This window comes from Ornithinibacillus bavariensis (genome assembly GCF_050433565.1).
GTDB classification, from domain to species: Bacteria; Bacillota; Bacilli; order Bacillales; family Amphibacillaceae; genus Ornithinibacillus; species Ornithinibacillus bavariensis.
The window spans coordinates 51,528-109,198 of the sequence record NZ_JBNPWZ010000004.1 but is presented as its reverse complement, the minus strand read 5'-3'; the positions used below and the strand labels follow the sequence as shown (position 1 = coordinate 109,198).

The window sequence follows — 57,671 nt, the reverse complement described above, 5'->3', positions numbered from 1 at the left end:
CTTGTTCTCTTCCTTTTTGTACTACTAGTAGCATCCGTTCCTGAGATTCAGAAAGCATCAATTCATAGGCTGTCATATTAGGCTCACGCTGTGGAACAAGATCTAAATTCATCTCCATACCGGTTCCGGCTTTACTTGCCATTTCACTAGCTGAAGATGTAAGTCCAGCTGCTCCCATATCCTGCATGCCAACAAGTGCATCAGATTTAATAACCTCAAGACATGCCTCTATTAGAAGCTTCTCCATGAATGGATCCCCAACCTGGACTGCCGGACGGTCCTTAGCCGCATTCTCTGCCAAATCATCAGAAGCAAAAGTCGCACCATGAATTCCATCTCTTCCTGTAGGTGCACCAGCGTAAATAACTGTATTACCAATTCCCGCTGCTACTCCCTTTTGAATATCATTATGATTGATTAGGCCAATACACATAGCATTTACGAGAGGATTATCCTCGTAGGATTCATCAAATTGTACTTCTCCCCCAACAGTAGGAACACCTACACAATTACCATATCCAGCAATTCCACTAACAACCTCGGAGAATAAATATTTCACCCGATTAGATGTTAGATTTCCGAATCGCAATGAGTTCATCAATGCAATGGGACGAGCACCCATAGAGAACACATCACGAATAATCCCACCTACCCCAGTTGCTGCTCCTTGATACGGTTCCACTGCAGATGGATGATTATGACTCTCAATCTTAAAAACAACTGCCTGATTATCGCCAATATCAATAATTCCTGCTCCCTCCCCAGGACCTTGTAGCACATGAGGAGCCTTAGTAGGAAATTTTCTCAATAAAGGCTTAGAAGTTTTGTAGCTACAATGCTCTGACCACATCACAGAGAAAATACCTGTTTCGGTTATATTAGGAAGTCGGCCTAAAATCTGTTTGATCATTTCAAATTCTGATTCACTTAGCCCCATCGTTTGATACAGCTTCTCCTGTTCAATTTTTTCCGGACTAAATTCTCGCGTTTGTAGCATCATAGGACCCCCTCCAATTTCTGATAATGGATTGGAACAGCAATAACCCATCATTACTTCCCAGTAAAGTCTCTACTGCTCGTTCAGGATGTGGCATCATTCCTAAAACATTTCCTGCTTTATTTATGATTCCTGCTATATTTGCAGTGGAGCCATTAGGATTTGTTCGGTAGGTAAACACGATTTGATTATGCTTCTCAAGCTCCCTTAATGTTTCTTGATCACAGAAATAATTACCTTCCCCATGCGCAATTGGTAATCGAAGAACTTCGCCTACTTGATAGCCACTCGTAAAAAAGGTCTCATTGTTCTCTACTATTATTTCCTCTTGATGACACATAAAGGATAAGCCTTTATTTCGTAATAATGCTCCTGGTAGAAGCCCCGCCTCTGTCAAGATTTGAAATCCATTACAAACCCCAAGCACTGGTTTTCCTTTTGCAGCATGTAGCTTAATTTGTCCCATAATTTTTGAGCTTGCTGCAATCGCTCCAGAACGAAGATAATCCCCATAAGAAAAACCACCGGGTAGAAGAATAACGTCATAGTTTTCTAGATTACTATCCTGATACCAGACCAAATCCGCTTCTTCTCCAATAACTTCCTTTACCGCATGATACATATCCTGATCACAGTTAGAACCGGGGAAAACAATTACAGCAAATTTCACGAGTGGACATCCTCCTTCACTTCATAGTAGTAATCTTCCATGACTGGATTGACAAGTAGCTTATCACACATTTCTTGAATTCGTACCTCTAAATTTGGTCCTTCCTCTACCAGTAATTCGATATATTTTCCAATTCGAACATTCTGAACCGTGTTATAACCAAGTGATTGAAGTGATTCTTGGACCTGCTTACCCTGTGGATCAAGTACACCTTTCTTTAGCGTAATATAAACCGTCACCTTTCTCATACCCTTGCCTCCAGTCGTTGTAGGATTTGCTCATAAACGGGAATTAGATTTCCTGTCCCAAGCCTAAAAACGTCCTTATCCATTTTTTGATTCGTCTCAATATCCCATAATCGACACGTGTCTGGTGATATTTCATCCGAGAGTACGATTCTCCCTTCTGGAAGACGTCCAAACTCAAGCTTAAAATCTACTAAAAGTAATTGTATAGACTGAAAGAATTCGCGTAATGCCGTATTTATTTCAAGTGCCTTAACTTTTATTTCACGTAATTCCTGTCTACTAACATCTGTTAAAAGTAAAGCATGATCATCATTTATTAGTGGGTCATCTAACCTATCATTTTTATAGAACAACTCCACTAATGGTGGGTTAAATAGCGTCTTCTCCTTAAACCCTAAACGCTTGGTAATACTTCCCGTTGCCACATTACGAACGACTACCTCTAGTGGAATAATCTTTGTTTCATGAACTAATTGCTCTGTGTCACTCAGTTTTTGAATAAAATGGCTTTCGATTCCGCATTCATGTAAATAAGGGAAAATCAAGGAAGATATTTCATTGTTCAATCTTCCTTTTCCAACATATGTGTCCTTCTTCTTCCCATTAAAAGCTGTTGCATCGTTTTTATAAGCTAAAACAAGTTTATTAGGATCTATCGTTGAACGGTATACTTTCTTAGCTTTTCCTTCATATAGTAGCTCTGCCTTCACAGTTGTCACCTCAACTTAAGCCAATGCGTTCAAAAATCACATCGACATTTTTCAAATGATACGTATAATCAAAGCATGCTTCAATTTCCTTATCCGTTAATAGTGCTGTTATTCGGTCCTCAGCTTTGACAAGCTTCTTAAAATGTATTTCTGTTTCCCATGCTTCCATTGCCTTTGGTTGTACAATGTCGTATGCCTCCTCACGACTCATTCCTTTATCAATAAGAGCAAGGAGTACACGCTGGGAAAAGATTACCCCATGTGTCTTATCCATATTTCGTTTCATATTCTCTGGAAAAACCGTTAGATTCTTTACAATCGTTCCGAAGCGATTTAGCATATAGTTTAACGCAATCGTTGCATCTGGTAAGATAATTCGTTCTGCTGAGGAATGTGAGATGTCCCTCTCGTGCCATAGGGAAACATTTTCATAGGCGGTTACCATATAACCACGAACAACTCTTGCCATTCCAGTCATATTCTCTGATCCAATTGGGTTTCGTTTATGTGGCATGGCAGATGAACCCTTTTGTCCTTTTGCGAAAAACTCTTCCACTTCACGAGTCTCTGTTTTTTGTAGTCCACGTATTTCTGTAGCAAACTTTTCTATTGAAGTAGCGATTAACGCTAAGGTGGCGATATATGCTGCATGGCGGTCACGTTGTAGTGTTTGAGTAGAAACTGGTGCTGGTGTTAGCCCCAGCTTTTCACAAACATATTGCTCCACGAAAGGATCAATATTTGCATATGTTCCAACTGCACCAGATAATTTTCCAAACGCTACATTTTTCGCAGCTAATTCAAAGCGTTCGAGGTTACGTTTCATTTCTTCATACCATAAAGCCATCTTTAGACCAAAAGTAGTGGGTTCTGCGTGTACACCGTGTGTTCTTCCCATCATCACGGTATGCTTATGTTCAATAGCCTTACTTCTTAGTATTTCAATGAAATTATGTATATCTTTACGGAGAATTTCATTTGCTTGCTTCAAATTTAATGATAATGCGGTATCCACCACATCTGTTGAGGTTAAACCATAGTGAACCCATTTCCGTTCCTCACCAAGTGTTTCGGAAACTGCACGAGTAAATGCCACAACATCATGTCGAGTTTCCCTTTCAAGCTCATAAATGCGTTGAATATCAAAAGATGCTATTTCACGAATTCGTTTTAAATCCTCCTGTGGGATAATCCCTAGCTCACTCCACGCTTCACACACAAGAATTTCAACTTCTAGCCAGGCATTAAATTTATTTTCTTCTGTCCAAATGGTACCCATTTCTTCTCTTGTATACCGCTCAATCATTTAGTTGCCTCCTCAAGCTTTCAACTTTTTCTGCTAAATTATCTCCAATAAAGGTAATATGCCCCATTTTCCGTTTTGCTTTCACAGCTTCCTTTCCATAAAAATGGACAAAGCCCTGATTTATCTTAGGAATAGCTTTTATTATTTGATTGAAGTTCTCACCTAAAATATTGAGCATCGTTGCTGGCTTTATAAGCTCTACTGGAATTAATGGTAAGCCACAAATAGCGCGAATATGTTGAGCGAATTGCGAAATGTTGCACGCCTCAATGGTATAGTGCCCGGAATTATGTGGCCTAGGTGCCATTTCGTTAAGATATACTTTTTCTCCAGCAACAAACATTTCAATTGTAAACGTTCCGACAATATCCATTTTTTCGGCTAGTGCTCTTGCAGCGGCTAATGCTTTTTCTTTTACAGACACTGAAATATTCGCAGGGACTATTGTTTGATATAGGATTTGGTCTTTATGAATATTCTCTGCTATTGGAAAGAACACTATTTCTCCTGTCTCGCTACGTGTAAATATCACTGATATTTCCTTATCAAAGGAAATCCAAGCTTCCACTATGCAATGCTGATGCTGTTCGACAAACTGAATAGCTTCAGATAAGTCTAGACTAGATTCCAGCTTAAGCTGTCCTTTTCCATCGTAACCACCTTGACACGTCTTGATGACAAGCGGGAAGGGCAAATGCTCCAATGCTTCCACAACCTCATCCCTATGATGTACAATTGCAAAGTTTGGAACGGGTAAATTTACTTCTTCCAATAAACGCTTTTCTTTTTCACGGTTTTGTGTAATCGCTAATGGATATGCTCCTTGTGGCAGCTTGCCTTCTTGTTCAATCATAGCTGCTGCTCGTAAATCTACATTTTCAAACTCATATGTTACAACACTGGAAATAGTTGTTAACTCGTTTATAGCAGCTATGTCATTAAATCCTGCAATAATTTGCTGATCAGCTACCTGTGCAGTAGGACAATTTGGGGTCGGGTCTAAGACGACCACCTTGTAGCCCATATATTTTGCTGCTATAGCCATCATACGACCAAGCTGTCCACCACCAATTATTCCAATCGTTTCTCCTGGAAGAATAATCTTAGTGTTTTGCAAGCTCTTCCCTCATTTCAGATACTTTTTCTAGCATTTCTTTTCGATGGCTAACAAGTCTTTGTACAGTTACCTCATCAAAGGTGCCAATGATTTGTGCTGCAAGAATCCCAGCGTTAATGGCACCTGCTTTCCCGATAGCAACTGTTGCTGTTGGTACTCCAGCAGGCATTTGAACGATAGAAAGCAGTGAATCAAGACCATTTAATGCATTACTTTGAACGGGTACGCCAATGACCGGAAGTATCGTTTGAGCTGCTACCATTCCCGGTAAATGAGCTGCTCCCCCTGCTCCTGCGATAATCACCTTTAATCCACGTTCATACGCTGTTCTAGCATATTTAGCCATATCCTCCGGAGTCCGATGTGCTGAAATAATTTCCTTTTCGTAATTTATCTGTAATTCATCTAAAATAGCACATGCATGCTGCATTGTTTCCCAATCAGAGATACTTCCCATGATGACACCGACTAATGACATATTCATCTCTCCTTCCCCATGGAAATCTGTTTTTCTACCCACTAACAAAAAGGTCTATTCACCCTCTCCCAATTCTGAGAGAAGATGAATAGACCTCATTAATCCGACAGCAAGCAAATACTCGCTAATCCCAAAAATGGTAATAGCAAGCTATGCTTTTGTAGAGGAAAAGACTACAAAAAGCTTCAATTGCATTCTGCAAAGATTCATCTTCCCTCATAGTCCGGCATTTACGGTGCCGGGTAGAGACTTCAAGGCCATATCCCAAGAAATATATGAGGGTCCGTTATTTTTTTGTTGATTTTAGCATAACAAAGAACATTTTTAAGGTCAATAAAAATCGAACAATTTTTAAATTAAATTAACCAATGTTCGGATTTTAAAGGGTTTTTCACCAAATATAACTTATTCCCGCTTTTCCTCCTTTGTATTACCGTGCTCATTCTTTGTTCTATCCATTTTCCTCCTAGGACTAAGTAATCGTCCCTTTCGTACTTGCTTGACCCAGAATCCACCATAGATTTGCTTTGGCTCGTAGGAAATAATAAAGGCTTTTGGATCAATGTTCTTTATTTCCTCGTATAGCGTTAATTCGTATCTTCTAGGGGTTAAAATTTGCATCGCTAATCGGTCCCCATCCATTCCATAAGCAGACCAACTAGTAACACCATACCCTTTTTCACGTAATCTACGAGTAAAATTTAAATCGGGATTTGTTGAGATTACATTGACAGTGATGTAGCCGAGCGCTAGTTTTTCTTCTATGATAGAGCCTATTACAACCCCAATTCCATATCCTAAGGCATATGCAATCACATTTTGAATTTCATTTAAATTATCAAGAACAAGTCCTAATCCAAAAATATAAACAATTATTTCAAACATGCTGACTAAGCCAGCGATATAGCGCCGACCCTTAAGGGTTAGAATCATGCGAATGGTAAACATCGATACATAGACAACATTAACAATCAAAATAATGGCAACCATGATCAGTGCATTATCAAGCAACTTTAATACCTCCCAATTAAAAAAGGTCATTCACCCATAATTTACAATCTGCATATAGTATGACTATCCTATTTATGTTAAATGAGGTGATTGTGTGGATCCATTTCAACAAATGACAGATTGGAAACGAAATATGGATCAATTCTTCGGTGAACAGTTCTGGGATCAATTTGAAGGTGTCCTTAAACCAACTATTCCCCAGATTAATCTTTACCAAACGGATAATGAATTATTATGTATTGCTAGTATTCCCGGATTAAGAAATTTAGATAAGATAGATATTTATGTAGATTACGCAACCTTAGAGCTCCGTGGAACAATTGATATTGGTCATTCTGGTGGAACAGTTGTGAAAGAGGAAATATTACAAGGAGTCTTTGAACGTAAGGTCCCATTACCCTTTCCCGTTCGCTCCGATAAGATCAGAGCCACCTATAATAGCGGGTTAGTATTTATTCAATTGCATCGCTTCATTTCGGATTCTAGTAGAAAAAACCGTGTGACGGTTGAGCTATTAGAGGATGAATAAGAGCATTCTTTGAAAGCTTGGCCCAAGCCTTTTATTATTAAAAGCAGAGTCAATGAGTCCTTGATTTGGATCTTTACGACTCTGTTTTTTACATTATTCACTTATATTAATTCACAAATGAATTTCTGAAGTATTATCATGTTCTTTTTATGCAAATATGGTATATTTTATAAAATAAATATTATATTTTTTCTAGAAATAAAATGCTACTTAAACTAGCAGTAGAATATGGAGGAAACAAATTTGGCAACATTACGTAAAGCAACATTTGCAGGTGGCTGTTTTTGGTGTATGGTTAAGCCTTTTGACCAGTGGGATGGGGTACACTCTGTGATTTCTGGATATACTGGTGGTCATGTAGAAAATCCTACCTATCAGGAAGTAAAAACCGGGACGACAGGTCATTATGAGGCAGTTGAAATTACGTTTGATCCTAGCATTATTTCATATAATGAAATATTAGAAGTATATTGGCAACAGATTGATCCAACCGATGCAGGAGGACAATTTCACGACCGTGGAGATCAATATCGTACCGCAATCTTCTATCATGATGATGAACAAAAAGCAATCGCCGAAGCATCGAAACATGCTTTAGGGGAAAGTCGTAGATTCTCAAAACCCATTGTAACGGAAATTCTTCCAGCTGTTACCTTCTATCCTGCTGAGGAGTATCATCAAGACTTTTATAAAAAAAGTGAAAAGGAATATAAAGAAGACCGAGCCAAGTCTGGCCGTGATGCGTTTATTTCAGAGAACTGGTAATAGATATAGGGGCACCCACTTAGGAGGATGCTCCTTTTTTTTGAATTAACTTGAAATTACTTGTTTCCCTATCAATCTCTACATAGTATAATTACCTCTTGAACAGCATTAATTAAAGGGGCTGACAACTTGGCAGGTAAAGAATCCTTAATTCCATTAAAAATGTTATTATTTAGCTTTCATGCTACAAATACGATTATACTTAGCTTTTTGCCATTATACCTAGCATACAAAGGTTTAAATGGAACAGAGATTGGCTGGGTATTGGCAATTGGACCACTAGCATCTATTTTCGCTCAACCATTTTTTGGTTATTTAAGTGATAAATTTAAATCAGTGAAAAAGATTCTACTGATTTGTGTAATGGGCCTACTTATTTTCAGTACTATTTTCTTTCAAATGAATAGTTTGATTTCTATTATGATAGTTGGAGCGATGTTTTATTTCTTCACTTCGCCTATTGGTGGTCTTGGGGATAGTCTATCACAGCGGAGAGCGAATGAAATTGGTGTTTCCTTTGGAACCATTCGGATGTGGGGATCTATCGGATTTGCTACATCGTCCCTAATAATCGGTGAAATTCTTTCTAGGTACGGTGTTCAATATATGATATGGCCATACTTACTATTTGGATTTATCGCGATGCTTGTTGTTTTCCGTTTACAGGATGTTAAAGTTGAATCAGACCCTGTTCGTTTAAAAGACGTAGGAGTATTAATCAAGAATAAACCGTTTTTATTTTTCTTGATTGCTATTGTTTTTCTCTCATTAGCCCATCGAACGAATGATAGTTATATAGGATTATATATTACTGAGCTTGGCGGAAGTGAAGCATTAGTTGGTTTAGGTTGGTTTGTTGGTGTCGCTAGCGAAGCTTTAGTATTTGCACTAGCAGGCTTTTGGTTCCGAAAACTACACCCATTAGTGTTTATCATGATTGCTGGTGTATTGTATAGTTTGCGCTGGTTTATCTATGGGTTTGCGGATAATCCAATGTTTGTCATTTCCTTACAGTTCCTTCACGGGATTACGTTTGGGATATTCTATTTAGCTGCCCTTGACTATGTAACTCGTTTAATTCCGAAGCTATTACAGTCAACCGGACATCTCGTTTATTATGCCGTATTCTTTGGAATCAGTGGTATAATTGGTTCCCTAACCGGTGGGACAATTATCGATCATTTCAATGGAAGTACATTGTATTATACATTAAGTGTTGTATCTCTACTAGGAACTGCTGCAATATTCGTTTATCATGTCCTATTTTCGCGCGAACGAACAGTTAGTCAATAATAATGAAGGAAAGAGGGCCATTTCCCTGTTAGGGGATGGCTTTTTTTCATTCGTTCTCATAGTTTTGCAAACTTCTAAGTAAGTTGCTAATTAAGCGTTCAATCGAGAAATCTACCTTATCTACCTCTTTCATCCGACTACAAAAAAGTCATACTAGACACCTACCGAAACAATGCTTCAACAAATAAAAAAAGCGAAATCTCTATACCTCGAGATTTCGCTTGGACACTGTTTATAAGAAGACAAAATATAGAATAAACACAATGAATAATCCATACATGACTGGGTGAATTTCTTTAGCTTTACCTTTAACAATCATCGTAATTGGATAGAAAATAAATCCGATTGCAATACCAGTTGCGATGCTATAGGTTAATGGCATCATGAGTAATACAAAGAATGCTGGTACAGCTATTTCAAATCGATCCCATTCAATATTTTTTAGCTGCCCTGCCATTAATACTCCAACAATAATTAGTGCCGGAGCAGTTACTGCTGATGTTACAATCGCTAGTAATGGCGAGAAGAATAATGCAAGTAAGAAAAACCCAGCTGTTACGACTGCTGTAAAACCTGTTCTACCACCTACACCTACACCTGCAGTTGATTCCACGTAAGAAGTTGTTGTGGATGTACCGAATACTGCACCTGAAACAGTCGCTGCAGAGTCTGCAAATAATGCTCTACCTGCACGTGGTAGTTTATTTTCCTTCACTAAACCAGCTTGAGTAGCAACAGCTACTAATGTACCAGCCGTATCAAAGAAGTCAACAAACAAGAATGTTAAGATAACCACTAGCATTTGAAGTGTAAATATTTCATCAAAATGGAATAATGCCTGCCCAAAGGTAGGTGAGATACTTGGAATTCCGCCAATAATATGATTAAGTGATGTTGGAACTGGAACCAATCCAAATATCATTCCTACGATTGCAGTAATGATCATGCCATAGAATATCCCTGCTTTTACTCCCTTAGTAAGTAAAACAACAGAAATAACTAAACCGAAAATAGCTAATAGTACATCCGGGGAAGTAACATCCCCTATCCCTACTAGTGTTGCAGAATTATCAACGACAATTCCAGAATTGATTAAACCAATAAATGCAATAAATAGCCCTATCCCAGCCCCAACGGCGTATTTAAGGTTTGCAGGGATTGCATTAATAATTCGCTCACGAAGACCAGTTAATGTTAATACCATAAAAATAAGTCCAGAAACTAGTACACCTGATAAAGCCGTTTGCCATGGAATTCCATAGCCTAGAACAACCGTATAAGCAAAGAAAGCATTAAGCCCCATTCCCGGCGCTAATGCAACCGGATATTTAGCAATAATCCCCATAAATAATGTACCCACTGCAGCAGCAACCGCTGTTGCTACAAATACTGCGTCCTTATCCATACCAGCCTCAGCAAGTGTAGCAGGGTTGACAAATAGGATATATGCCATAGCTAAAAATGTTGTTAATCCAGCTGTGAATTCGGTACGATAACTCGTTCCTAACTCCTCAAAATGAAAATACTTTCTCATTACTTTTCCTCCTAAAATAGAATGAGTGCGAAAAAAAACATGTATTCCCCCCGAGTTTTAGGGGAAATACATGCTCATGACTATGCAAGAAAAGTAAAGATAGACAATAGAAAACTAACCATAGAGTAAGCTATCATCCATATTATACTAATCCGCGTAGTCAGACCATTTACGGCGGTCTGGTAGAGACTTTGGGCCATATTCCCTAAATTATACGCAGGTAGACATTCATATTTTCAAGTGTTTCTGAAGCTATAATACTATTTTACTAGGATACTGTCAACCATTTCCGAACATTTTATGTTATTTTTAATAAATCGTTCGTTATTACCACTCATAAATTATAAGTGACTTTGAACCCTTTATATCAATGTATTCATTCAATCACTAGCTCCATCTCGGTACTTTCATAAAATAATTATGATCATTGGCATAGACGGTTTGTTCTGTAGCAAAAGCTGTATGGAGCTGTGGTTTTATTTAATACTACTTTGAATAGTTGAATATGACTTCTTCCTTTTAAAAACTATGAATGAAGAATCTATTCATATCGACTTTCTAAAAATATTCATCTCTATCTATTTTGTAATTGCTCAAGTATCTGTGTATAGCCTAACTCTCTTGCGTAATCCTCAGCTGTCTTTCCATCATTGTCTCTTAACGTTCTATCAGCAGAGTATTTTAATAATTCCGCTACAATGTCTTGATACACCTTTGAGCCATCACGTAAAGCAACTGCCTCGATAAGTGCAGTATAGCCGAAATTATTTTGATGATTAATATTTACTTTGCCATCTTTTAATAATAATCGTACATTTTCAAGATGCCCTTTTTCAGCAGCAGGGATTAAGGCATTGCCGCCAAATCGATTAACTTTACTTTGATCTGGATTACTATGCTCAATCATATAGCTAAGAATCTCTGTTTTCCCTTGTGCTGCCGCATACAAATATGGACTGTCACTAATGGCATCCTGTTGGTTAATGTTTGCTCCATGATCAATTAATAACTGAGCAATTTCTACTTGGTTATTATGAGTGGCTATCAATAATGGTGTTTCCTCTTTCTCGTTTGTTTCATCAATTTTATACTCTGTATCTAAAAGTATGTTCTTTACTTTTTCTATATCGTTGTTTTCCACTGCTTGAATCAAGCTTCCAGCATCATATTTCACAACTTCATCCCCCTTTGTTTCTGCTGTTTCTACAGTTGAAACATTTTCAGATACTTCAGATTCAATGTTTGCCGAATCAGTTTTCTTTTCTTCAGTTTCTGTACAACCCACCAAAAAAAGTGAAGTAATTATTATTAAAAAATAGATGTTTTTCATCTACACCCTCCTAATGTGTGGATTTGTATATTTTCCCTTTATGCATCAATAGTCTGTTTTTGGGTAGTCTAGCCACTGCTTCTGCACTACAACTAGCATCAACAAACACAAAACTTGCTTCCGCCCCAATCTTTGGCCAGACTTGTTCTCCTTCTCTATTTAGTGGGGTCAACTCTTGTGTGATTAAACTGAGACTCTGACGTAATGAACGTTCATCTGATTTCCCTGTATAGTCGCAAAAGTTATGTACCTTTTCCAAAATATCGCCAGAAAAATAAGGACTCCAAGAATCATAAAAGCCATCACAACCCAAGCCAACTTTTACACCTGCTGTTTTCAATAGATCAATAGGGATTAGCTGATGGTTGATAGAAATTGGGATGGTAGACATAATTTCCACATTAGAATCGCTTAGCTTTTTCGCAAATTGCTTTTGAAAATGAGGTGACAACTTACTTAAACCAAATGCATGACTAAATGTAGTCTTCCCCATATATTTTTGTTCCTTCACCATATCTAGCCATTTATCCATCGTATAGAAACCTACTTGCCCTTTATCATGTAAATGCATATCAACATCTACAGCATACTCCTTGGCTATATCCATGGTGATTTGTAATGATTTTTCGACATCCTTATCAATACCTGCTGGATCAAGTGCCCCCAAAATTGTCGCACCAGATTCCAATGCTTGTCTTAACAAATCAGGCATTTCTCCATGGGCTAATAAACCATGCTGAGGAAACGCAACAATTTCATAGGTTAAATATTGCTCATAGGCTTCCAGTGCTTTTTTCACACCTTCTAAATTTTTCAATTTGATAAAGGGATCGATATTAACATGTGTTCGAATATGATTCACACCGTTATTCAAGTGTAATTCAATCATGGCAGCTGCTCTTTGTGTTACTGTTTCTGAAAGCTCTTCTAATTCAGCTGCTTCAATAGCCAATCTCTCAGACAAACTATTTACAGGACGACAAGCCTTCCACCCTAATGAAAGATACGTTTTATCCAAGTGATTATGCATATCCTTGAATGCAGGAAGTGCTAGTTTTCCTTCCATATCAATTATATCTATATCCGGTACATTCTCAGTAGCAGGTATAATTGTTTGAATTATTCCTTCTTTTGCAACATGAATATGGAACAAATCGGATCTTGTCTGGATGCTACCATCTTCGTGCATTGTTTCACCCGTCTCCAGTCGAACATTAGAAAGCCATATGCTCATCGATATTCCCCCTTTAGCTCTATCTCTTCTTCATGAATTATTCTTCCCTTTGAAATCACTGTCGAAATAGGGCATTGTCTGGCAACTAGATGTGCAGAGCTCACTGCATCCACAAGTAGCCCGTTAGCCGTATCTCCTATTTTTGGCCACTGTCTTTCACCAGCGTCATTTAATGGTGTTAAACCACCAGTAGCATATTTCATGGACTGTCCAATATGCCATTCATCAATGTAGCCAAAACGTTGGATAAACTGATTTAATTTTTGAACCGTATCACCACTTCCAAATGGAGACCAGTGATCAACAAGGCTATCATGTCCAATCGAAACCTTCACACCGTTATCATACAAATATTTCACAGGAATTGTAATTGGGCCTGGGCCAATAGGAACTGTTGTCGTCACGCTAATGTTATTCGTAGCCATTTGTTTTACTAGCTTGTCTAATGATTTTTGAGGTAAATCTGCCAGTGCAAATGCGTGACTAAGGGTAACTTCCTTTTTAAAAGAACGTTGTTCAATTTCATGGATAATTTGTTGAATTTCAAATTCACCTAATGTGTTTTGTTCATGTAAATGAATATCAATTCCGACATCATATTTTTCAGCTAATTGAAATGTTGTTTTTAAAACTTCTCCGCTATTTCGATCAACTAAAGCAGGATCTACCCCTCCGATATGTGTAGCACCCATTTGTAATGCTTTTTCAAGGATTGTTAAGAATACCTGGCCATTGCGTAATAAACCATGTTGTGGGAATGCAACGATTTCATACGTGATTTGATTGCGATAGCTTTCCAAAACACACTTGGCAATTTCCATATGTTTAGTCTCAATTTGTGGATCAATATTCACATGTGTACGAATATGTGTATGTCCCTTTTTTATATAATGCTGGACCATGGCATGTGCCCTTTCTTCGGCTACCTCCAATTGCTTTGGTAGTAATATCGCTTCTTCTTTTAAACGAGAAAATATCCCTTCAGTAGTTGGCGTTGGCGCTTTCCACTCACCACTGAAGTATGTTTTATCAATATGTGTATGCATTTCCTTGAACGATGGAACAAGGAGCTGCTTTTTGGCATCTACTACTTCTACATTGCTTGTTTCAATCGTTGGGGCTATTTCAATAAATTTTCCATTCTCAATCAATACATCAAATATGTTTGTTTTTGTAGCTATTACAAACGTTTTATCATACAAATATCCTGTTTCCAAACGCACATTCTTTAATAATAATGTCAAAAAAATACTCTCCTTTTATAATTTTCTTCTAAACTTTAATAGACAAATTTAAACTGTCTATTTTCCTTAAAGTCTGGAGTCCTGCTACATGCGGTAAGCATAACTACTAGAAAAATCTAAAAATTCCTTCTATCCCTTTAATAGCCCGCATCTTGTCTATAAATATGGTATCATGAGGATAATTATATGAAAAATATTAATAAAGTTATCTTTACTTACTTTTTCCATATATGAAATAGAGAGGAAACTAATGATGGATATAAGACAACTACGCTATTTTATTGCTATTGTAGAAGAACGGAAAATTTCTGCTGCTGCTAAAAGGTTGCATATGTCCCAACCACCATTAAGCCAGCAATTAAAAGCCATGGAAGAAGAACTTGGTTCTAAGTTAGTCGAGAGAAGTGGTAAACTTCTAGAGGTGACGGAGGCGGGAAAGGCTCTATATAAAAATGCGCTACAAATAACTCAATTGATGGAAGAAACGAAAACAGAGGTAAAGGAAGTCGGGAAAGGTGTAAATGGAAGACTTACGATTGGAGTAAACACATTTTCGGTAAGCGGGTTGCCTCGTGCACTTAAACAATTTAAAAAAAAATTTCCAAAGGTAACGTATAAAATTCAACAAAATGAATCCTCCTATCTTTGTCAATTAGTCAGGGAACGAATTGTGGAGCTTGCAATTATTCGCTTACCATTAGATTTGGACGATTTTTCTGTACTCCACCTCTGTAACGAGCCTTTTTATTTCATCACATCGAAGGAGCATACCGCTTTTGATCGAGATGTATCGCTTGCTGAAATTGAACATTATCCACTCCTGTTCCCAAGTACGGAGGGATTAGGTGTGCATTACTTAATTTTAGAAGCATTTTCCCGATTTAAACTACAACCTAATATTGTTGGGGAGTGTTCTGATATCAGTCTTTTGATGGATCTAGTTACATCTGACTTCGCTACATCTATAGTTCCTGAAACGCTACTTAAACGATATACTGGATACCCCATAAATGCTTATCGAATATCAAACACAACCGAACTGAGCGGATCAGTTGGATTAATATGGCTTAAAGATCATAGCTTGTCCAAGGCTGCCGAGAATTTTATAGAAATGATACAAAAGGTATAGAGGATACTCTGCTAACATATAAATCTGTGTGTGTTAAACTATTGTCACACGACATAAAAATAGATCTCCTCTCGTTTTTTAGAGTCGGTTTGACGGCCATCTCTATTCTACGATTGGAGATCCTTTTGTTACATCGATTATAGACTTGTTTTCACACAGGCAAAGCCTGTTATTTTACAAGAATAAGTTTCAAATGAACACTGTTTCCTCAAATAATATCTATTTTTTCTATTCTTCTAATAGATAGAAAAGCAATTAAAATACCAATGATAGCTAATGTTAACGGGATATAAACGATTGAAGCTATAGAAAAGACCGGATTATGAGAACTAATTAATGCAACGATGACAATCGACGAAATAATTGTAGCCGGTACAGAATAGTTCCGCATTCCAAAATATAAACTAATTAAACTAGTTCCTGCTGCTGCAAAAGCAAATGTAATGATTGAAATAATTTGTTGGACTACCATTTTCAATGAAAGAGGATCTGAGATGATTTGAAAATATGGATTCAATGCGATAAATGAACCAAGTACGAAAAGGTTAGAAATAATAATCGTAATAAAGGTTAAGGTGCCGATAATAAGTAATTTTATACCAAGTAACTTCTTTCGATTGATTGGATACGTAAACAATACCGTAATTGTTTTATTTTTAAACTCCTCGATAACTAACTTTGCAATTAAGACTGCCGCAAAAATTATAAACGTTGCTCTTACAAATGCGCCGATAATAATAAAAACTTCGTCGTAGTCGCGAAAAACAACATTGCCTTCCAACTTTTCAATGAAACTAATGACAAATAGGACCGAAAGGATAAGGATATTTGCAATAATTGTTCCGTTTACATACCAACCTATTTTTAATTTTTTCAATTCCAATTTCATTAGCGTAAACATATCTACACCACCTTTATTCATGTTTAACTACCTGATTCTGATTTTCTTTTTCCACTAATCCCATAAAATATTCTTCTAAGGACGTGACTTTTTTACTCATTGACTCCATTTCGATGTCGTTTAGTATCAATGTTTTTGAAATTTCCTTTTGTGACACATTTTGATCGAAAATACGGATAATTTTCTGATCGACCACTTTAAAATTTCGCAAATACAGTCTATGTTCGAGGACAAAGCAAGCACTTGTAATGTCTGGCGTTATTATTTCGATATATTCTGTATTTCTTTCTCTCATTGCTTCCATAGATACCTCTTCAATTAACTTTCCTTTATTAATTACTCCGACCGTATCTGCCATTTGTTCCATTTCAGCTAGGATGTGACTAGAGATTATCATTGTGATGTTATATTCCTTAGCGAGTAATTTGAACAAATTTCTTATTTCACGAATTCCCACCGGATCTAGTCCATTTATTGGTTCGTCGAGAATCAATAGTTCAGGTCTTGTAATAATGGCTCTTGCAATACCTAAGCGTTGCTTCATCCCTAGTGAAAAGTTTTCTACTGGTTTATTGACAATATTTATTAAATGAACCATTTCTAATACTTCATTTATCGCTTTTTTATTATGATAGCCCATATATTCACAGTGAAGCTCTAGGTTTTCCTTTGCTGTAAATTTCTCATAAAAAATCGGAAACTCAATCATACTTCCTATTCTTCCTAACACAGCGTACGACGAAGAAGGCGTTAATCGCTGACCAAAAATCTCAATTTCTCCAGCTGTAGGTTTTATTAAATTTGTCAGCATTTTCATTAGTGTTGTTTTTCCTGATCCATTCGGACCGAGTAACCCATAAATTTCGCCTTTTTTAACATTTATATTTACGTTTGATACGACTTCTTTCCCTTGAAAACATTTTGTAACGTTATGTGTCCTTATGATATGCACCGGATTTCCTTCCTTTCCTCAAGTTTGGCTATATATGTATTGTACTAAGCGGATGTTGTTTTTCTCTTTCTTCATTCTTACTTATTTCTTAAGTTAGTAGGTAATCCGTGGTAACGCAACCGTAAATACCGTTTTCTCATATGGAATACTCTGTACATGGATCGTCCCATTCATTTGTTCTAGTAGTCTTTTCGTAATTGTTAATCCTAACCCGCTTCCGTAAAAGGCTTTGTTTCTTGATTCTTCTAACGTGAACATTCTTTCAAAAACAAGATCTTGCTTCTGCTCCTCAATTCCTTTTCCTTTGTCCCATACCTCAATATAGACATGTTTTTCGTTAACAGATAGGGTTAAACCAAGTATATTTCCGTCACTGCCATATTGGATGGCATTTGACAATAGATTTTGTAAGACTCTGTCCAATGCTTCTTTATTTCCTAATACATGAATGGGGTCATCTGGTAATTGGAAATCTATCGTTAATCCGTTTAATTGGACAATGTCATAGAATGAAAGTAAATTATCCTTACAAATCTCATTGACATTTATTTTTGTAAGCGGAATTTCTTTATCACCTGATTCAAGTCTCGCTAAATCGAAAAAGGCATTCATAAAATCAATAATCTCTACGGTTTTACGATGAACTTGTAATAACAGCCTTTCTTGTTCGTTTTGGTTAATTGTTTCGTCCTTCTGAACCATTTCAATATAACCCAATACGACTGTTAACGGTGTTTTTAAATCGTGCGAGATATTGGTTAGCATTCTTTTCATGGAATGTCTTGATTGATTGTACTTTGCGATTTCCTGTTGATGTTTATCAAGCAATTTATTTATGTTTATGAGCAATGCTTGTAATTTTTTATCATCGGTCATTAACAGCAATCGTTCCATCGTCTCTCGTTCTAAAATTTGTTCAAGCTTCTCAGCTAAATAATCAAGATGGGTATCTCTATTTTTCCTTTGAATATACTGGATTAAATTTAAAGCAATTAAACTAAAGATAAAGCACAGTAAAATAACTATCATTTAGAATTCACCTAACCTATAACCAATACCCCATAATGTTTCTATATATTTTGGTTTCCCTGGGTCATCTTCTATTTTTTCTCTTAATCTACTCATATGGACGTTAATCACATTTTCATCTCCATAATATTCTTCTTTCCAAACCAAACGGTAAATTTGTTCTTTCGTAAATACTTTTGTAGGATACTGAACAAACAACTTTAATATTTCCCATTCTTTATTTGTTAGTTTGATAGACTTTTCATTTTTGTAAATCTGAAAATTATCTATATCTATCCTAAGCTCATGGATTTGAATAATCTGTTGCTCTCTTTTTTCTTTCTGGTGGGAATACTCAGTTGCTCTTCTAATGGAAGCCTTCACCCTTGCAAGTAATTCAATCACAGAAAATGGCTTTGCAAGATAATCATCTGCGCCAAAACCCAGACCTAACGCTTTATCTACATCACTGTCTTTTGCAGATATAATAAGCACTGGAACAAGACTTTGGTCTCTCATCTGCTTCAAACAGTCCATACCGCTCTGTTTCGGTAACATTAAGTCTAGTAAGACCAAATCAAATGATTGTTGTTCAAATAAATCCATCGCCTCTTTCCCATCTGATGCATGGACAACACAGAATCCCTCTTTAGATAAAAAGCTTGTAACCATCTCAGAAATTGCTGGATCATCTTCTATTAACAATATTTTGTCTTGCATCTGTAAATCCTCCATTACTGTTTATATTTAAATCATATTCTAGCATTAACACGGTGGACATTGCGGCTTATTTTTTTAGTTTTAGGAAAAAAAGTGCACTATGATGAGGAAAATGGGAAGAATATAGATCTTGGCTTCTATGATAATTGGCTACCAACAGTCAGGATACATTTCCTTCGTTTTATTACTTCTTGGTTACAGAAGTAGCCTCGTTCATTGCTTATCCCAAGCTTTTTCCTTTAAAATTATGTATTTTGTTTTCCTCGCCATATAGTTGAACAAGTAACTACACTTTTATTACATACCTTTTTTCGCACTATACATTAATTGTTTATGCATTTAATTCGTAGTTATCTTGAATATGACATATTTCAATTCACTTTATAATACCCTTTATTATCAATAAGTTTTAATTGTGGAGAGGGAGTGGAAAATATGGCAATAAGACCCCCATTGTTACAAAGAGGAGATACAATTGGATTAGTTACACTTGGCAGCCCTCTTGATGCGAATACTATTAATACAGGCGTACAATTCTTGAGAAATATAGGCTTTAATATCGTTTTTGGCAGACAAGTTTATTCCTATGATGGCATTGTATCGGCATCACCTCAACAAAGAGCAGAGGATTTAATGAATATGTTCAGAGATCCGAGTGTTAAAATGATACTTGCTACACGTGGAGGGACTGGGGTTCAGACTATTCTACCCTATCTGAATTTCGATGTCATAAGACAGAATCCTAAAATTATTTCTGGTTTTAGTGACATGACGGTTTTATTAAATAGTTTATATCAATTTAGTAATTTAATTACTTTCCATAGTTTAATGCTTATTGACTTTAGACCAGAAACACCTACTTATAACTTCAATCAATTTTTTGAAGCAACATCGACGTTGAATTCCCCTAGGATAATTCAAAATCCACCAAATCTAGACCTGAGGGGTTTAATACCAGGAAATGTAACAGGCCCAATAGTAGGTGGAAATATGACATCGTTAGTAAATGCACTCGGTACACCATATGAGATTAATACAAACGGAAAAATACTTTTTTTAGAGGAAACCCACTCTCCAACTACAATGGTTTTCAGGTATTTAACGCAATTATTAATGTCAGGTAAATTTCAAGACTGTCTTGGTATTATCATGGGCGAATGTACGAATTGCTTTGTATCTTATCGTACAACTTATGAAGATTTAATTAATGCTTTATTAGTTCCCTTAGGAAAACCACTGGCAATCAACCTTGCTACTGGTCATGGCTATTATAAAGCTGCTATTCCAATAGGTGCTACTGTAAATCTAAATTCAACAGAAAATACATTGACCGTAATTGAACCAACCGTTTCTTTGTGATTCTGAAGTTTGCATTTAAAATACGAAAGTAATTTTTAAAACTCAACAATGTTTCATTTTACAAGGGGGCTTCAAAGTTTAATATCAATCGTCGTCCCGTGACCAATCTCACTGCTAACCGTAAGCTCTCCCTTATGCTCCTGAATGATATCTTTAGCTATTGCCATTCCTAGTCCAGAACCTCTATGTGCATCTCCAGTATTTGTTCCTCGGTAATAACGGTCAAAAATTTTGTCGAGTTCTTTTTTCTCTATTCCTTTTCCGTTATCCTTTATTCTGAGATGTGTACGTTCTTCTTTCTCTATTATCACATCTATTCGTACATTTTCATCATTATGAACAATTGCATTATAAATTAAATTATTGATGGCCCTTCGAAATAGAATTTCATCAATTTCTACAAGAATCTTCTCTTGCGTTACTTGAAATACGATATGACGATTAGAATATTTAGGATCATTTAATATATCAATCACAATATTTCTTAATAAATCAACAATATTAACCGTTTTTTTGTTTAAAAATAGTGCTTTATTTTTCAACCTTGTGGTTAAATTCAAATCTTCGATAACCTCTTTTATATATAATGACTTTTGTTCAATTATTCCGGCATACTCCCTTATTTCTCCTATAGAAAAGTCATAGTCTTGATCTTTAATTAATTCAGCATATCCTTGAATAGATGCTAGTGGTGTTTTTATATCATGAGAGATATTTCCAATCCAATCTTCTCTCATTATCTCCAATTTCTTTCTTTCCTTTTCATTGGCTGTTAGCTGATTAGATAGAAAGTTGACATTTTGAAAGACATCTTTATAAACCCCTTTTGGCACATAATTGACAGCGTAGTCCTTATTTGCCAATCGTTTAATCCCATTAATAAGTGTTTGTAAAGGCTGTGTTAGCCGTTTACTAAAAAAGTAGCCAATAAGCAAGGCGATGAAAATATCTATAATAAAAACAATGCCGCTAATCTTAACCACATGATTTATGGTTCGATTATCAATTGAAATGACATAGCGATTTAAAGCGGGGTTCTCTATCCCAATAAAATAACTGTAATCTTCTTTTCCACCAACAAAAAACGTTGTTTCTGCATTAACTTCCTTGTATTTATATGTTTGAACGATATCGGATGGCGTGTATTTTTCCTTAACTCCCATAGGCGTTCTATAGCTATAAATTACCTTACCATTTTCATCTAAAACCTGGATCCATGCATTTTCTTCATCCAATGCTTTTTTTCCCGCTTCTGTAATAGTCACATGATCATTTACTATATTAATCTTATCTTGGAATTGTCTTGTAAAAAGTTCGGGAGATGTTTCGTTTCCTTGAAATATTGGTATGTTAAAAATTGCCTGGGCAGATATTAAAGCAAGCATAGTAAAAATATTTATGAAAACAACGAGTGTTACAACTAAGACGATGGAAAGTATATATCTTCCGGTAAGCTTCCACTTCACAACCTACTCATCCTCTACTGTGAATTTATAGCCCAAGCCTTTTACAGTAATTAAAAATTTAGGGTGAGAGGGATCTGCTTCAATTTTTTCTCTTAGCCGTCGTATATGAACCATTACCGTATTATCAGACCCAAAATAATCCTCACCCCAGACGGTATCATATAGCCGTTCTTTACTAATCACCTTATTCTTATTTTGGAGGAAGTACTTCATTAGTCCAAGTTCCTTTGGCTTTAATTCAATGGTTTCCCCATTTTTTATTAATTCTGCTTTTTGCTCATTTAATTCAAAGGGACCAGCTTTTATAATCGAATCCGTTATTACATCCGCCTGCATATAATCTGCCCTTCGCAACTGTGCTTTTACACGATAAGCAACCTCTTTAGGACTAAATGGCTTTGTGATATAATCATCTCCTCCAATGGCAAAGCCCAAAATTTTATCAATTTCGTCTGTTTTCGCTGATAAAAATAAGATCGGCACATTCGAGATATTTCTTATTTTTTTACATACATCGTACCCTTCACCATCTGGCAACATAATGTCTAACAAAACAAGATCTGGCCGTGTTCGTTGGAATTCAGAAAAACCTTCTTTCGCAGTGGTAGACGTCACTACATGATCTATTCCTTCTTTTATTAGAACCGTTTTAATAAGTCTTAAAATATCTTCCTCATCATCGATAATTAAAACGGTTTTGTTACTTAGTGACATTCATAAATACCTCCATACCGTCATAGCTTTTTCTTTATTATAAAGGAAATTAAAGTATCTTATCAAAAAGGCACTGATTTCAATACTTTCCTATCCACCAAAAGAGAATCCTTTTAAACAAGGATTCTCCTCTAATTATTGCTATTTCAACTTTTCAGCCACTTTTTCAGGTAACTCCTTAGCAGTCACTTCCTGATAAGATGTAACACCTTTTCCATCTTTTACAAAAAGAAGTAAATACGCATTTTCACGAAGCTGTTTGTTAGCAGTAAATGTTAATGTTTTTTGCTCGCCGTCTTTATTATAAGCTGGTAATTCATATTCATAATTTATATAAATCGTTCCATCACTCATTTTTTCCTCCATTTTATTTCCTTTCCCATTTATTTGTGTGTAATATTCATCCGCACCAAACCGATTAAGATTTACATTTTGCATAAAAAATGCACCAGCAACTATAATCACTACGATTATTCCTATTACGATCATTGATTTTTTCATTTAAATACTCCTCACTCTATTTTATTTTGTTACAATTTTGTAGTAGGTACGTACTGTTAAAAAGTAATAGATCACATAAATTAGCATATATATGCCTATACATATGAATACAGGGATCAACAGATTTGTTTGCATTAGCCTTGATAAGGCAGTTAAAGCTACTGCTGAATGTGCTATACCTACGAATAGCGGTAAGGCAAAGATAAAGAATACTTGTTTCGCAATTGATTTTCTTACTTCCCTTTTATTCACACCGATTTTGTGTAGAATGTTATAACGCTCCTTATCGGAATTTGCTTCTGTCAACTGTTTAAAGTAAATAATGCTCCCTGTTGCAGCAAGGAATACTAGTCCTAAGAAGGCACCGATAAAGATGATTAGCCCTGAAGTCTCCATTCCAAGAGAGTAATCATTGTAAAAGCTAGAAAAACTTGCATCATCCGGTAAAATAGATTCGATTACCTCATTTATTTCTTTAGCATTATTTTCATTTGTAATTTTGTATGCTTCCATGTTTACAAGGGCTGTTTCTTTCTCCAGCTTGGAAAATAAATCATCACCGATTACCACAGTAATATTTGCTGTCTTGGTATTAAGAACGTTATATTTCAGCAATTTTTTAAATGTAATGTCTTCCGCTATGCTATCTACATGCAAGGAAAGGCTAGAACCGACATATTCCGGTGATAAACCTTCATAATAGCCTGCATCTAGTACAGCTGCATGATTACCTTCCAGTGAGAGACGATCCTTTCTTCCTTGCAATCCTGCCATTTCATTGAAGGTTTTCGTAGAGATGAATGTATATTCCTGTATGCTTTCACCCATCAGGTTATTTAAACTAGATGTATCCACCCTTATTTGCATTGTCGGAATCGTTTTATGGTAGATGATCTGATGCTCTTCTTCTTGTAAAATCTTATCATTTACCTTATTCGCTAAATGTTCATCATGCTGAATAAACATGATACTATTTGGATTTGCCAATTCGGCATTGCCCTTATTGTTATAATACAAACTATAAGATGCCCCGACGGCCGTTAATGTTGTAGCACTAAGAATGGAAATGATGGTTAATGTTCGTGCATTTCCTTTTATACGATATAGAAGTTGGGAAGTACTTATTATATTAATTCCTTTCCAAAATCTTCTTTTGTTCTTTTTTGTAAGCTTCAATAGATAGACAATTAACGTATTAAATAACAAATAGGTACCTAGAATAACAGATAAGATGATAACGAGTGGTGTCACCATGATACCGATTTTTCTCCAAGCTTCTGACTCTAATATATTTTGCAGAGCAAGCCAATAACCAATTCCAATAAAGATAAGAGCTAAAACCGCAATGAAAAAAGAAGCTTTTGGCTCTTTTTCTCCTTCTTTATCTGCTTGAAATAAATCAATCAGCTTAAACCTAAAAATTAATCGATATCCGTAAATCGAGGTAATGGCGATAATGAGAATGAATACAATAATGGTATTTATAATTGCATTCGTTGAAATGGCAAAGGTTGCAATGACATCATAGCCCATCACCTTCATTAAAATGGTTACGAAGAATTTTGATAAAACAGATCCAAGTAAAACACCTATAAAAAGGGCGATAATTCCCATCAAAAAGTTTTCATAAAATAGCAATCTGCCTATTTGCTTTTTTCGTACACCTAGTAATGAATAAAGTCCGATTTCTTTTTTTCGTTTCCTTGTAAAGAAGGAGTTTGAATACCAGATAAAAATTGCTACAAAGATGATAAGGACAACCGATGCAACATTAAATACGGAGCTAATTTTTTGTGACGACTCCGTTGCAGCAGTGATTGCTTCATCATATTTTAAAGAAACGAATGTAAAATAAATCACAATACTAAATATCATTGAAGCAACGTATAAAAAATAATTGGTAAAGTTTTTCCTAATATTTTTCCTAGCAATTCGGAATAGCGTCATATATTCCCACCTCCAAGTGAAGCGAGAACATCTAATATTTTTTGATAAAATTCTTGACGTGTTTGTTGCAATTTATGAATTTCCACATCAATCATACCGTCTTTAATAAATAATATTCTTTTACAAAAGCTTGCAGCATAAGCATCATGAGTAACCATCATGATGGTGGAGTGATTCTGTTCGTTCAACATCGATAAGCTTTCAAGTAAGCTTGTTGCGGATTTGGAATCTAATGCACCTGTTGGTTCGTCCGCCAATATTAAGCTTGGGTTAGTAATAATCGCTCGAGAAACTGCTGTTCGCTGTTTTTGACCACCTGATATGTGATATGGGTATTTATCAAGTATTTCATTAATTCCAAATGTCCTCGCGATTTTTTCAACACGTTTTTTTATCTCACTAGTTGGTACTTTTGATAATGCAAGTGGAAGTAATATATTTTCTTTAACTGTTAACGTATCGAGAAGATTATAATCTTGAAAAATAAAGCCTAATTGATTACGTCGGAAGTCGGCTAGTTGTTTTTCTTTCATGCCGATAATTTGTTGACCATTGATAATAATATCCCCCGCTGATGGGGTGTCTATGGTAGATAAAACATTTAACAATGTTGATTTCCCAGCACCCGAAGGTCCCATAATTCCGATAAATTCTCCTTCTTTAATCTCCAAATCTATATCTTCTAATGCCTTATAAACATTTCCTTTTGCACCAAATACCTTTTGCACATTTTTTGCTTGTAAAATTGTTTTCATTGATTAATCCTCCTTGTAACTACAAAGATGATTATAGGACCTAAACCTTACACCATATTAATTTAAACCTTAAATAAACCTTAAAAAATAACAGCAAACCGGTTGAAAATTTAACTTTTCACTTGCAAAATCAGCGTAACCATCATAAAATCTAATGTACGTTAGTTAGATTTTATTGAAAGGTGTTTCTTAAAGATCGTCACACTTATTATAAAAACGAAGCTTTAAAATTTTTTACAAAATCTAACGACCGTTAGTTTGAATTAAAAGGAGAGATTATCATGGCATGGGTGTATTTAATTATTGGTGGAATTCTTGAAGTAGGTTGGGCGCTTGGTCTAGGCTTTTCAGAAGGGTTTACAAGAATAGAAGTCGTTATTCCGACAGTTATATTATTAGTCCTTAGTTGGTGGTTTTTCGCAAAAACGTTAAAAGTACTTCCCGTTTCGACGGCTTATGCAGTATTTACTGGTTTGGGTGCTTTTGGTACTGCTATAGTTGGCATGACACTTTTGGGAGATCCTGTGAGTCTAGCCAAGATTTTATTAGTTGTTCTATTAATTAGCTGTATTATCGGACTAAAATTAGTCTCAGATGAACCTAAAGAAGAGAAAAATGCAGGGGGTAATGTATAATATGTATTGGTTATGTTTAATATTAGCTGGATTATTTGAAGTTGGAGGTATTATTAATCTGAAGTTAACGGAAGGATTTACAAAATTAAAGCCTACCATCTTTTTTATATTATCTTTGTGTTTAAGTTTTTTCTTTCTTTCCGTCTCATTAATCGAAATACCTATTAGTATCGGTTATGGTATATGGACTGGAGTAGGTGCGTCAGGAAGTGTTTTACTTGGGATGTTTTTGTTTAAAGAACCAAAGAATGCGAAGAAGCTTATTTTAGTTGCAGGGATCATTTTTAGTATAGTAAGCTTAAAATTGATATCCTAATGAACGTGAACAAAACGAGGTGAAAAGCGGAGTTGAAAAAGGGTGAAATAACGAAAAGAAAAATACTAGAACAAGGTTTAAAGCTGTTTTCCTCGTATGGTTACGAGGAAACAGCACTGAAAGATATAGCAGAAAATGTAAACATTAAAACCCCTTCGATTTATGCTTATTTTGAAAGTAAGCAAGATCTTTTTGAACAAATAGTAAGTTTTGTTATTGAAGATTATTTAGAGTTTATCGAACAACAATCCTATGTTGTAGAAAATTTTCCAATAGAAAAAAAATTATATCATGTTTTAGTTGAACTGAATAAATACTATTATATGAATGATAAAGGTTCTTTTCTCAAAAGGTATGGGATTTACCCTCCAGAAAATTTTAAAGAACTTATAACAGCAAAAAATAACAAAGTAGAAGAAGGAATTCGAGATCTTGTATTTTCTATCTTAAGGAGCAATAAAGAGAATGAGTTTATCGACGAAGAGACAATCGTTACTTCTTTTACTACCATATTAGACGGAATGCTTTTCCATATGATGAGTTCCCCTTATGAAGAATACGAACGTAGATTAAATATGATCTGGTCTGTATTTTGGAAGGGTATTCGTGCCTTTTGAAATAAAGTTATCACAGATGCATTACCCAAACAAAACAGCAAACCCTGATATAGGATTTGCTGTTTTTTATTTTTTTATTTTTTCCTTGGTACTAAATCCGCTACATAGTCAAAGTAAAAGTTCCGTTTTCCTCTTTTAATTAGGATGACCGCAGTATGGATAAATAGTACAGCCCACATGATGACGAGAAATCCAAATATAGCCATAGTCGTCCATACATGATAAGGATAAAGAATTGAATTCATATCTAACTCAATACTATCAAATATATTTAGGATCCATGATGTTGCCAAAGGTAAATAAAGCGCAATAGACCTTTTCAGCAAGGACTGCCATGGAGGTGCTCCTCCATCAACATGTATCAGTTTAAAACGTAGTATATTTGTTCCAATTGTTTTTCCATCCCAAATAAGTGGAACTACAAGGAAAAGAATGAAGAAGCAAATCGTCTTATAAACAATTTCCGCGAATTCACTAGTTGTAAAAAGTCCAAATGTAAGGCTCCAACTAATCTTAATTAAAAAATAATCAATAATCACAGCCAATAATTGCGACAACGGAGGAACTAATGAACTTTCCTTTAATTTATTTGCCTTAGCAATGAGTTTGTCTCGAGAGGGAAACAAAGCAAGGATAACGGGAGCAATGATGAATCCAAATAAGGCACCAGTACTATTTAGTATAAGATCATCCACATCAAAAATACGATATGGGCAATTATAAATTCCGTAAATACCTGTTATTTGCGTTGTTTCGAAAAATAGAGATAATGCAAACCCCAAACCAAGTGCTCTCTTCCAATATCGTCTTTGTTGGAAAAAATACCTTAAATAAACGCCAAGAGGCAGCAATAATATAAAATTGAATGCCGCTTGTAAAAATGCGCTTTGCGTTAGTAATCTAACATAGGTGGATGGCTGTGACCAAACAACGGAACTGCTAGTAATAATATCCCGGACAAAACTAAACGGGACAAGCGTATAATGCACCGTATCAGGTGGTTGCATCGCACAAGTATTTCGAGTTTCAGGAAGAGGCAGAAGAACTAAAAATAAAGCCGATAACATATAAAAAATAAAGGAATAAGCAACTATTGACGCCCAAATACTTAAATAACCATATTTTCTATAACTATAAACTAGCCAAGGGATAAAAAGAAAAAAGCTCAATAGACAAAAAATAATAACTGCAATATTTATTGGTAAAAGATATACAGACATTTTGCACCTCGATAGTAGAAAGATAATCAGTAATATACATATTACCCTAATGTTTATTTTCTTACTATACCCTTTAGTAAATTTCGAAAACCATTAATCAATTCTATTCGTAGTTCCGTTTCAATGCAAGGCAAGTGAGTTGAATAATGAACTATAAATCGAAAAATGGCACAAAGACAAGCAGAATATATCGCCGAAAAAATTATTTTGATAACGAACAAAAAGCAATATCTTTCATGAATGAAATAGATAAACATTATGAAAATGATGTGTTACGAGAAAAAAAGGTATGTTGTCATTGACGATAGTGATAGAACCGTTTAAGAACTATAGTAATCTATTTCAAACGGCAATGATGTAAATGTAAAAAGTTTAATAGATGATGGAAACTACTTTTCAGCGGCGGCAACCTTATTGTTCGGAGCTGGCATAGCCATTAATCCAGTAGCTTCTCCTTTTGGGTTCATAAATATGCCATTCCAGTTGTGATATCTCCAGCAACCGTCATATTGCAGAAGAGACATAGAAAAAGGCTGCTCATATATAGGAGCAGTCTTTTTGTACATATATATCTTTGGTAGTTAACCATTCATCATTCGTTCTTCCCTACTATTTAGCACACCACTTTTTTAACCCAAAAGGCCCTCTATCCAATTTCTAATGCTCTTAGTGAATTACTTCCACTCAATCGTTGCAAGTGGCTTACTTGTAATGTCATACACGACTCTGCTCAACCTCATTCACAAGTTGTGTCGAACATTTACCGAATGCCTGCTTGAAAATGTGTGTGGTTTCTGAATCCACCTACACTATAGGCAAACAATATCCTTAAATTTATTCCTAAGCAAAAATGGAATAAGAGAAAAGATACTTCATAACAAGCCATAACGAGCTATTTGAGAGTCTGTGGACAGATGTATTCATTTTTCGTAATCCAATTTCCGTAAACCGCTCCAAAACAAAAGAGCGTTCCTGCTTATTACAGAAACGCACCGATTGCGGTATTACTTCTATCTCATTTTCAAATCATTCCGCATCGTTACTTTTATCGTATAAATCTTTTAGGGATATTACATCGGTTTTATCTTTATATTGTATAGTTAGCTTATCTTCATCCGTTAGTTTCTTTTTCTTACCATTGTATAGTAATAATGTGTTTTCATCTGCAAATGTGAAGGTAGTGCCACTCCCATCTTTTAAGAGTTTTGCTGGAGTAGAAAAATCGCCCCTTTTTTCATATACAAATATAGTATCTGTATATCCGTCATCTGTTTTCGCATCTGTTAATATTATATAATGATTGTCTTTTTTTGCTTTGAATGAGAGTGTAACCATCGTGTCGTAGTTCTGAATGCTTGTTTCAACATTACTGGAACTTGCAAGCCACATATTTACAAACACGAAGTAATAAGCAGTTACCAGAATAAGAAAAATTGATAGTAGTGATGCTACAATAATTAAAGTCCTTTTTCTATTTTTGGAGCGTACTTTTTTGAAGTAATCAATGTTCCTTTTCTCTTTCTTTCTTTCATCTTCATCGTCCAAAAGTAAATCCTCTTTCATTTTGTTTAAATAACTTCGACATTCTTCACATTGATTTATGTGTTTTTCTATTTGTTTGTTTGTTTCTTCACTTGTTAATTTATCAATATAAGCGGGAGCTAAATCCTTAAATACGCTATGTTCCATAACCTTACTCACCCTTTCCTAGTTCTAGTTTTGCTCTATAAAAAGTTACCCTTGCCCAGTTTTCTGACCTCCCAAAAATTGAACCAATTTCCTTGAACGATAAGTCACCCAACAATCTTAAATAAAGTATTTCCCGTTTATTTCCACTGAGTTGATGAGCCTTTTTAAAAAACATAACTTTATCTTCATTTTTTATATAATCATCCTCTAAGTCATAAGATGTTGGATATTCATTTTTTAATGAATCTTTCAATTGCTGTTTCTTACTTTTTTGATTCAATTCTTGTAGCCAAACGTTTTTAGCGATTGAACAAAGCCACGTAGAAAACTTGGCTTTACCATTATTATGAAAGTTATTAATGGATTTAATAGCTTGATAAAATGTCTCTTGGGTCAATTCCTCTGCTAAATCAAGATTGTTTGTTAAAGTTAACAAGTATTTAAAAATAAATTCCCCATATTCTTGATATATATTGTCCTTATCCACTGTCTCCCTCCCTTTTCCGTTTGACTATTCACCTATGTATCACAAAATTATTGATTTCGTTACAACATTTTTAAATTTTCTTCATGTAAAAATTTTGAATTAAAAAATCTGCATCTTTATAACAGATGCAGATATCCACTTATTCAAGTAAATGCTAGTTTGTTGATCAAAATCAACAATAACTTCTATTCTATATTTTATCATAAATACATTTAGCCTTCTTCAATATTCCTACCATACAGTCTACAATGACCCGCTTTTCTTCCGCTAATTGTTGCAGATGTTGGATATACCTTTTGATATGGATTGCTTTTATATCTTCTACTTCCTCAATAGAAAATTCTGTTTGCATAAATTCATTCCATCGTTTAAGTCACCAGGAACAAATTAAAATATACTTCGGCTTCCTTTCTTTAATTAGTTGATTTAGTTTAAAATCATCTACTAAATCGGTAATTTTAATCATAAAAAAAGACCCTCCTTTTACCACAAATAATGTGAATAAAAGAGAGTCTCATTTTGAAATACAATTGTTGCAGGTGAATAACTATTCTACCCACACACAAAACATTTAAACCATTGATATAACTGCTTTTTCAGCACTTTTAATCATTCGAATTTTATTGTCCTACTCCCACTCAATCGTTGCAGGTGGCTTACTTGTAATGTCATACACGACTCTGTTAATATGCTCAACCTCATTCACAATACGTGTGGATACCTTCTCTAACACATCAAACGGAATACGAGCCCAATCTGATGTCATGCCGTCAATGGATGTAACAGCACGAATTCCAATGGTATAATCATATGTCCTCGTATCTCCCATTACACCCACACTACGAATATTCGGTAGCACGGTAAAGTACTGCCAAATATCACGATCGAGCCCAGCATTAGCTATTTCTTCTCGCAAAATCGCATCCGATTCCCGAACAATTTCAAGCTTCTCTTCTGTTACCTCTCCTAAGACACGAATTGCTAATCCAGGTCCTGGGAATGGCTGACGCCAAACAATTCGGTCTGGTAATCCTAGCTGTGTTCCAAGCTCTCGAACCTCGTCCTTGAATAAGGTATTTAATGGCTCAATTAACTCAAACTGCATATCCTCAGGAAGACCACCTACATTGTGGTGTGATTTAATCTTTTGTGCAGTCTCTGTTCCACTTTCAATAATATCCGTGTACAGTGTTCCCTGTGCAAGGAAATCTATATCCTTAAGCTTTGCCGCTTCATCGTCAAATACATAAATAAATTCATTTCCAATAATTTTGCGCTTTTTCTCTGGATCATCGACACCTTGTAATTTTGGTAGGAATCGATCTTTTGCATCGACTTTAATCACCTTCATGTGAAAATCATCCGCAAATATCTTCATAACATCGTCCGCTTCGTTCTTACGCAATAATCCATGATCAACAAATATACAAGTTAACTGATCCCCAATTGCTCTATGAATTAGTGCTGCTACAACGGAAGAGTCCACACCGCCACTTAGTGCACACAGTACGTTACGATCACCGACTCTTTCTTTTATTGCAGCAATTTCCATCTCGATAAAGTTTTCAATTGTCCAATCACCAGAAGCATCGCAAACATCAAACACAAAGTTACGAAGTAGTTGATTACCGAACTCAGAATGGCGAACCTCAGGGTGGAATTGAACCCCGTACATATTGTTCTCCTTATTGCTCATTGCAGCAATAGGTGTGGAAGGACTAGTTGCATCAACTGAAAATGACGGTGGAGTCTCTACAACCTTATCACCATGACTCATCCAAACGGTTTGTTGTTCTGGAGTTTCATGGAAAAGAATTCGATTATTTTGTAGGCTGATAGTGGCTTTTCCATATTCACGGTTTTTAGATCTTTCTACTTTACCACCAAAATGCTGTGCCATTACCTGCATTCCATAGCATATTCCTAACACAGGAATTCCTAATTCAAATATCCGCTCATCCGGACGAAAGCTATTCTCATCATATACACTATGAGGACCACCAGATAAAATAATCCCTTTTGGATTTAATTCCTTAATTCTTTCTATCGTAATCTTATGAGAATGAAGCTCACTATAAACACCGAACTCACGTATCCTTCTTGTAATCAATTGATTATATTGACTTCCAAAATCTAGAACTAGAATCATTTCATTATTCATTTCCATTCTCCTTACTTTTATATAAGTGCGAATAAAAAAAACCTAGATTTCTCCTTAATCTATACAATGCAATCCAGCATTATACAAAAAAGGCAGAAATCTAGATTTCACCTAGACATTCCGCCTTCATAGTCAGGGCATTTACGGTGCCCCGGTAGAAACTTTCGAACCATATTATCGAGGATATACGAATGGCGTAAAACAATATTAAGATAAACTTATTTTACTAGTACAAAGAAATATGGTCAACCCAGTATCCGTTTTATTAAATTTTTCCATAAGTTTGACAGTTCTTCTGTTCCAACCTTGCCATTACTATTTTGGTAGATTAGCTTTTCATAGGTTGTCGTTAATTGTCCCATTTCATCTGACCCATACCAGTTGTCAATTTTAGTAGCGAACTCCCGTAACGTCTGATCTGGACCTTTGTTAAATCCTTTGTTTTTTAATAGCTTTAGAGTAAAGAGATACGCATCCTGATAAGAGGCTGCATCCTGTTTCTTGATTATTTTTCTGTGAAGGTAAATGGTTTCTAATTCAAATCTTTTCCAAAAAAGGAATCCAGCAAGTAATAGCAACAATACTACAATGATTACACCATGTATCCATGTAAAATCAAAGTTAAAACCATCTTCACTCTTACTAGGGCTGAATGCGTCCTGAGTTTCCTTAGGAGCCTCTGGCCTTTCTGGTTGATTTATTTCTGGTGCTTCTAATGCATCATCATGCTGATTATTCAAGCTTACATCATAATCATTTGGAACACGGAAGCCTTGTGTTGGTTCAAATGGCACCCAACCAACACCTTCAAAGTAAACCTCTACCCATGAGTGTGCATTAGCATTCGTAATTTCATACAGATCGGTACCCTCACCATCAATATTATCTTCAAGCTTTTCACCACTAGTAAAACCCTTTACCCATCTAGCAGGAATATCTAATGAACGCAGTAATACCACCATAGAAGAAGAAAAGTTATCACAATATCCTACCTTTGTTTCAAAAAGAAATTGATCAACATAATCTTGTTCATCTGATGGAACGGCAACATCACTAGTCTTATAGACAAATCCATTCGCACTAAAATAACGTTCCACTGCACGTACCTTGTCGTATTGATTATCATATCTTGCAGTAATTTCCTCTGCTAATTCATAGACACGCTCCGGTACGGTGTTAGGTAAATTCGTGTATCTCTCTAATAACGTAGTGTCTGTCGGTGCTTGGCTCTTTCGCATGCGGTCAATTGGATAGGATGGATAATTATATCGGATAGAATAATCTCTTACTACTACATCCTTCCCATCTATTTCTGTTTTCATTTCACCAGATTCTTCGTTTAACCAAAGACCTACTTCTTGGTTTTTAAGATTCACATGGGTAGCTCCATACGGATATATGAGCTTTGGAATTTTTCCTCCTTCATCGAACTTTAAAGACATTTCATATGGCTCGGTCTCTACAGTGGAAGCAAAAGTCTCAAAGGTAATATTCCACTCTGGCTGTTCTATATATTTATCAGAGCTGGAATTAACCCAGCCCTTACCTGTATATACATCCTTTGATTCAATTCGAAAATAGCTTTCTTTTTTCACATATGCTTGAAAAACTTGCGTGTAGTCTTGAACAAAAGAACCACCTAATCTGGAATCATCCTCGCCATAGCCAACCTTTTGAACCGTATAACCTCCAGCGTTACCAAAGCTTTCCTTCGCGCTTTTTATGAATTCAACAGGATCATTCCATTGCGGTTCAAGCTTCGGCGCTGCATACCCAACCACGGTTGAAAATAAAACAATCATGACTAGTGGAAGTATCCAGAGTGAACGAAAACGAAAACTACTAGTAGTCATATTTTCTCGTTGTATCTCTCTGACTATATTGGCAATACCTAAAGCAAGGAAGGCAATGACAAAGGTACGTGCAATTGCCCAATTAGCATGATACACAGTAAAGGTATCTAGTAACGCAATATAAATAAAAGTTAGCACACTAAATATCATCACGCGTTTAACTTGAATAAACCAATAATGAATTAAATAACTCATTAACCAAATAATGATTAAGAACAATAAGGTTCGAAACATATTGGATAAATCAAACCATTCTCTAGCTATTAGTGTCTGTATATTGTAAGTAAGGTCAGTGAATAACTCATGTAACCAGCGCATATTCCAGATAGGATAATCTGAAAAAATCCCATTCAAAACAAATAGAATTCCAAACCCCTTTAAAATAAACGACAGCCACCACTTGACCTGAAGTAAAGAAATAAAAAAGCAGAAAAATGTATACATGATAAAAATACCAATAAACTTGGTGTCTGTAACTTGTTCAACAGGATAAAGCCACTCTAGGAATAACAAGAGTCCAGCAATATATAAAATGAAGGAGTACACGAATGGAATATTAGATTGTCTTAATCGATTCACCATGTAATCACCTCAACCGGATCCATCACTAATTCCTTCTCTGTTAGCACACAAACACCAACACCATCATTACGAAGCCTTTGAATCAGCTGATGCTCCAATGCTGTAATCCTTTTTTCCGCTTGAATAAATATGATCATAGCCTTTTTATCTCGTAATCGCACATGCTGTAATGTTTCGATTAATTGTTCATCCAAATGAGTAGTAACAATCACGACATATATGCTACTCGTTATTTTTGTCATTTCCTCCTTCAGCTTAGAGGCGAAGGGCTTTGTAGTACCTGGTTGAATTTGTGTTAAGTGCTTACGAATCCATTCCATTTTCATTGGGTCATGTTTTACTGGAAAAAGAACCGTGTCCGCACCAATAGAAAGGAACCCTACCTGTGATGCCTGCTTCCGAATGGTATCCATTAAGGAAATACTCATTTCGACAGTAGCTTCATAGGCTAATAGATTCATTCCATCATAATAACAGCTATCTAAAATAATAAGCGTGTCCGTACTTTTTTCTTGTTCAAATTCCTTTGTCATCACATTACTTTTCTTAGCTGTTTGTTTCCAATCTATCCAAGAGAATTTATCTCCAGGTTTATATTCTCTTACCCCTGAGGCTACATTGGTATTTTTTAAATGCATCGCAAAGGAAGAGATAGAGCCCTGCTCATAGCTGTTCATTTTCTCAACAAGATGAACTGGACGCTCTATCGGATAAACCATCAACTCTGTTGTAGCCGGGTAGACATGCTCTTTTTTAATTAGTCCAAATATATCTCCAGTCCGAACCCTTACAGCTGGTAATACATGATTACCACGTGGGAGCTGGCCTAAATTATAAGTAATGTCTATTTTTCTCTTAAACCAGGGAAAAATAAGCTTTTTAATCTGTCTACCTTTATATAATTTATTGGGATGCTCCAAATATTGATATTTCGTATGTCTTGTATCTACTCGATTTAAAGTGTCCGGGAATACCTCTTCCATAACACAATAGTAGATTGGAAAAGGAAATCTACGTCTTATTTGAATAGTTACGGTTATTTGATCCCCGGTTGCGACCACATGCTTCAAACTTTTACGCTCAACCTTCCACTTAGATATGGGATAAAAGGCAAATCCAATTAAATATAGAAAAATCGGGAGAAAGCCATAAAATAAAAACCAGCTCGTGAATCCTCCTTGAAACATTGCATAGGCAAAAAGTAAAGCAAATAATAGTAGGACGAAAATCACATTACGTACAAAACGAAACGTTCTTCGCATCCTCTAAAATTCCTTTCGAATTGGTACAAATGTCTGCTTTACAATTGTCTCCACGATTTGCTTTGCAGTATTTCCATCATACTTTGCTTCCGAGGTTAAGATGATGCGGTGTGTTAACACATACGGTGCCAAGTATTTCACATCGTCAGGTAGTACAAAATCCCTCCCCTTGATGAAGGCATATGCTTTTGCAGCTTTCATTAGCGCAATCGAACCACGTGGACTAACTCCTAGAAAAATAGCGTTATAGTTACGTGTTTCTCTAACAAGATTAATAATATATTGCTGAACATTTGACTCTATATATACATTTCGAACTTCCTCCTGTATGGATACCAATTCTTCTTTAGTCATAACAGGAGAAATCGTTTCAATTGGGTGCTGTTTTGAGGTTCTTTCTAACATCTCTAGCTCTTCCCGTAATGAAGGGTAGCCCATTGTTAGCTTTAATAAGAAACGGTCTAGCTGAGCCTCCGGTAACGGATAAGTACCTTCATATTCAATAGGGTTTTGAGTGGCCATGACGAAAAATGGTCTTTGAAGTGGAATTGTTTTTCCATCAACTGTAACACTCTTTTCCTCCATGCCCTCTAATAATGCAGATTGTGTCTTCGGCGAGGTTCTGTTTATTTCATCAGCTAAAACAATATTCCCTAGGATCGGACCTCCACGAAACTCAAATTCCATCTCCTTAGGGTTATATATAGAAATACCCGTTACATCTGACGGTAATAAATCTGGAGTAAATTGAATACGTTTAAAATCACAATCCAGTGATTTTGCTAAAGTTCGAACAAGCATCGTTTTCCCTACACCAGGCACATCTTCAAGTAAAACATGCCCTTCCGCAAGTAATGCTACTAAGCTTAATACAGCTACATCTTCTTTACCAATCATTACTTTATTTATATTCTCGATGACTTTCTCGATTTTCGCATTGTATACCATTGTTTCCTGCATCTACTAACGCCCCTCTGCTTATATTCCCGTACCCCTTAACTATACTAAAAATCTGTTAGTTAGTAAAAGGTTACTTAAAATATATTATTTTCAGAAAAGTGTGTTTGTATACCTAATAACCTATTGATTTTTGCTTAACTCATGCTATTTATATTCACATTTTTTCACTAATTTAAACGAGAAAGAGAGACCGTAATAGAAATGAAAAAAGGATGTAATGAGGACTATCTATAATTACTATTTTTGCCTGATTAGTTAATAATTCACTAATTACTCCTTTAATTTCTTTCTACCATTCATTTCAGACTCATTCATGTTGCTAAGTGATGCTTATTATTGATCTATGCTTCATTGGGTGTCTTTTTTATGTTCGTAATGATGCTTATCTCGGCTCTATGATTCATTTCATCCTTCTTCTCATTCTGAAATGACGTTTACAACCTCTCTATGATTCATTTCATCCTCTAACTCATTCCAAAATGACGTTTACAACCTCTCTATACATCATTTCATCCTACATCTCATTCCGAAATGACGTTTACAACCTCTCTATACATCATTTCATCCTCCATCTCATTCCAAAATGATGTTAATCACCAAAAAAGGACAACCTGAGGGGTTGCCCTTTTTCGCCGCATTAAAGTATATGTTCAACTTCTTTAAAATAGGGATTACCTTTCATTCCTATCCAAAGATCAGTTTGTTCAAGCTGATAGGCTAATTGGAGTAAGCGATGTTCTTCACCCTTTGATGCCAGCACTTGCACACCTAGTGGAAGGCCTTCTTCTGATAGATAAACAGGGAGAGAAATCGCTGGTTGCCCAGTAAGGTTTGCAAGCTGGGTATATGGTGTATAGGTTAAACTCGGTAGGAACATTTCATAAATTAGCTCTTGTTGACCATATTTATCTAGGCGCTCCACTTGTTCACGCAGTTCTGCTTGCTTTGCTTCGGAATGCGTAAGCTCTCCAACCTTTGGTGCTGTATATGCAGTTGCTGGAGTAATGTAAAAATCATACGTACGATGTAATTCTGCCATTTGTGCTGCCGCTGTATCCCAAGCAGCCAAACTAGCCGAAAACTCCGCTGCCGTTACTGATTTTCCAGCTACGTTCAATAACCATGACTCTATTTCCATATCATCCGCAGTTAACGTTCGACCAAATGCTGCTTCTAACTCCGTTACCATCGCAGCAATCTCACCACTATTCATCATGTAGTACTGACGCATTAGCTCAATACCATCCACATCGTTCTCTTTTTCCTCTACATGATGTCCCTCTTGTTCTAGCCAAGATACTACTTGCATTACAGCTCGCTTTGCATCCTCAGAGACAGGTGTTCCAACAGGTGATTTCGTCGTATAAGCGATGCGTAATGATTTTCCAAAAGGCTTTTTCATTTCTTCTTGAAAACTTCCAGGGAAAAGTGGCGTTTGGAAGGCTGCCTCTGGCTGTACAACCTGTACCAAGTCAAGAAGGGCAGCACTATCACGAACCGTCCTAGATAAAGCAAAATCAATCGATGCACCTTGCCACTGCCTGCCAGCTCCTGGTCCAACAGGTGTACGTCCACGTGTAGGCTTTAAGCCAAATAGTCCTGAAAATGAAGCAGGAATTCGAATGGAGCCACCACCATCACTAGCTCCTGCCATTGGTACAACACCTGCTGCAATAGCTGCAGCACTACCACCACTTGAGCCACCAGGTGAATATGCTGTATTCCATGGATTCCTAGATGGTCCGTATAATACAGGCTCTGATATATTCTTTAGCCCGAATTCTGGAGTATTCGTATGTCCTAGAAAAAGGAATCCAGATTGCTTAAGCTTATTAACATAATTAGAATTTCGTTTGGCAAAATTAGAACGGAGTAATCTCGAACCAGAAGTTAGTGGCTCGCCATTCAATGATTGTGAGATATTTTTCAGTAAAAAGGGAACACCTGAAAAAGGCCCTTCCTCCACACTAATATTCTCCACTTCTTGTAAAGCCTTATCTTTCCTATCATGAATTACAGCATTTAAAGTTGGATTAACCTTTTCTAATTGTTCAAAGCTTAATGATACAAGTTCCTTTGGTGTTACCTCTTTTTTCTTCAGTAATGCTGCCATTTCTACTGCATCTAATTTTATATAAGTAGAAAGATCCATGCTAACACCCCATTTTCCTATAGTATCCCATAATTATTTTCCAATTTCTTTCACGATAACTTAACAATCTATTTATCATGTCTAAATGCACACATTTGTCTAACTGGTCTTAATCCACCAAAGCTCTTAGATAGAATGGTACTCTTTTCTATAGTTCCCATACAAAACCTATCAAAGAGAAACAGCCATGATATTTCCCTTTACTTGCCTTATACTTCTGAAATACCTTATTTTAACTATTAAACGGACTATTATAGTCATATGATACCATGCTAAAGTACTCTTTGTAACTTCAATTCCTTTTGTATTGTATGGATTGTTTTTTAAACTAAATCAAAAGAGTTAGCGAAGAGCACAATAGGAATTTTGTTATATTCGCACTTTCCACTTAGACCAACAATATGCCACTAGTATACAACTTAACTATTAAATACTACCAATTACTAATAATCCTAAACTGCCTGTCATAGAATATTACGACCATCGGAAACATTTTGAAGCTACTTAATGTTCCTATTGAACAATAATACTTTTTTTAAAAGGGGAATCTAAATGAATAAAAAAACGATTTTTCGTTTAACTTTTATAACCCTTCTTATTTTTATTCTAGCTGCTTTAGTTGCCTGTACGAGTAATAAAAGGGAAGCAGAAATGGATATGAATGTACAAAAACAATTGAAACAAGATACGAAAGAAAAAAGTGAGAGAACGCAAAAAAAACCTAAAACAGGCGGTACATTAGTAGGAGGAATGTATACTTCTCCAACAGGAATGTTTAATCCATTATTTTACGAGGAAGCAAATGAAGGAAATATCTTAGCATTTACGCATGAAAGTCTAGTAAGTCGGAATGAACATCTTGAGTTTGTTCCTAGATTAGCAGAAAAATGGGAGATTAATGAAGCGCATACCGAATTAACGCTGTTCTTAAAGAAAGGTGTAAAGTGGCATGATGGCGAGAAATTTACAGCAAACGATGTCGTTTTTACTTATGAATCCATTTCACATCCTGATTATATTCAGGCGGGTGGAATACTCACCTCGTATGCCGAACCTCTCTTAAACTATATATCCTTTAGTAACGGGGAAACTCAAAAATTTGAAGGTGTAGTAGCAAAGGATGACTATACCGTAATATTTAAATTTAGCAAGCCAACGATTAATCCAATTCATTTTGCGAGTGCACCTATCATACCAAAACATATATTTGAGGACATTCCAGTGGCGGAAATGCCTAAAGCACCAGAATCCCTTGAAGCTGGTAAAGTAATTGGGACTGGACCATTTAGACTTACAGAAATGGTTGAGAACGAGCAATATGTACTTGAAGGGCATAAAGATTATTGGCAAGGTACACCTTATCTAAACAAAATAATTTGGCGAGTTGTTCCTCCTTCCGTGATAGTTGACCAATTAGAAAATGGCGAAATTGATTTTATCGCTAATCCAGATGGTATTCCATTAGAATCTATTAATAATGTCCATGAATTAGAAAATATTACTATCATTGAACAGCCAAGCTTCAGTTATCAGCTACTTGGTTTTAAGCACAATTACCGTACAAAAGAAGATATTGAATTAGGAATATTTGATCCAGATAATTGGAAATCAAATAAAAAACTATCGAGCACTAAAGTGCGACAAGCGATAGCCTTCGCTATTAATCGTGAAGCTATCCTTGAAGAGGTACTTTATAATCATGGTGCGATAATAAACGCCCCTATTGCTAAACCATTCTGGGCTTATGACGAAAATGCGACCAAAAATTATGCATTTAACCCCAAAAAAGCCTCGACAATTCTAGATGAATTGGGCTATTTGGACAACAATGATGATGGATTCCGTGAAGACCCAGATGGCAATGAGTGGGTATTGAACTTTAATTATCCTATCGGAAATGAATTACATGAAAAATCCGCATCCCTAATTAAGAAAATGCTTGGAGATATTGGGATTAATGTAAATCTGCAGCCCCAAAAAGTGGCAGCATTCATGGAAGACCTATCCAATGACAAAAAGGAATTGGATTTATATCTGCTTGGCTGGAATCTAGGAAGTGTGGACCCTGATCCTACGGAAATGTGGGGTGCTACAGCTACCTACAACTTCTCTCGTTGGAACAATCCAAAGTCAGATGAATTATTAAAAAAGGCAGTGAAAGCACCAGAGGCATACGAACAAGATTATCGAAAAAAAGTATATAAAGATTGGCAAGAACTCTTCTCCGAGGACCTACCGGTATTATTGCTTTACGCACAAAATAGCGTATGGGCATATAATAATCGACTACAAGGGGTCGAGCCGCTACCACTCACCATGTACAATAATCCACATCTTTGGTGGGTTACAGACGGAAAGTGAAAATCATTTCATCCATTCCATTTGACTATTTTAAGTATATTTCAGATTCAATGTTTGGCCCCTAGTAATTGTTTTTTAGATGATGGACTTCGTGATGCATTAAGATCGATGAGTATTCGTTAATAATATAAAACGACGAGAATATTTCACCTGCTAACGGTCAGAATACTATCAGGAGGTGCATGAAATGAGTAAAAAACAGGATAAGACACCTGAAAAGCTAAATGTTCAATTAGGCGGTATGGAAATTTACGGTACAACTGGTAACACAGAATTTGCTGGATACAAGACATCTGGAGATCTTGAAAATGCAGGCAAACCTGACAAGGGATTTAAAAAAAATGATAAAAATGGAGCAATTGCCTCATTAGATAGTCATAACATTGGAGATGATTAGTCTTACTAATAAAAGCCTTTCTACTAGAAGGGCTTTTATTTTTATGAGTATAACCGTCAACATCTATTATGGATTAAAAAACCTCTAATATTACCTCCGAAAAGCCATTTCCCGATACCTCAAAGCACTTATAATCTATTCTTCCATTTAAAAATGAGATGATGAACATTAGCACATTTACGTCTGGATGATGTAGTATATCCTGTCTTGAGGGAAATGGTGGTGCCGTGGGGTGAGAATGATAAATCATTAATACTTTTTCTTCTCTTTCCTCTATTTTTCGAAGTGTTTCTCGTACATTCGACTGGCTAACTAAAAATTGGCTCCTTGTTGTTGACTCGTTTTTTAGTTCCCAATTAGTGAGTACTTCTTTCATCGACTTTCCACTTAATAGTCCACAACATTCATAAGGCAATACTTGATGACATCTGGTTATTACCATTTGCAATAGCTCCTTTGGTATTCGAACCACTCTTTCACCTTTCATTTTAATTACTCCTTTTATGAATAATTACTGATTTATGCAGCTATCCCATTTGATTAATCATTTACCTAGCTTGCTATTCATTAATAAATTCATAATTATATGCATAAGTATAAAGAAGCTAAATGAAGGAAAGGAGTTGAAGAACCATTGAGTCTTAAGGAAATTCAAGAAAAAATATCATTACTAAATAAGCAAACAGAAACATATATCACAGCGATTAATCAATTTTTTATGGGGCAAAACAAAATACCACAAGATAGCTCATTACTTGGATACTTTACATATACAGTTAATACATCAAATGATGACTTAGGTGAAAATATAATAATCGGTGACTTTCAAATTAAAAACCTTTCCAATCGTACAGTGGAAGAATTATATTTATGTATAAAAGTTGATGCGACGGATGCTTATAAATTTTCTGGTAAGTTTTATGTTAGTAATTTTAATAATAATAATTCACCGGCTAGTTATTGGCGTCAGTTCCAGACAAATGAGGAAGTGAGTGACAATGAACATTGGTTTCAGCTAATAGAAGAAAAGCAACTTCTCCCCATGGAAACGATCTCTTTTTCTAATCTTCAAATTAAGTGGCGAAATGATGGCTTTTATTCATGCACCGTTCAAGGGTTCATATTTACGAACATGGAAAATGAAGGGATAAGTGCATTAAATATGATTAATGTAAGTACAAAAAGTTAAAAAGGACGTGAAGGCAATGGTAAATCACGAATACCTATGGCAACTATTACAAGAAGTACTCTATAAGGAATTGGTTCATGCGAAGGAAAATAATCAAGACTATAGTGAATTGGAATTCCTCATCCTTACTATGCTTGTCGACTATAAAGTAAATGCTATATCAAATAAAAGCTCTGATAATGATAGAAGCCCAAATCAAAGCTTTGAAATTATCAATAGGGAGCTTGACAAGGCAATTGCCTATCATCGTGAAAAGTTCGAAGGGATTATGCAATTATTATAAACAAAATCTGTTACAAAGGGGCTACTCATCCTTGAATAGCTCCCTTAATTTTTTCGAAATAACCGAGTGATTTTCTGCCATAGTGATCGCTTCTGTGATGTCTTTTGGTTTTCGTGGTTTTCTTCCTCTGTCATAGAATGTACCGAAATAGTTTCGCCATCTCTTTTATCCTTATTTTCACCTTTTAGTTCAATAACCTTTTGCTCCTTGTGTATGGTTCTTTCCTCACTCTTTTTAGTTGTATCTTCTGTAGCAAGCACAGAATTAATAGTTTCTTGATTGTTTACAACATTAGATGTTTCAACCTGGTTAGTTTCATAATTTTTTTCAACATTAGATATTTTATCCTGACTAGCTTCAGCATTGCTATTTCCCTTTAATTCAAATTTTTTATTACCAATAATAGTATCCATTTTAGAATCTTGAATCATTTTCCCATTGATATCCATATCCTTATGTTCTAAGGAGCCTTGATAGGTGGCATTTTTATTTCTAGTATTTCTAATATAAACAGGTTTCCTCCCTTCTTTAGCCTGTGGTATCTGCTGATTTTTAAAGAGATTTATATCTTTCTTTGCACCAACTTCAATAATTTGTGATACATTCGTAGCTCCCTGTAAATCCCTAAATGTAAACTCTTTGGAGCGTGTAGGATTGCTTGTTTTATGCGAGTTTCCTCGCAATAATGGATTATGCGGACGCTGTTGTCTTGGAAATGGTGTTTCTTTTGGCTTTCTTTCTTCTAGTAGCTTCTTTATTTCAGTTATTTGGTTTTGTATCGTTATTAAAGTTGGGGGAACATGTTGGGATTCCGGTTGATGTATTGAAAATGTACGATGACCTGTTTTTTCACTAGATTTCCCTATACTGGTACTTGATTGATTTTTCTTTTCATTATTAGTTTCCGCTCGTCTACCACTTTCATTTCCAATTTGCACATTACTATTGGTATCTTTATCACTTTTTATAATGCTCGATGTGTTTACCTCAAGGTTGTTCTCTTCTCTCTCCATTTTTTCATGAGACTCCTTTCTATTAGGAAAAACAATTTCACTCTTTACCCCTTGTTTCTTTTCTACAGTTAAATCCCCTTCTTCAAGTTTGTATACTTTAGCATCAATCAGATTTAATAATGATTCCTGTACTATTACGGCTACTTTTTCTAAGTCCTTCTCCGTTAAGGAAAAATAACTCTTCTCATTTTGACTGCTCCTTGAATGGTTAAAATGAATTTCGTTCCGAAGCTTCACAACTTCCTGTTGTAATCTCCTACGTTCTTCCAATACTTTATAGTAATCAAACAGGTTATCTTTCTGTTTTTTTTCCATTTGTGCTATTTTTTGTTTACTGTCCGCTAATTTTGCCCGTAGCTCCTTCACTTCTAATTTCAATCGTGAATAATCTAGGCTTAAATCATTTTCTTGATAGTTTCGTATTATTCTTCTATATTTCTGAAGTTGAACCAGTAATTTTTCAACATCCTCTCCCGGGAACAGGTTCGACATCATCCCCACCTCAAAGCACACTAGTTTAATATATTTTATGAACATGACTGAAAGATGTGACATATTTCTAATCTACTTAGCCTATGAATCTTAAATAGGTAAAGGTACATTTTGGTTAAAAACACTAGAAAATAGTCTTTTGTACAGTGCAAAACACTGATGTAACACATAACTTGTTACTGATAAATAATTTATTGAAAGGGAGAGAGATAATGCAGGAACAACCATTACAGGGAGCTCAAGAGCTTCTATGCATAAATGCAGAAAAAGTATATGACTGGGTTATCCTACAAGAGGACTTAAATCAAACAGTCCTAGCTGCTGCAATAGGCGCACTGCCTTTAGATCCATGTGGTCCGGCAGTAAGTAATTTAACTGCCACTTGCTATCTAGTAGATCCAGCAACTGGTAATCCACTTCCTCCAAATGCAGAAATTCCAGTTGTTGAAGTAGGAGAAAGAGAAAATAGACAATATGTTGTTAATGGGGCACTAGTAACTCTACAGCGAGTATCATTTGTAAAAACATTAAACGTAGTAATCGAATTTAGTGGGCTTAATGGTACAACTCCATTTGTTATTACTTCTGACGAAATTGTTGTTGATATTCCAGAATCTGTATATCTATGTGCACCTGAAGGAACTCGACTTGTAGTTCGACTGGCTGATGTAGATTGTAGTGTTACTGTAAACTGTGTCGCAGGAGTTCTAGAAAGTGTTGATCTATTCTTAAATGTTTGCCAAAGCGTCCAATCCGTTGCAGATGTGACTATTGAACTACATGCAGATTTCTGCCAGCCACGTGATGTTTTAGTCGAACAATGTCCTACACCATCAATACCTCCTCAATGCCCAGTTGTATTTCCAGGAATTATAGGCGGACATAAACACAATGATCATGAATAATTAAGACTAACCATTGCGTTATAGTTTCTCTTTTTGAAGCTATAACGCTTTTTTAATAAAAAGCTACTAAACCAGAGGATTGGTTTAATAGCCTTTTAAGGATTTTATTTTATATTTTATTGTTTTACCCCGTGGGCTACATCTAAATTTACCTTAGGTTCAATAATTCTCTTATTAAATAGGATTCTTTCATCATTTGGACGGAACTCCCTTGCCTTTTCATTATGATAATAAGCCTTTTCGAAATCCTGAAGATTATAATAGCAAACACATAATTGTAAATGAGGATACCAAGTAGCATAGGCAGGATAAGAAAAACTCCATTTGTTAAAATCAATTTCTATTTCTGTAGCTAATTTATACCAAAAGATCGCAGATTGATAGTCTTGCTCTCGCTGGAAGTAATATCCAATCCGGCTACATACCTCTGGACGAGGAGTTTTCGCAAACTTTAAGGACTCTAATAAGGAATGCAGCTCCTTCTCCTTCTCCCCAATCATCCGATAGCAATCGGCCTTATTTACACATGCATATACCTTATCCTCTACCCACCCTTCTTTTAACTGTATATTCTTCTCATAGTTCTCTATAGCCTCTTGATAGAAACCATTTTCTCGCAATTCATTACCATAATAAAAATAATCTCTTGCGGAAAATACATCTCCTCTTTCTAGTTTTTTTTGATAAATGGACAAATTTCTCCCCACAGAATGACGGATTTTTTTATGTGTAACGGCAATATCCGAGTTAATAATATTCCCATATACTTCGAGGTATTGATGACAATCGCCCTTCCACTTGAAGTTTCTACTACGTTTTACTAATCGATTCCTTCGATATTGTAACGTAACATTTCCATACTCATCCATTCCGGCATTGTAATACATGGAAACGGAATCCACCGATATTTCCAACGTTTCTTTAAGCTCTTTTAACTTTTTCCGATCTTCTTCTAATAAAACATCATCAGCATCTAAATATAAGATATAATCCTTTGTTGCATATTTAAATGATTCATTTCTTGCTGCGGCAAAGTCACCTATCCACTCAAAATGAAAAACTCGATTTGTATACCTATTAGCAATTTCAACTGTATTGTCAGTTGAACCAGTATCCACTATATTAATCTCATCAACTATATCCTTTACGGAATCAAGACATCTTGCAAGCACTTCTTCCTCATTCTTTACAATCATACAAAGACTTATTGATATCATCATTTGTACTCCTTTCATATAGCTATAAGGGGGTAGCGTTTCCTATTACCAATGTATTTAAAAAGATGAATCTTGCTTGTATCAAAACCTACATTACACAAAATGAGATGAAGTTTAATAGGAGATTCTATAATCTTGATCCTCATGATATAGAAAAATAGACCTAAACGCATAGAGCGCTCAGGTCTATTTTTATTATAGGTTATTATCTAACCTTACAATTGATAAAGTAGCACCTGCTCCAGTTTGAAGTACAGCTCCACCTAAAAATCCGAAAAGTTCTAATGATACGGTACTACCGGCAGTTAGTGGAACAATTACTTCACCGCTAAGCTGGGTTAGGGATAGGACTGGGTTTACTGTAGAGGCTAAATTTGGAGTTCCATTGATAACTAGTCGAGAACCTATTATTAATCCAACAGCTAAATTAACATTATAGGTAATATAATATCTACCGTCTTCAGGAACTGTAAATACAGTACTATCTCCGTTTACAGTAAATCCATCCAAATTCTGTGCATCTGGTAGAGGTACTGCTGTTCCGCCTAAAGCTACTGTAATTGTAGCACCAGAAGTGTTCGCAGCAAATGCTGATGTTTCCGTTACTGAGGCTCCGGTTGGGCCTGGCGCTCCAGTCGGACCCGCTGCTCCAGTTGGACCTGGCGCTCCAGTCGGGCCTGGTGCTCCAGTTACTCCAGTTGGGCCGGGCGCTCCGGTTGGGCCGGGCGCTCCGGTTGGACCCGCTGCTCCAGTTGGACCTGCTGCTCCAGTTGGACCTGGTGCTCCCGTTGCTCCCGTTGCTCCGGTTGGACCTGCTGCTCCGGTTGGACCCGCTGCTCCAGTTGGGCCGGGCGCTCCGGTTGGACCCGCTGCTCCAGTTGGGCCGGGCGCTCCGGTTGGACCTGCTGCTCCAGTTGGGCCTGGTGCTCCCGTTGCTCCCGTTGCTCCAGCTGCTCCAGTTGGACCTGGCGCTCCGGTTGCTCCCGTTGCTCCCGTTGCTCCAGTTGGACCTGCTGCTCCGGTTGGGCCGGGCGCTCCGGTCGCTCCAGTTGGACCAGTTGCTCCGGTTGGGCCGGGCGCTCCGGTTGGGCCTGGTGCTCCGGTTGCTCCCGTTGCTCCGGTTGGACCTGCTGCTCCGGTTGGACCCGCTGCTCCGGTTGGGCCGGGCGCTCCGGTTGCTCCGGTTGCTCCCGTTGCTCCGGTTGCTCCAGCTGCTCCAGTTGGACCTGCTGCTCCAGTTGGACCAGTTGCTCCAGCTGCTCCAGTTGGACCTGCTGCTCCGGTTGGGCCTGGTGCTCCGGTTGCTCCCGTTGCTCCAGTCGGTCCTGGTGCTCCAGTTGGGCCTGGTGCTCCAGTTGGGCCTGGTGCTCCAGTTGCTCCGGTTGCTCCGGTTGGACCCGCTGCTCCGGTTGGACCCGCTGCTCCAGTTGGACCCGCTGCTCCAGTTGGACCTGGTGCTCCAGTTGGACCTGGTGCTCCAGTTGGGCCTGGTGCTCCGGTTGCACCTGAATCACCAGCTTCAAGTAATGCTACATCATCAACATATACAAATGGTGCAGTTAAAGCACTTATAGGTTTAGTAATAACCACTTGTGCTTGTGTTGTGCCAGCAGGAGCAATATTAGTTGTCTGATATACTTCTAACCATGTATCGTCAGTTACTACAGGAATACTACCGAATTCAATATCTACATCTAATCCAATACCTATCACACTATTTGTAGCATTTAGAAAAAGTACTTGCAGATTTATTATCGGGCTAGGCTGGAGATTACTTTTGGCTAATGAAACTAGTAGTTGATAACCTTCACCAGCTTCAGCTGGAACAATTTGTGATAACTGGGCAGATACCGAACTATTGGCAAGTCTTGCAGAATAATTACCAGAATGGGCATATAAGTTGGTAATGTCTGCATTTACTACCTGCCAACCAGAAAAATCACCAGTTTCGAAGCTATCATTTACAATTAAATTGTTGATAGACAAGCCTATTTCCTCCTTTACAATTTATTGTTTCCACTAGAATCTTCTAGTATTGAAACTCAAAATTATAGTATGCCAGTTTTGACTGCTTGTTCAGGCAGTTACCCCCTCTCATCTCTAAATGTGCGAATTTATAGATAGTATCAGTCCATTCTGATTAAAGTTTGATTAAAATAGAACCGAAACCTCATCATTTTTACTATTGTTAGTTTTGAATAATTAATTTTGCTTTGAAGTTAGTAGGTTTTACTTTTTACCGCAATAGTATAAAGGATAAGAAGTCCTTACTCTCTTATCTACCAAAAAACCGCTCAAGGGATTAGCCTAGAACGGTTTCATTCAGTTATTCAGTTTGTAGTTAATCGTTTTGCCGGATTACCAACAACTACCTGATTATCAGGTACATTCTTCGTAACTACGGCTCCTGCACCAACTACTGCCTGTTTACCAATTATGATTCCCGGAAGAAGTGTTGCGTTATTTCCTACCTTTGCACCTTGCTTAATAATAGGACCTTGATGCCGGTAATTACCTTCTCCCATATATTTATCATTCGATGTGGAACAGCACGGACCGATAAATACGTGATCCTCAATCAGCATATCAGCAGTAATATATGACCCAGTTTGAATAGTGACTTGTTTTCCAATCGTTGTATTCATCTCCACAATAACATTTCTTCCGATAATACTTTCCTCTCCAACAATTACTTTTTCTCTAATACTAGCTAGGTCACCAATGAATACGCCTTGATGAATAATTGTTCCTTTATAAAGCACCGTATTACATCCAATCACTACCTGATCTCCTATAGAAAGGGGTGATAGAGACTTTTCCACCGGTCTAGCCATGTTGCTGTTAGCAGCAGGGGCTTTACCAAGTATAGTCAAATCACCAATAATTACATTATTTCCTATTTCAGTACCTTGTTTAATAATAACAAAATCACCTATTGTTACATTATTTCCTATCCTTACATTCTCTTCAATTTTTACATATTTACCCATCTTTACATCACTGCCAAATGATGCTGTATCATGAATCATTTCTTCTCCCATTCCTTCACCCTTTCCATGTTCATCTCTTCTGTAGAAAAAGACTCTAATGGAAGATGAACCACTTTATTACACTTAGAAGCTTCATAAATTGCAAATACCGTCATTATAGAACGAAAAGCGTCCTTCTCGTCCATTAACAATATTGTTTCCTTTTGGTTTAAAACGTTAATAAAGTTTTGATACATATATTTATGCTCATTATGATCCTCCATTAATGATAAGATTTCATTGGTATGGGATGAATTTGGAAAATAGCACCGCTCCAACTTATTAAAGGATGGCCCCCCAATAGAAAATGTTCCATTTTCTCCAAAGAGAGATATATAGTAGCCTAGATTGTCCGGCTTTGTAATTGTATTCGCATCAATTATTCCTTTTGCTCGATTATGAAACGTTAAGACTCCAGCGGCAATATCCTCCGTATCCTTTATATCCATATTGTTGGAAATGTCACCATATACAGTAGTAGCATCCCCCATAAACCAAATCAATAAGTCTATTAAATGCATGCCTTGATTTAATAACATTCCACCATCGTGCTTCCATGTCCCCTTCCAATTGGAGTTGTTAAAATAGCTTTCGGAGCGGTGAATACGCATTGATGCAACACCAAGATGAATCCTCCCTAATGCATCTTTTTCTAACAACGCTTTAAGCTTTCTGAATACAGGACGGTAGCGTAGTTGATGGCAAACGAGGATACGCCTATTTTCTGCTTTGGCCAATTCGATAAGCCGTTCACCATCAGCTACGGAAAGGGCAAACGGCTTTTCTAAAATAACATGTTTATGGTGTACTAACGATTCACTTGCTATTTTGGCATGCAGGCCAGAGACTGTTGCAATAACTACAATATCTATATTTTTATCTTCTAATAGATCATAAAAATTATTGAACTTTTTTATTATCCGGTTTATTCCTGTTAATTGGTTGTATAGCAAAATTGCTTCATCCATTTTATTTCCATCAATATCACTTACAGCGATTAATTCGACCTCATCAAGTTGACTTATAGTTTCCAGATGTTTTTTGGCGATATATCCACATCCGATAAGCCCAATTGATAACGTCATAGCTGCTCACACACTTTGCTTATATGTTCAATAATCATGTCCTGTTCTTTCCTTGATAGAAAAGGATGCATTGGGATTGCAAACAGCTGGCTAGATGCCATTTCCGCTACAGGAAAGTCCCCCATTGAATAGCCTAAGCCTTTATATGCTTCCTGAGCATGTAGACATAGTGGATAATAAATGCCTGTTTGAATATCCGCCCGATTTAAAGCAGACATTATTTGTTGTCTCTTTTCTGATTTTAAACAAAATAAGTGAAACACATGGGAACGATTAGGCAATACAACTGGTAGTTCTACAGTTTTACATTTTTTTAAATGAGAAAAATAATAATCGGCAATGGAAACTCTTTGTTCATTCCATTGATCAATTTCCTTTAAACATACTAATAAGAATGCTGCATGTATTTCATCTAGTCTACTATTGTAGCCTAGTTGTTGATGATAGTATTTTTTACTACTACCGTGTGCACGTAATTTCCGAATTGACTCTGCCAAACGGTCGTCAAATGTTGTAATTAAACCACCATCCCCAATCGTTCCTAGATTTTTCGTTGGGAAAAAGGAAAAACATGCTGCATCACCAATACTTCCAACCTCTTGTTGCATAAAAGTTGCACCAAATGCTTGGCATGCATCCTCAATCACTAATAGATTATAATTCATCGCAATTTCTAGGATTTTATCCATATCTGCAGGCTGTCCAAAAAGATGTACAGGTAAAATTGCTTTTGTTCGGGGGGTAATTTTGTCGATTATCTTATTCGGATCAATATTAAACGAAATCGGATCAATATCAACAAAGACTGGCGTTGCGCCCACCCTTGAGATAGCTTCAGCTGTTGCGAAGAAAGAAAAAGTAGTTGTAATAACCTCATCACCACTTCCTATTCCATAAGCATCCAACGTCAGGACAAGTGCATCCGTTCCGTTTCCAACTGCTATTGCATGTTTCACACCGAGTCTTTTTGCGATTGCACTTTCCAATTCTGTAACCTTTGATCCTAAAATATATTGTCCACTATCTAATACTTCTAGCATCGCTTCCACTATATCGTCCTGAATAGTCGCATATTGCTTCTTTAAATCAACTAATGGAATCATATTTACTCTCCTTCTTACTAGAATGTGTCCTTATATAAGTATTGCAACTAAAAAACTAGGGAACGGCATATTGGATAATAACAGGAGAAATCAACTTCCATCCTAGTTTCAATGCCTTTTTTAACAACTGCTTGGAACAGTCAATAAATCGATTTCATATAAAATATTAGCTCTTAAATATTAGAGAGGATTATTTAATATGAAAACAAATACAGGAATAATAAATGAAAAAATAAACGGATTCCTAGATGATCTTATTATTGGGGTTGTGGGTTTAGGTTACGTAGGATTACCTGTTGCCCTGGGATTTTCACGAAAGTTTAAGGTTATTGGATATGATGTTAATAAAGAGAGAATACACTCTCTTCAACATCATATCGACAACACAAGAGAAGTTTCTAGCAAGCTATTAAAGGAATCCTCCATAACTTTTACAATGGATGAAAAACAGTTAAATTCTTGCCATGTCATTATCGTAACAGTTCCGACACCGTTAAATGCTAATAAGGAGCCTGACTTGTCTTATCTTATTGATGCATCTACAACAATTGGAAAAAATATGAAAAAGGGAACTATTATCGTCTATGAATCTACTGTATATCCCGGAGCTACAGAAGAAACCTGTATTCCAACACTCGAGAAGAGTTCAAGGCTTACATGCGGAGAGGATTTCTTTGTTGGATATTCCCCGGAGAGGATTAACCCCGGCGACAAAACCCATACCTTCTTCAATACGGAAAAGATAGTAGCTGCACAAAATAAGGAAACCCTTGATAAAATATATCATCTTTATCAAAAAGTAATCGATGCGGAAGTGCATAAGGTTAATTCTATTAAAGTAGCAGAAGCCGCCAAACTCGTAGAAAATACCCAAAGGGATATTAATATCGCTTTCATGAACGAATTATCGCTAATATTCAAGCAAATGGGGATAAGTACGTATGACGTTTTAGATGCTGCTAAGACGAAGTGGAACTTTATTCCTTTTTATCCAGGGCTAGTAGGGGGACATTGTATAGGAGTAGATCCATATTATTTCATTTATAAATCAAAGATAAAGGGATATCATCCGGAATTCCTTGAAACAGCACGTAAGGTAAATGAACACATTCCAACTATCATTGTTGATACGGTCTTAAGCTATATTGATGAACACCTAGATGGGGATAATCAGATTAATATTGGCATCCTCGGTCTTACATTTAAAGAAAATATTCCGGATATACGTAATTCTAAATCAGTTGAAATTGCTTTAACACTTGCAGATTATGGTCTAAATGTTTATGTTCACGATCCTTATGTAATGCCAACGGATTTTCCCCATCAATTAAAAGTTGTCGAATGGGAAGAGCTCAAAGATTTATCTATCGTTATCCTTGCGGTTCCTCATCAAGAATACCGAAATAGGAAGGAAATTGATTTTCAAAAACTTTTCATAGATAAAGGATTAATCATTGATATAAAAGGATTATTTTGGCAACATCATTTTCCACCGTTTATTAAAGTCATTAGTCTATAGAGTGCTAACCGTTTTATAAAGGGGTGATTATTCTTGAATGCTAAACCTTTAGTTAAATTAAGTTCACAGCCAAGGAAACTTGTCGCAAAAAGAGTTGCAGGCGGATGCGGTTGTGGAACGAAAAGGAAGGAAAGAGGCTTTAACATAACTAATCAAAAATAATGAAAGTGGTTCCGTTCATTTTTGGATGATTGGAACCACTTTTTGTTGGAACCTCTCCATTTTTAATTAAAGACGTAATTCCCTTTGTCATTTTTCAAATATTGATAGCGGGAAAAATAAATTAGTCCTCCTATTATTGGGGATAATAAAGGCTTTGAAGGAACGAACAGAATGGATATAAGAATACCTCAACCCTCGATAACTCCTCTACACAATTTACCCTAAATGCCAATCTCAGCTGATAACTTATCTGGTTTACTATCTTAACAGTACTACTCTCTCTATAAGTCACATTTATATCGTAATTATTCTAGTTTACTATCTTTCCAGGTCTTCTCTCTTTATAAGTCAAATCTATTATTGCAATCATTTTTGGTCTATTATCTTTCCAGTACTTTTCTCTCTATAAGTCAAATTCAAATAGTAACCGCTCTAGTTTCTTATCTTTCCAGTACATTTCTCTCTATGAGACGAACATACATTTATCTGAAACTAGATACTTATCTATTACCATCTACTTCGTGACGAATATATATATAAGCAAACGAACACGTAGGGACAATAGATCCTCACTCTCTAGTGTGTTCTATGAAAGGAGTGATATATATATGTTCGAAATAGTCTTTACCTCGTTCGTATTCCTTCTAACCATGACTATGATTTTCTGGAGGCCAGGAGGAATGAATGAAGCAATTCCGGCTACAGCTGGTGCAGTCATTATCTTACTAATAGGGATAGTATCTCAAAGAGATCTTCTAGATATTATCGATAAAATTGGTGGCGCCTCCGTAACAATTATTGCAACAGTGGTTATGGCAGTTATACTGGAAAGCTTCGGTTTTTTCCATTGGGCTGCAGCACGGCTTGTTAATATGGCAAGGGGATCAGGGTATCGACTCTATTGGTACATCCAACTACTCTGTTTCTCCATGACTCTATTATTTAATAATGACGGGAGTATACTGATTACAACACCAATATTAATCTTGCTTCTTAGAAACCTTCGTCTAAAATATCATGAGTATATCCCATATTTGTTAAGTGGATGCCTTATTGCAACAGCGTCTAGTGCCCCGATAGGAGTAAGTAATATCGTTAATCTAATTGCACTAAAAATAGTCGATATGACCCTTTACATGCATACTGCTATGATGTTTATACCGGCAACATTAGGTCTACTGTTTATGTCCCTGCTTATGTTTATTCTTTTAAGAAAAAAGTTACCAAGAAAAATAAAGGTCACTGCAAATGGGATAGAAGAAAGTTTCTTCGACAAACAATTTCATCCCCTTAAAGGAGTAACCATCTCGCTTGAAACAAAACGTAAACGGACGAGATTTATGCTAAAGATACTACTATTCGTCTTTCTTATCCGATGTCTATTGTTTGTAGCCTCCTTTTTATCCATTCCAATTAGTTTGATAGCAGTTCTAGGGTCAGTAATATTACTAATATGGAGATGGTATTATCTAAGAATAACGCCTATCGATATTGTAAAAAAAATCCCCTACCACATTTTCATTTTTGCCTTTTCAATGTACGTTATAATCTATGGACTTCATAATGTAGGTTTGACCAATATGCTAGTAAATCTATGTGAACCTATCGTAAATCAAGGATTATTTAATGCGAGTTTTATCATGGGAGGTTTGGTTTCCATCCTTTCCAACCTCTTTAATAACCACCCTGCACTAATGATTGGAACAATCACTTTAACAGAAATGGGACTGAATTCTATCACGTTAAAGACGATATACCTAGCGAATATTATCGGAAGCGACATTGGTTCACTACTATTACCAATAGGAACATTAGCATCCCTAATCTGGATGTCCATTCTTAAACAACACAAAATCAGAATTAAATGGAAGGACTATTTGAGTCTATCAATGATTGTAATCCCTTTAACTACTTTCGTAACGTTATTCCTTTTATATTACTGGGTACAAATGCTTTTCACATGAAGACAATGGTGAAAAAAATAAATGTTTAGAAGGATAGAATAAACTGAAGCTTTTTCAAAGGAGAATTTTAAATGATAAAAATAAAAAAAAGAGGCAAATGCCTTTGCCCCATAACATACCCTTCACTAGTCTAAAATAGACAGAAATAAATATCTTCGTAATATGAATATGATTAAATTCGAACTTGGACTGGGCATACCCACTTAGTTAAATATGTAGAACCACATCATTACTAAGAAGTATGTCCCACCTTCGTTCTAGAAAACCTTAAAATAAATCTATTAAAAGGTTAACCTTCCATATTCATTAATCTCGACATTCATTTCTGGGTACAAAAAGAGTTGCCAGCGAACTGTCACTGCGTTTCTCCAATCACTGAACATCGTATCAGGCTTTATGAATAAATAATTAAATCTTCTAATCCATCCTTTAAAATAAACGTAATTAATTAATAGCCAATTCATTAAATTACTTTTTGGGATGATTTCCTAAAATTTAGGGCTTTTTGCTCTAACATTTAATGAAATAGCCGTACCAGTTAAACTAACATCACATATGATATAACAAATTGTATGAAAAGAGGCGATTTCATGTCTGATAATCATTTTGATGCAAATAAAGTAGGCGAAGAAACTAAAAATTCGAGCGATACCAGCTCACATTCTTCATGTTCCACTACTGATACGACAAGCACGAGTTCTTCTGGCGGAAAAGGAAAAGGTGGATCAGGTAGTAGCAGCACCCATTCCTCTTCTTCAAGCACCAGTAACTCCAAGTCTTCTACCTCCACTACTGATACGACTAGCACAAGCTCTTCCGGTGGAAAAGGAAAAGGTGGATCAGGTAGTAGCAGCACCCATTCCTCTTCTTCAAGCACGAGTAATTCCAAGTCTTCTACCTCCACTACTGGTACGACTAGCACAAGCTCTTCCGGCGGAAAAGGAAAAGGAAAAGGTGGATCTGGTAGTAGCAGCACCCATTCCTCTTCTTCAAGCACGAGTAAGTCCAAGTCTTCTACCTCCACTACTGGTACGACTAGCACAAGCTCTTCCGGCGGAAAAGGAAAAGGAAAAGGTGGATCTGGTAGTAGCAGCACCCAT

General features: G+C 36.3%; 56 protein-coding genes and 3 riboswitches (1 of these 59 only partly in view). Of the genes, 15 read left to right on the top strand and 41 right to left on the bottom strand.

The window, feature by feature from the left end; genetic code table 11:
- The 8 genes from purL to HNR27_RS09285 all read right to left on the bottom strand — a co-directional run.
- On the bottom strand, positions 1–997 hold the beginning of the coding sequence (gene purL / locus HNR27_RS09320; RefSeq protein ID WP_429339645.1) for a phosphoribosylformylglycinamidine synthase subunit PurL. Its footprint begins 1,223 nt before the window's first position; 997 of the gene's 2,220 nt are visible here — the first part of the coding sequence; its start codon is at positions 995–997; its stop codon lies off the left edge, out of view.
- Complete coding sequence (purQ, locus tag HNR27_RS09315; protein ID WP_429339581.1) at positions 975–1,667, bottom strand: phosphoribosylformylglycinamidine synthase subunit PurQ; 693 nt, start codon at positions 1,665–1,667, stop codon at positions 975–977. Before purQ ends, purL begins: the two co-directional genes overlap by 23 nt.
- Entirely contained in the window at positions 1,664–1,915 is a 252-nt protein-coding gene (purS, locus tag HNR27_RS09310) for a phosphoribosylformylglycinamidine synthase subunit PurS (RefSeq protein WP_429339580.1), read from the bottom strand. The genes purQ and purS overlap by 4 nt, the downstream gene beginning before the upstream one ends.
- On the bottom strand, positions 1,912–2,625 hold the full coding sequence (gene purC, locus HNR27_RS09305) for a phosphoribosylaminoimidazolesuccinocarboxamide synthase (protein ID WP_429339579.1): 714 nt from the start codon (positions 2,623–2,625) through the stop codon (positions 1,912–1,914). Before purC ends, purS begins: the two co-directional genes overlap by 4 nt.
- A gap of 10 nt (positions 2,626–2,635) precedes the next feature.
- Positions 2,636–3,931 carry an adenylosuccinate lyase gene (purB, locus tag HNR27_RS09300; protein WP_429339578.1) on the bottom strand — a complete coding sequence of 432 codons (1,296 nt, stop codon included), beginning with the start codon at positions 3,929–3,931 and terminating at the stop codon, positions 2,636–2,638.
- Positions 3,924–5,048: a 5-(carboxyamino)imidazole ribonucleotide synthase gene (purK, locus tag HNR27_RS09295; protein ID WP_429339577.1), complete on the bottom strand. Its 1,125-nt coding sequence runs from the start codon at positions 5,046–5,048 to the stop codon at positions 3,924–3,926. Before purK ends, purB begins: the two co-directional genes overlap by 8 nt.
- Entirely contained in the window at positions 5,035–5,526 is a 492-nt protein-coding gene (gene purE, locus HNR27_RS09290) for a 5-(carboxyamino)imidazole ribonucleotide mutase (protein WP_429339644.1), read from the bottom strand. Before purE ends, purK begins: the two co-directional genes overlap by 14 nt.
- Before the next feature lie 199 nt (positions 5,527–5,725).
- Positions 5,726–5,825: riboswitch (purine riboswitch) on the bottom strand.
- 106 nt (positions 5,826–5,931) lie between these two features.
- Positions 5,932–6,537, bottom strand: a complete 606-nt coding sequence (locus HNR27_RS09285) for a DUF2179 domain-containing protein (protein WP_429339576.1) — start codon at positions 6,535–6,537, stop codon at positions 5,932–5,934.
- Between the two features lie 94 nt (positions 6,538–6,631).
- Between HNR27_RS09285 and HNR27_RS09280 the strand changes: the two genes are divergently transcribed.
- The 3 genes from HNR27_RS09280 to HNR27_RS09270 all read left to right on the top strand — a co-directional run bounded on the left by HNR27_RS09280 (position 6,632) and on the right by HNR27_RS09270 (position 9,124).
- A complete protein-coding gene (locus HNR27_RS09280; protein WP_212921484.1) occupies positions 6,632–7,066 on the top strand; it encodes an Hsp20/alpha crystallin family protein in 435 nt (144 codons plus the stop codon).
- A 228-nt stretch (positions 7,067–7,294) separates the two neighbouring features.
- Positions 7,295–7,831, top strand: a complete 537-nt coding sequence (msrA, locus tag HNR27_RS09275; RefSeq protein WP_429339575.1) for a peptide-methionine (S)-S-oxide reductase MsrA — start codon at positions 7,295–7,297, stop codon at positions 7,829–7,831.
- A gap of 129 nt (positions 7,832–7,960) precedes the next feature.
- Complete coding sequence (locus tag HNR27_RS09270) at positions 7,961–9,124, top strand: MFS transporter (protein WP_429339574.1); 1,164 nt, start codon at positions 7,961–7,963, stop codon at positions 9,122–9,124.
- Positions 9,125–9,356: 232 nt separating this feature from the next.
- Here HNR27_RS09270 and HNR27_RS09265 read toward each other — a convergent pair whose 3' ends face one another.
- The 4 genes from HNR27_RS09265 to HNR27_RS09250 form a co-directional block, all read right to left on the bottom strand.
- Positions 9,357–10,658 carry an NCS2 family permease gene (locus tag HNR27_RS09265; RefSeq protein WP_212921487.1) on the bottom strand — a complete coding sequence of 434 codons (1,302 nt, stop codon included), beginning with the start codon at positions 10,656–10,658 and terminating at the stop codon, positions 9,357–9,359.
- Between the two features lie 137 nt (positions 10,659–10,795).
- Positions 10,796–10,896: riboswitch (purine riboswitch) on the bottom strand.
- 336 nt (positions 10,897–11,232) lie between these two features.
- Positions 11,233–11,988: an ankyrin repeat domain-containing protein gene (locus tag HNR27_RS09260; protein WP_429339573.1), complete on the bottom strand. Its 756-nt coding sequence runs from the start codon at positions 11,986–11,988 to the stop codon at positions 11,233–11,235.
- 10 nt (positions 11,989–11,998) lie between these two features.
- Positions 11,999–13,222: an amidohydrolase gene (locus tag HNR27_RS09255; RefSeq protein WP_212921489.1), complete on the bottom strand. Its 1,224-nt coding sequence runs from the start codon at positions 13,220–13,222 to the stop codon at positions 11,999–12,001.
- A complete protein-coding gene (locus tag HNR27_RS09250; protein ID WP_429339572.1) occupies positions 13,219–14,466 on the bottom strand; it encodes an amidohydrolase in 1,248 nt (415 codons plus the stop codon). The genes HNR27_RS09255 and HNR27_RS09250 overlap by 4 nt, the downstream gene beginning before the upstream one ends.
- Positions 14,467–14,719: 253 nt before the next feature.
- On the opposite strand from HNR27_RS09250, the gene HNR27_RS09245 reads away from it, so the two are divergent.
- Entirely contained in the window at positions 14,720–15,595 is an 876-nt protein-coding gene (locus HNR27_RS09245) for a LysR family transcriptional regulator (RefSeq protein ID WP_429339643.1), read from the top strand.
- Positions 15,596–15,803: 208 nt separating this feature from the next.
- Here the strand turns inward: HNR27_RS09245 and HNR27_RS09240 are convergent, their stop codons facing one another.
- The 4 genes from HNR27_RS09240 to HNR27_RS09225 form a co-directional block, all read right to left on the bottom strand.
- Positions 15,804–16,496 carry an ABC transporter permease gene (locus HNR27_RS09240; protein ID WP_212921595.1) on the bottom strand — a complete coding sequence of 231 codons (693 nt, stop codon included), beginning with the start codon at positions 16,494–16,496 and terminating at the stop codon, positions 15,804–15,806.
- Between the two features lie 13 nt (positions 16,497–16,509).
- Complete coding sequence (locus tag HNR27_RS09235) at positions 16,510–17,448, bottom strand: ABC transporter ATP-binding protein (RefSeq protein WP_429339571.1); 939 nt, start codon at positions 17,446–17,448, stop codon at positions 16,510–16,512.
- A gap of 93 nt (positions 17,449–17,541) precedes the next feature.
- Positions 17,542–18,477 (bottom strand): sensor histidine kinase, encoded by a 936-nt coding sequence (locus HNR27_RS09230; protein WP_429339570.1) that lies wholly within the window; start codon positions 18,475–18,477, stop codon positions 17,542–17,544.
- Positions 18,478–19,176, bottom strand: coding sequence for a response regulator transcription factor (locus HNR27_RS09225; protein WP_429339569.1), 699 nt, complete (start codon positions 19,174–19,176; stop codon positions 18,478–18,480).
- 435 nt (positions 19,177–19,611) lie between these two features.
- Between HNR27_RS09225 and HNR27_RS09220 the strand changes: the two genes are divergently transcribed.
- Positions 19,612–20,535 carry a S66 peptidase family protein gene (locus tag HNR27_RS09220; protein ID WP_429339568.1) on the top strand — a complete coding sequence of 308 codons (924 nt, stop codon included), beginning with the start codon at positions 19,612–19,614 and terminating at the stop codon, positions 20,533–20,535.
- Between the two features lie 71 nt (positions 20,536–20,606).
- Here HNR27_RS09220 and HNR27_RS09215 read toward each other — a convergent pair whose 3' ends face one another.
- The 5 genes from HNR27_RS09215 to HNR27_RS09195 all read right to left on the bottom strand — a co-directional run bounded on the left by HNR27_RS09215 (position 20,607) and on the right by HNR27_RS09195 (position 25,918).
- Positions 20,607–22,001, bottom strand: coding sequence for a sensor histidine kinase (locus HNR27_RS09215; protein ID WP_429339567.1), 1,395 nt, complete (start codon positions 21,999–22,001; stop codon positions 20,607–20,609).
- A gap of 3 nt (positions 22,002–22,004) precedes the next feature.
- The gene (locus HNR27_RS09210; RefSeq protein WP_429339566.1) at positions 22,005–22,715 is read right to left on the bottom strand and encodes a response regulator transcription factor; all 711 of its coding nucleotides are present in this window, start codon (positions 22,713–22,715) and stop codon (positions 22,005–22,007) included.
- 141 nt (positions 22,716–22,856) lie between these two features.
- The gene (locus tag HNR27_RS09205) at positions 22,857–23,216 is read right to left on the bottom strand and encodes a YxeA family protein (RefSeq protein WP_429339565.1); all 360 of its coding nucleotides are present in this window, start codon (positions 23,214–23,216) and stop codon (positions 22,857–22,859) included.
- 21 nt (positions 23,217–23,237) lie between these two features.
- The gene (locus tag HNR27_RS09200; RefSeq protein ID WP_429339564.1) at positions 23,238–25,163 is read right to left on the bottom strand and encodes an FtsX-like permease family protein; all 1,926 of its coding nucleotides are present in this window, start codon (positions 25,161–25,163) and stop codon (positions 23,238–23,240) included.
- Entirely contained in the window at positions 25,160–25,918 is a 759-nt protein-coding gene (locus tag HNR27_RS09195) for an ABC transporter ATP-binding protein (protein ID WP_429339563.1), read from the bottom strand. The genes HNR27_RS09200 and HNR27_RS09195 overlap by 4 nt, the downstream gene beginning before the upstream one ends.
- A 281-nt stretch (positions 25,919–26,199) precedes the next feature.
- Between HNR27_RS09195 and HNR27_RS09190 the strand changes: the two genes are divergently transcribed.
- Genes HNR27_RS09190 through HNR27_RS09180 form a run of 3 tightly spaced genes read left to right on the top strand, consistent with a single transcriptional unit; the run spans position 26,200 to position 27,486 of the window.
- Entirely contained in the window at positions 26,200–26,553 is a 354-nt protein-coding gene (locus tag HNR27_RS09190) for a DMT family transporter (RefSeq protein ID WP_212921502.1), read from the top strand.
- 1 nt (position 26,554) lies between these two features.
- On the top strand, positions 26,555–26,869 hold the full coding sequence (locus HNR27_RS09185; RefSeq protein WP_212921503.1) for a DMT family transporter: 315 nt from the start codon (positions 26,555–26,557) through the stop codon (positions 26,867–26,869).
- Positions 26,870–26,901: 32 nt separating this feature from the next.
- Positions 26,902–27,486, top strand: coding sequence for a TetR/AcrR family transcriptional regulator (locus HNR27_RS09180; protein ID WP_212921504.1), 585 nt, complete (start codon positions 26,902–26,904; stop codon positions 27,484–27,486).
- Between the two features lie 74 nt (positions 27,487–27,560).
- Here the strand turns inward: HNR27_RS09180 and HNR27_RS09175 are convergent, their stop codons facing one another.
- The 11 genes from HNR27_RS09175 to HNR27_RS09125 form a co-directional block, all read right to left on the bottom strand.
- Complete coding sequence (locus HNR27_RS09175) at positions 27,561–28,706, bottom strand: VanZ family protein (RefSeq protein WP_429339562.1); 1,146 nt, start codon at positions 28,704–28,706, stop codon at positions 27,561–27,563.
- A 389-nt stretch (positions 28,707–29,095) separates the two neighbouring features.
- Positions 29,096–29,230, bottom strand: coding sequence for a hypothetical protein (locus HNR27_RS09170; protein WP_429339561.1), 135 nt, complete (start codon positions 29,228–29,230; stop codon positions 29,096–29,098).
- Between the two features lie 150 nt (positions 29,231–29,380).
- On the bottom strand, positions 29,381–29,446 hold the full coding sequence (locus HNR27_RS09165; RefSeq protein WP_212921597.1) for a GMP synthase (glutamine-hydrolyzing): 66 nt from the start codon (positions 29,444–29,446) through the stop codon (positions 29,381–29,383).
- Positions 29,447–29,732: 286 nt separating this feature from the next.
- Complete coding sequence (locus tag HNR27_RS09160) at positions 29,733–30,395, bottom strand: zf-HC2 domain-containing protein (protein WP_212921506.1); 663 nt, start codon at positions 30,393–30,395, stop codon at positions 29,733–29,735.
- Between the two features lie 4 nt (positions 30,396–30,399).
- Positions 30,400–30,882: an RNA polymerase sigma factor gene (locus HNR27_RS09155; RefSeq protein ID WP_212921507.1), complete on the bottom strand. Its 483-nt coding sequence runs from the start codon at positions 30,880–30,882 to the stop codon at positions 30,400–30,402.
- A 190-nt stretch (positions 30,883–31,072) separates the two neighbouring features.
- Positions 31,073–31,234 carry a hypothetical protein gene (locus HNR27_RS09150; protein WP_429339560.1) on the bottom strand — a complete coding sequence of 54 codons (162 nt, stop codon included), beginning with the start codon at positions 31,232–31,234 and terminating at the stop codon, positions 31,073–31,075.
- Between the two features lie 276 nt (positions 31,235–31,510).
- Positions 31,511–33,049 carry a glutamine-hydrolyzing GMP synthase gene (gene guaA / locus HNR27_RS09145; protein ID WP_429339559.1) on the bottom strand — a complete coding sequence of 513 codons (1,539 nt, stop codon included), beginning with the start codon at positions 33,047–33,049 and terminating at the stop codon, positions 31,511–31,513.
- Between the two features lie 103 nt (positions 33,050–33,152).
- Positions 33,153–33,254: riboswitch (purine riboswitch) on the bottom strand.
- Between the two features lie 34 nt (positions 33,255–33,288).
- Positions 33,289–35,478, bottom strand: coding sequence for a DUF4129 domain-containing transglutaminase family protein (locus tag HNR27_RS09140; RefSeq protein WP_429339558.1), 2,190 nt, complete (start codon positions 35,476–35,478; stop codon positions 33,289–33,291).
- On the bottom strand, positions 35,472–36,740 hold the full coding sequence (locus tag HNR27_RS09135; protein ID WP_429339557.1) for a DUF58 domain-containing protein: 1,269 nt from the start codon (positions 36,738–36,740) through the stop codon (positions 35,472–35,474). Before HNR27_RS09135 ends, HNR27_RS09140 begins: the two co-directional genes overlap by 7 nt.
- Before the next feature lie 3 nt (positions 36,741–36,743).
- Entirely contained in the window at positions 36,744–37,700 is a 957-nt protein-coding gene (locus HNR27_RS09130) for an AAA family ATPase (RefSeq protein ID WP_212921523.1), read from the bottom strand.
- A 637-nt stretch (positions 37,701–38,337) separates the two neighbouring features.
- The gene (locus HNR27_RS09125; RefSeq protein WP_429339556.1) at positions 38,338–39,852 is read right to left on the bottom strand and encodes an amidase; all 1,515 of its coding nucleotides are present in this window, start codon (positions 39,850–39,852) and stop codon (positions 38,338–38,340) included.
- Positions 39,853–40,404: 552 nt separating this feature from the next.
- On the opposite strand from HNR27_RS09125, the gene HNR27_RS09120 reads away from it, so the two are divergent.
- Together HNR27_RS09120 and HNR27_RS09115 are read left to right on the top strand one after the other, a co-directional pair.
- The gene (locus HNR27_RS09120) at positions 40,405–42,213 is read left to right on the top strand and encodes a peptide-binding protein (RefSeq protein WP_429339555.1); all 1,809 of its coding nucleotides are present in this window, start codon (positions 40,405–40,407) and stop codon (positions 42,211–42,213) included.
- A 187-nt stretch (positions 42,214–42,400) separates the two neighbouring features.
- Positions 42,401–42,610 (top strand): hypothetical protein, encoded by a 210-nt coding sequence (locus tag HNR27_RS09115; RefSeq protein WP_429339554.1) that lies wholly within the window; start codon positions 42,401–42,403, stop codon positions 42,608–42,610.
- Positions 42,611–42,683: 73 nt separating this feature from the next.
- On the opposite strand, the gene HNR27_RS09110 is transcribed toward HNR27_RS09115, so the two are convergent.
- The gene (locus HNR27_RS09110) at positions 42,684–43,097 is read right to left on the bottom strand and encodes a M67 family metallopeptidase (RefSeq protein ID WP_429339553.1); all 414 of its coding nucleotides are present in this window, start codon (positions 43,095–43,097) and stop codon (positions 42,684–42,686) included.
- 147 nt (positions 43,098–43,244) lie between these two features.
- Here HNR27_RS09110 and HNR27_RS09105 point away from each other — a divergent pair, with 147 nt between their 5' ends.
- Entirely contained in the window at positions 43,245–43,799 is a 555-nt protein-coding gene (locus HNR27_RS09105) for a hypothetical protein (protein WP_212921528.1), read from the top strand.
- Positions 43,800–43,815: 16 nt separating this feature from the next.
- Positions 43,816–44,082, top strand: coding sequence for a hypothetical protein (locus HNR27_RS09100; RefSeq protein ID WP_429339552.1), 267 nt, complete (start codon positions 43,816–43,818; stop codon positions 44,080–44,082).
- A gap of 44 nt (positions 44,083–44,126) precedes the next feature.
- Here HNR27_RS09100 and HNR27_RS09095 read toward each other — a convergent pair whose 3' ends face one another.
- Positions 44,127–45,590: a hypothetical protein gene (locus tag HNR27_RS09095; RefSeq protein WP_429339551.1), complete on the bottom strand. Its 1,464-nt coding sequence runs from the start codon at positions 45,588–45,590 to the stop codon at positions 44,127–44,129.
- 209 nt (positions 45,591–45,799) lie between these two features.
- On the opposite strand from HNR27_RS09095, the gene HNR27_RS09090 reads away from it, so the two are divergent.
- Complete coding sequence (locus HNR27_RS09090; protein ID WP_429339550.1) at positions 45,800–46,492, top strand: BMQ_0737 family morphogenetic spore coat protein; 693 nt, start codon at positions 45,800–45,802, stop codon at positions 46,490–46,492.
- 116 nt (positions 46,493–46,608) lie between these two features.
- On the opposite strand, the gene HNR27_RS09085 is transcribed toward HNR27_RS09090, so the two are convergent.
- The 5 genes from HNR27_RS09085 to HNR27_RS09065 form a co-directional block, all read right to left on the bottom strand.
- The gene (locus HNR27_RS09085) at positions 46,609–47,709 is read right to left on the bottom strand and encodes a glycosyltransferase (RefSeq protein WP_429339642.1); all 1,101 of its coding nucleotides are present in this window, start codon (positions 47,707–47,709) and stop codon (positions 46,609–46,611) included.
- A gap of 195 nt (positions 47,710–47,904) precedes the next feature.
- Positions 47,905–49,695: an NTTRR-F1 domain gene (locus tag HNR27_RS09080; protein ID WP_429339549.1), complete on the bottom strand. Its 1,791-nt coding sequence runs from the start codon at positions 49,693–49,695 to the stop codon at positions 47,905–47,907.
- Between the two features lie 344 nt (positions 49,696–50,039).
- Complete coding sequence (locus tag HNR27_RS09075; RefSeq protein WP_429339641.1) at positions 50,040–50,738, bottom strand: N-acetyltransferase; 699 nt, start codon at positions 50,736–50,738, stop codon at positions 50,040–50,042.
- Positions 50,735–51,823, bottom strand: a complete 1,089-nt coding sequence (locus tag HNR27_RS09070; RefSeq protein ID WP_429339548.1) for a Gfo/Idh/MocA family protein — start codon at positions 51,821–51,823, stop codon at positions 50,735–50,737. Before HNR27_RS09070 ends, HNR27_RS09075 begins: the two co-directional genes overlap by 4 nt.
- On the bottom strand, positions 51,820–52,926 hold the full coding sequence (locus HNR27_RS09065; protein ID WP_429339547.1) for a DegT/DnrJ/EryC1/StrS family aminotransferase: 1,107 nt from the start codon (positions 52,924–52,926) through the stop codon (positions 51,820–51,822). The genes HNR27_RS09070 and HNR27_RS09065 overlap by 4 nt, the downstream gene beginning before the upstream one ends.
- Positions 52,927–53,125: 199 nt before the next feature.
- On the opposite strand from HNR27_RS09065, the gene HNR27_RS09060 reads away from it, so the two are divergent.
- Together HNR27_RS09060 and HNR27_RS09055 are read left to right on the top strand one after the other, a co-directional pair.
- Positions 53,126–54,445 carry a nucleotide sugar dehydrogenase gene (locus HNR27_RS09060; protein ID WP_429339546.1) on the top strand — a complete coding sequence of 440 codons (1,320 nt, stop codon included), beginning with the start codon at positions 53,126–53,128 and terminating at the stop codon, positions 54,443–54,445.
- 770 nt (positions 54,446–55,215) lie between these two features.
- The gene (locus HNR27_RS09055) at positions 55,216–56,571 is read left to right on the top strand and encodes an arsenic transporter (protein ID WP_429339545.1); all 1,356 of its coding nucleotides are present in this window, start codon (positions 55,216–55,218) and stop codon (positions 56,569–56,571) included.
- 281 nt (positions 56,572–56,852) lie between these two features.
- On the opposite strand, the gene HNR27_RS09050 is transcribed toward HNR27_RS09055, so the two are convergent.
- Complete coding sequence (locus tag HNR27_RS09050; RefSeq protein ID WP_429339544.1) at positions 56,853–57,035, bottom strand: hypothetical protein; 183 nt, start codon at positions 57,033–57,035, stop codon at positions 56,853–56,855.
- A gap of 137 nt (positions 57,036–57,172) precedes the next feature.
- Positions 57,173–57,671 (bottom strand): hypothetical protein (locus tag HNR27_RS09045; RefSeq protein WP_429339543.1); only part of this gene is annotated, 499 nt, incomplete at its 5' end.

Excerpts from the sequence above, each read along its gene's own strand:
- HNR27_RS09100 (WP_429339552.1), top strand. The coding sequence starts at position 43,816 with ATGGTAAATCACGAATACCTATGGCAACTATTACAAGAAGTACTCTAT.
- HNR27_RS09050 (WP_429339544.1), bottom strand. The coding sequence starts at position 57,035 with ATGAATTGGCTATTAATTAATTACGTTTATTTTAAAGGATGGATTAGA.
- HNR27_RS09185 (WP_212921503.1), top strand. The coding sequence starts at position 26,555 with ATGTATTGGTTATGTTTAATATTAGCTGGATTATTTGAAGTTGGAGGT.
- HNR27_RS09160 (WP_212921506.1), bottom strand. The coding sequence starts at position 30,395 with ATGGAACATAGCGTATTTAAGGATTTAGCTCCCGCTTATATTGATAAA.
- HNR27_RS09120 (WP_429339555.1), top strand. The coding sequence starts at position 40,405 with ATGAATAAAAAAACGATTTTTCGTTTAACTTTTATAACCCTTCTTATT.
- HNR27_RS09115 (WP_429339554.1), top strand. The coding sequence starts at position 42,401 with ATGAGTAAAAAACAGGATAAGACACCTGAAAAGCTAAATGTTCAATTA.
- HNR27_RS09210 (WP_429339566.1), bottom strand. The coding sequence starts at position 22,715 with ATGTCACTAAGTAACAAAACCGTTTTAATTATCGATGATGAGGAAGAT.
- HNR27_RS09090 (WP_429339550.1), top strand. The coding sequence starts at position 45,800 with ATGCAGGAACAACCATTACAGGGAGCTCAAGAGCTTCTATGCATAAAT.
- HNR27_RS09110 (WP_429339553.1), bottom strand. The coding sequence starts at position 43,097 with ATGAAAGGTGAAAGAGTGGTTCGAATACCAAAGGAGCTATTGCAAATG.
- HNR27_RS09190 (WP_212921502.1), top strand. The coding sequence starts at position 26,200 with ATGGCATGGGTGTATTTAATTATTGGTGGAATTCTTGAAGTAGGTTGG.
- HNR27_RS09195 (WP_429339563.1), bottom strand. The coding sequence starts at position 25,918 with ATGAAAACAATTTTACAAGCAAAAAATGTGCAAAAGGTATTTGGTGCA.
- HNR27_RS09205 (WP_429339565.1), bottom strand. The coding sequence starts at position 23,216 with ATGAAAAAATCAATGATCGTAATAGGAATAATCGTAGTGATTATAGTT.
- HNR27_RS09060 (WP_429339546.1), top strand. The coding sequence starts at position 53,126 with ATGAAAACAAATACAGGAATAATAAATGAAAAAATAAACGGATTCCTA.
- HNR27_RS09135 (WP_429339557.1), bottom strand. The coding sequence starts at position 36,740 with ATGCGAAGAACGTTTCGTTTTGTACGTAATGTGATTTTCGTCCTACTA.
- HNR27_RS09140 (WP_429339558.1), bottom strand. The coding sequence starts at position 35,478 with ATGGTGAATCGATTAAGACAATCTAATATTCCATTCGTGTACTCCTTC.
- HNR27_RS09220 (WP_429339568.1), top strand. The coding sequence starts at position 19,612 with ATGGCAATAAGACCCCCATTGTTACAAAGAGGAGATACAATTGGATTA.
- HNR27_RS09150 (WP_429339560.1), bottom strand. The coding sequence starts at position 31,234 with ATGCAAACAGAATTTTCTATTGAGGAAGTAGAAGATATAAAAGCAATC.
- HNR27_RS09200 (WP_429339564.1), bottom strand. The coding sequence starts at position 25,163 with ATGACGCTATTCCGAATTGCTAGGAAAAATATTAGGAAAAACTTTACC.
- HNR27_RS09265 (WP_212921487.1), bottom strand. The coding sequence starts at position 10,658 with ATGAGAAAGTATTTTCATTTTGAGGAGTTAGGAACGAGTTATCGTACC.
- HNR27_RS09230 (WP_429339570.1), bottom strand. The coding sequence starts at position 18,477 with ATGATAGTTATTTTACTGTGCTTTATCTTTAGTTTAATTGCTTTAAAT.
- HNR27_RS09225 (WP_429339569.1), bottom strand. The coding sequence starts at position 19,176 with ATGCAAGACAAAATATTGTTAATAGAAGATGATCCAGCAATTTCTGAG.
- HNR27_RS09125 (WP_429339556.1), bottom strand. The coding sequence starts at position 39,852 with ATGGATCTTTCTACTTATATAAAATTAGATGCAGTAGAAATGGCAGCA.
- HNR27_RS09240 (WP_212921595.1), bottom strand. The coding sequence starts at position 16,496 with ATGTTTACGCTAATGAAATTGGAATTGAAAAAATTAAAAATAGGTTGG.
- HNR27_RS09260 (WP_429339573.1), bottom strand. The coding sequence starts at position 11,988 with ATGAAAAACATCTATTTTTTAATAATAATTACTTCACTTTTTTTGGTG.
- HNR27_RS09065 (WP_429339547.1), bottom strand. The coding sequence starts at position 52,926 with ATGATTCCATTAGTTGATTTAAAGAAGCAATATGCGACTATTCAGGAC.
- HNR27_RS09255 (WP_212921489.1), bottom strand. The coding sequence starts at position 13,222 with ATGAGCATATGGCTTTCTAATGTTCGACTGGAGACGGGTGAAACAATG.
- HNR27_RS09055 (WP_429339545.1), top strand. The coding sequence starts at position 55,216 with ATGTTCGAAATAGTCTTTACCTCGTTCGTATTCCTTCTAACCATGACT.
- HNR27_RS09095 (WP_429339551.1), bottom strand. The coding sequence starts at position 45,590 with ATGATGTCGAACCTGTTCCCGGGAGAGGATGTTGAAAAATTACTGGTT.
- HNR27_RS09070 (WP_429339548.1), bottom strand. The coding sequence starts at position 51,823 with ATGACGTTATCAATTGGGCTTATCGGATGTGGATATATCGCCAAAAAA.
- HNR27_RS09130 (WP_212921523.1), bottom strand. The coding sequence starts at position 37,700 with ATGCAGGAAACAATGGTATACAATGCGAAAATCGAGAAAGTCATCGAG.
- guaA (WP_429339559.1), bottom strand. The coding sequence starts at position 33,049 with ATGGAAATGAATAATGAAATGATTCTAGTTCTAGATTTTGGAAGTCAA.
- msrA (WP_429339575.1), top strand. The coding sequence starts at position 7,295 with ATGGAGGAAACAAATTTGGCAACATTACGTAAAGCAACATTTGCAGGT.
- HNR27_RS09175 (WP_429339562.1), bottom strand. The coding sequence starts at position 28,706 with ATGTCTGTATATCTTTTACCAATAAATATTGCAGTTATTATTTTTTGT.
- HNR27_RS09245 (WP_429339643.1), top strand. The coding sequence starts at position 14,720 with ATGGATATAAGACAACTACGCTATTTTATTGCTATTGTAGAAGAACGG.
- purS (WP_429339580.1), bottom strand. The coding sequence starts at position 1,915 with ATGAGAAAGGTGACGGTTTATATTACGCTAAAGAAAGGTGTACTTGAT.
- purE (WP_429339644.1), bottom strand. The coding sequence starts at position 5,526 with ATGTCATTAGTCGGTGTCATCATGGGAAGTATCTCTGATTGGGAAACA.
- purB (WP_429339578.1), bottom strand. The coding sequence starts at position 3,931 with ATGATTGAGCGGTATACAAGAGAAGAAATGGGTACCATTTGGACAGAA.
- HNR27_RS09170 (WP_429339561.1), bottom strand. The coding sequence starts at position 29,230 with ATGTCTCTTCTGCAATATGACGGTTGCTGGAGATATCACAACTGGAAT.
- HNR27_RS09075 (WP_429339641.1), bottom strand. The coding sequence starts at position 50,738 with ATGATTCATGATACAGCATCATTTGGCAGTGATGTAAAGATGGGTAAA.
- HNR27_RS09085 (WP_429339642.1), bottom strand. The coding sequence starts at position 47,709 with ATGATATCAATAAGTCTTTGTATGATTGTAAAGAATGAGGAAGAAGTG.